Source organism: Bradyrhizobium sp. UFLA06-24 (genome assembly GCF_054967145.1).
Window position 1 is genome coordinate 1 of sequence record NZ_JADFUE010000023.1, and the last position, 55,164, is coordinate 55,164.

The following is a 55,164-nucleotide window of genomic DNA, read 5'->3' on the forward strand; positions in this document are numbered from 1 at the left end:
TGTGTATAAGAGACAGGTTGCCTCCGCGGTGATGCGCGCGATGTTTCCGCAGGACGCCGCGCGGCGCGCGTTTCTGAAATCGGTGGGCGCGTCGACCGCGCTTGCGGCGCTCTCGCAATTCTTCCCGCTCAAGACGGCGACCGACCTGTTCGCCGATACCGGTGCGCCGGAAAAGAAGGATCTCAAGGTCGGCTTCATCCCGATCACCTGCGCGACGCCGATCATCATGGCGGCGCCGCTGGGCTTCTATGCCAAGCACGGCCTCAATGTCGACGTGGTCAAGACCGCCGGTTGGGCCGTGATCCGCGACAAGACCATCAACAAGGAATACGACGCCGCGCACATGCTGGCGCCGATGCCGATCGCGATCTCGCTTGGCCTCGGGGCCAACGCCATTCCGTTCGCAGTGCCCGCGATCGAGAACATCAACGGACAGGGCATCGTGCTGGCGACCAAGCACAAGGATAAGCGCGATCCCAAGGACTGGAAGGGGTTGAAGTTCGCGATCCCCTTCGACTATTCCATGCACAATTACCTCTTACGCTATTATCTCGCGGAAGCCGGTCTCGATCCTGACACCGACGTGCAGCTGCGATCTGTGCCGCCGCCGGAAATGGTGGCGAACCTCCGCGCCGACAACATCGACGGCTTCCTCGCCCCCGACAACATCTGCCAGCGTGCGATCTATGACGGCGCCGGCTTCATGCATCTGCTTTCGAAGGAGATCTGGGACGGTCATCCCTGCTGCAGCTTTGCCGCGAGCCGCGAGTTCATCACCACGGCGCCGAACAGCTTTGCCGCGCTGACTCGCTCCATCGTCGATGCCACCGCCTATGCCTCGAAGGCGGAGAACCGCAAGCAGATCGCGGAAGCGATCGCGCCCGCCAATTACATCAACGCGCCGGTGACGGTGCTCGAGCAGGTACTGACCGGCACCTATGCCGATGGTCTCGGCGGCGTGAAGACCGACGCCAAGCGCGTCGATTTCGATCCGTTCCCCTGGCAGTCTTTTGCGGTCTGGATGCTGACGCAGATGAAGCGCTGGGGCCAGATCAAGGGCGATGTCGATTACAAGGCGGTCGCCGAGCAAGTCTATTTGGCGACCGACACCAAGAAGCTGATGACCGAGATGGGCCTGTCGCCGCCTGCGAGCGCCTACAAATCGTTCGCGGTGATGGGTAAGACCTTCGATCCGGCCAAGCCGGAGGATTACGTCGCGAGCTTCAAGATCAGGAAGGCGTCCTGAGGCAATGAACTCCTCCTTTCGCCTCCGGGCCGGCCTCGTCTCGATCGCGCTGCTCGCTGCCTTTCTCGGCATCTGGCATCTTGCGACGCGCTCGGCAGGGCCCGTGGCCACGATGAGCCCGGAATATGCCAAGCTGATGGGCCTGACCGCGACGCAGGGCAAATCCGCCATGCCCGGCCCGCTCGATGTCGGTGCCAAGCTGTGGGAGCATTTGAGGAAGCCGTTCTACGACAACGGGCCGAACGACAAGGGGCTCGGCATCCAGCTTGCCTATTCGATCGCCCGAGTCGGCACCGGCTATCTGCTGGCGGTGCTGGTCGCGATCCCGCTCGGTTTTCTGATCGGCATGTCGCCGCTGCTCAGCAAAGCGCTCGATCCCTTCATCCAGGTGCTCAAGCCGATCTCGCCGCTGGCCTGGATGCCGCTCGCGCTCTACACCATCAAGGATTCCTCGATCTCCGCGATCTTCGTCATCTTCATCTGCTCGATCTGGCCGATGCTGCTCAACACCGTCTTTGGTGTCGCCAGCGTTCGCAAGGAATGGATCAACGTGGCGCGGACGCTGGAGGTCGGCACCTTCAGGCGCGCCTTCACCGTGATCCTGCCAGCGGCGGCGCCGACGATCTTGACCGGCATGCGGATCTCGATCGGCATCGCCTGGCTCGTGATCGTCGCCGCCGAGATGCTCGTCGGCGGCACCGGTATCGGCTACTTCGTCTGGAACGAGTGGAACAACCTTTCGATCACCAACGTGATCATCGCGATCCTGCTGATCGGCATCGTCGGCATGCTGCTCGACCAGATCCTCGCGCGCTTCACGCGCATGGTCACGTTTCCGGAGTAGGGCGCGATGACCGGCAAGTTCGTGTCGATCGAAGGTATCGCAAAGCGCTATTCCGGCGCGGGCGGTACGACGACAATCTTCGAGAATCTCTGGCTGTCGATGGCGCGCGGCGAGTTCGCCTGTGTGATCGGCCATTCCGGCTGCGGCAAGACCACGGTGCTCAACATCCTCGCCGGCCTCGATGAGCCGAGCGAAGGCGCCGTCATCGTCGATGGCCGGGCGATTTCGGGTACCAGCCTCGACCGTGCCGTGATCTTCCAGAGCCATGCGCTGCTGCCCTGGCGCACCGTGCTCGGCAATGTGAGCTATGCGGTCAGCTCGAAATGGCGGAGCTGGGATCGTGCCAAGGTGAGGGCGCATGCGCAAAGCTTCATCGATCTCGTTGGCCTCACCGGCTCCGAACACAAGCGGCCGTCGGAGCTGTCCGGCGGCATGAAACAACGGGTCGGCATTGCGCGGGCGCTGTCGATCGCGCCGAAGATGATGCTGATGGACGAGCCGTTCTCGGCGCTGGATGCGCTGACGCGCGGCACGCTCCAGGACGAGGTGCGGCGGATCTGTCTCGAGACCGGGCAGACCGCGTTCATGATCACCCACGACGTGGACGAGGCGATTTACCTCGCGGACAAGATTTTCCTGATGACCAACGGCCCCGGCGCCGTGCTAGCCGAGATCGTCGAAAATCCCCTGCCGAGGGATCGCGGCCGCACCGATCTGCACCGCCATCCGCTGTACTATGCGCTGCGCAACCACATCGTCGATTTCCTGGTGACTCGCAGCAAGACCTTTGCCGCCGAGACGCCGCATCACGATCCCCGCAACGTGCCGATCGTTCACATCGGCAAGCCCGGCCTTGCGATCGCATCGAGCGGCGAAGAGCCGCGACCGACCTGGATATCCGGGACCAATCCCGGATTGAGTGCCTGACAAGGAGACGCCAACATGAAACGCGAAGACCTCACCGAGAAGCTGCTCGATATCAAGCGCGAGAAGGGCTGGAGCTGGAAATACATCTGCGAAAAGATCGGCGGTTATTCCGAGGTGCTGATCACAGGCGCGATCCTCGGCCAGATGAAGTTGACCAAGCCGCAGGCGGCGAATGCCGGCGAATTGTTCGGCCTGTCGAAGGCCGAAGTTGCGATGCTGAACGAGACCCCGATGCGCGGCATGCCGATGCCGCCGACCGATCCCCTGATCTATCGCTTCTACGAACTGGTCATGGTCAACGGCCCGGCGTGGAAGGCGTTGATCGAGGAGGAATATGGCGACGGCATCATGTCGGCGATCGACTTCGACATGGTGATGGAACGTCTGCCGAACCCGAAGGGCGATCGCGTCAAGATCACCATGTCGGGCAAATTCCTGCCGTACAAATATTACGGCGCCAGCGGCAATGTGCCGGAGTATGGATTTAAGGAAGGCTGAGACCTTCCGTCATTGCGAGCGAAGCGAAGCAATCCAGAATATTTCCACGGCGGCAGTCTGGATTGCTTTGTCGCCAGCGCAAAAATTGCTTCGCAATCTTGTCGCGGGCTCCTCGCAATGACGGTGAAACCTGTCAGAGGATCGCGCCGGGCGTGTACTTGGCCGCCTCGGGCTTCGCCTTCGCCAGTGCGTCCACCTGCTCGGCAAAGTAGTCGACCTGGGCGCCGGCGTCGCCGGAATTGGCGCGGCCGTGCTCGAGCACTTGGGCGAGCTCGGCTTCGCTGAGGCCGAGACGCTGATCGGCGGCGAGACGCTTCAAGAGATCGTTCTGCACGATCTTGCCGGTGCGCAGATCGCGGATGGCCGCGACCGCGTGCTCCTTGATCGCCTCGTGCGCGCCTTCACGGCCTGCGCCTTTCTTCACGGCTTCCATCATCACCGTGGTGGTCAGCAGGAAGGGCAGATAGCGGTTGAGCTCGGTTGCGACGACGGCGTCGAATATTTCCATCTGGTCGAGCACGGAGAGCAGGGTCTCGAGCAGGCCGTCCATGGCGAGGAAGGCGTCGGGCAGCATGACCCGGCGGACGACCGAGCAGGAGACGTCGCCCTCGTTCCACTGATCGCCGGCAAGGCCCGCCGCCATGGCGAGATAGCCCTTCAGCACGACATGCAGGCCGTTGATGCGCTCGCAGGAGCGGCTGTTCATCTTGTGCGGCATCGCGGACGAGCCGACCTGGCCCTTGGCAAAGCCTTCGCTGGCGAGCTCATGGCCCGCCATGAGGCGCAGCGTCTTGGCGAAATTGCCGGGACCGCTGGCGAGCTCGGTGAGCACGCTGACGGCGCGGAAGTCGAGGCTGCGCGGATAGACCTGGCCGACCGAATCGAAGCTCCTGGGCAGGCCGAGGTGCTTGAGAATCTGCTTTTCGAGCGCGCGCGCCTTGCCGGCATCGCCGTTGAACAGCGTGATCTGGTCGAGCCTGGTGCCGACCGCGCCCTTCAAGCCGCGCGCGGGATAGGTTTCGAGCACATTGACCAAGCTCTGATGCGACACCAGCATCTCCTCGCCGAACATGGCGATGCGCTTGCCGAGCGTCGTTACCTGCGCGGCGACGTTGTGCGTGCGCGCGGTGAACGGCATGTCGCGAAACTGCTTGGCGTGCCTGGCAAAGCGAATCAGGGCGGCGATGCTCTTGGTCTCGATCAGCTGCAGCCCGCGATAGACCTGGAGCTGCTCCACGTTCTCGGTGAGGTCGCGGCTGGTCATGCCCTTGTGCAGGTGCTCATGACCGGCCAAGTCGCAGAACTCCTCGATCCTGGCTTTGACGTCGTGGCGCGTGATGCGCTCGCGCCGCATGATGGAGTCGAGATCGACCTGGTCCTTCACGCGCTCGTAAGCTTCGATTACGCCATCGGGCACCGGGATGCCGAGGTCGCGCTGGCCTTTCAGCACGGCGATCCAGTAGTCGCGTTCGAGGCGAACCTTGCCCTCGCCGCTCCAGATGGCGCGCATGGCAGGCGAGGCATAGCGTTGGGCGAGGACGTTGGAAATGTGATCCTGTGACATGCCGCCCATTTGGCACCGCTGGGGGCCGGCTGCAAGTCCGGGAGGAGGAGCGGCGGCCGGGCTTCCATCGCCGTCCGCCGCCGCTGTTAAGCTTACTTTCCGGTCTTCACCTCGGCGGCTGCGACCGCGATCAACTCGCTCATCTTGGCGCGAATCGCCTGCTCGGTGAGGGTGATATTTTTGGCGGCGAAATCGGCCATGATTTTGCGCAGGACGTCGCCGTCGCCGGCTTCCTCGAAATCGGCCGCGATCACCTCCTTGGCATAGGCCGAGGCGGCTTCGCCCGAGATTCCGAGCTTTTCGGCCGCCCATAGCCCCAGCAGCCGGTTGCGGCGGGCTTCTGCCCTGAATTTCTGCTCCTCGTCGAGGGCGAACTTCTTCTCAAAGCCTTCTTCGCGCTTGTCGAATTCGCTCATGCGTCTTCCAATTCCTTCGGCTGAACGGACCCGGCGGCCCTCGTTGCGAGGGCTCCCGCCCATGCCTACATAGAGGGCACTATCGGCGAAACAACGAGCCGAAAAGCCGCAGGCAAGGCGGTATAAGTCAGCGTCGGATGGGCCGGATCGATTGTGCTGGGACAGCCAATCGGATAGGTTGCCTAAAGGCTTGGTTCCCGTTCTGTTTCCTCAGGTTTTCCGTCAGGTTTTCCTTGGGTTCGGATCGGTTCCAAACCGTTCACGGCAGCTCCGCTGTGGGTCGTAACCTGGTAACCGGAGCACACCAAATACATGGATTTCAACAAAACACGGTACATCCCAATGAGCCGTCGGCGTCGCATTTACGAAGGCAAGGCAAAGGTTCTGTATGAAGGTCCCGAGCCCGGTACCCTGATCCAGCACTTCAAGGACGACGCCACCGCATTCAATGCGAAAAAGCATCAGGTGATCGAGGGCAAGGGTGTCCTCAACAACCGGATCTCGGAGTACCTGTTTCAGCACCTCAACGATATCGGGGTGCCGACCCATTTCATCCGCCGCCTGAACATGCGCGAGCAGTTGATTCGCGAGGTCGAGATCGTGCCGCTCGAGGTGGTGGTGCGGAACGTTGCCGCCGGCTCGCTGTCGCAGCGCCTCGGCATCGAGGAGGGCACCCAGCTGCCCCGTTCGATCATCGAATTCTATTACAAGAACGACCAGCTCAACGACCCCATGGTGTCGGAAGAGCACATCACCGCGTTCGGCTGGGCCACGCCCCAGGAGATCGACGACATCATGGCGCTCGCCATCCGCGTCAACGATTTCCTCACCGGCCTCTTCCTCGGCATCGGCATCCGCCTTGTCGACTTCAAGATGGAGTGCGGCCGGCTGTTCGAGAACGAGATGATGCGTATCATCGTCGCCGACGAGATCTCGCCGGACAGCTGCCGTCTGTGGGACATCAAATCGAACGAGAAGCTCGACAAGGACCGTTTCCGTCGTGACCTCGGCGGCCTGCTTGAGGCTTATACGGAAGTTGCAAAGCGCCTCGGCATCCTCATGGAGAACGAGCGTCCGCAGGGCACGGGTCCCGTGCTGGTGAAGAGCTGAAGAGGAAAATGACGTGAAGGCACGTGTCACCGTTACCTTGAAGACCGGCATCCTCGATCCGCAGGGCAAGGCCATCGAAGGCGCGCTGAAGTCGCTCGGCGTCGACGGCGTCGCCAGCGTGCGCCAGGGCAAGGTGTTCGACATCGAGCTCGCAGGCTCCGACAGGGCCAAGGCCGAAGCCGCGCTGAAGGACGCAGCGGACAGGCTGCTGGCGAATACCGTGATCGAGAATTATGCAATCGAGATGAAAGCATAAAGGCGGGCGGAATGTCCGAAGTGACGCCAGAGCTGACGTTCGAGGTTTTGAAATCGGTCCAGGCGCGGCTCGCGCAGGTCGATGGTAAAATCGATGAAATGAAGCAGGAAATTCTGGCGTTGCGGACGTCCCCGAATGCTGCTCGCCAAGACGTCTCGAGTGTCTTTCAGGAGATCGCAGCAGTTCATGCCACCTTGGTGAGGCATGAAGGCCGGCTCGAGCGCATCGAGCGCAGGCTCGAGCTCAACGAGGCGCCTGTCCGATAAAACCGGACGGGCGCTCACAACCAGCCGGCGCGGCGGAAGCGCCAATAGAGCGCGGCGCACGAGATCGCCATCACGCCGAGCAGGGTGTAGTAGCCGTACTCCCATTGCAGCTCCGGCATGTTCTTGAAGTTCATGCCGTAGATGCCGGCAAAGGCGGTTGGCACGGCCAGGATCGCAAGCCACGAGGCGAGCTTCTTCGACACCGCCGTCTCCTGCGCCTGGCCCACCAAGAGGCTCGCCTCGAAGGCGAAGGCCAACACCTCGCGCATGGAATCGATCCGCTCCTGGACGTTGCGGACGTGATCGGTGACGTCGCGGAACAGCGGCTGCATGGACTTCCGCACCATCGACAGCTCGTCGTGCTCCAACCGGCGGCAGACCTCAACCAGCGGTCCGATCGCGTTGCGCAGCCGCAGGAGGTCGCGGCGCAGCATGTACAATCGCTCGATCTGCGCCTTGCTGATCGGCTTCGAGAGCACGTCGTCCTCGATGCCTTCCACTTCGTCGTGAATGCTCTCGAGCACGGGAGAGTAGTTGTCGACAATGAAGTCGAGGATCGCATAGAGGATGTAGTCCTCGCCGCGGGCGAGCGCCCGCGGGCAACTTTCGCAGCGCTCGCGGACCGCGGTGTAGGAGGTCGAGGCGCCGTGGCGGACGGTGACGAGATAGCCTTCGCCGACGAAGATGTGCGTCTCGCCGAAGGTAATCCGGCCCTCGATCAGCTGCGCCGTGCGCGCCACGATGAACAGGGCCTCGCCGTATTGCTCGATCTTCGGCCGCTGATGGGCGTGGTCGGCGTCCTCGATGGCGAGGTCGTGGAGGTCGAACTGCTTCTGCACTGCGCCGAGCAGCGCGGTATCCGGCTCGTGCAGGCCGATCCACACCACATGGCCGGGCTTGGCCCGCCAGCTCGAGGCTTCGCTGATGGCGATGTTCGCGACGCGCCGGCCGTCGACATAGGCGCCTGCAGCGACGACGCCCTCGGTGGACACCGGTTCGGCAGGAGATATGGGCCGCGACGGGACATTCATGGCTTCCATCCCCGAGCAAGATCGTTGGGCACAGGCCTTGGCTATGGCCTGTGTACAAGGCCATCGGGCAAGGCTAGCACTGGTAAAATCCCCGTCAAATGGCTATGTCTCCTGATGAATTGGCCCGCGGGCCAGCCCGATTCCAGCCATTGTCGGAACCCGAATCATGAAAGCCGCCGTCCTCGTCTTTCCCGGAATCAACCGCGAGCGCGACATGGCGCGGGCGCTGAAGCTGATCTCGGGCCACGAGCCGGCGATGGTCTGGCATGCCGAACCGACGCTGCCCGTCGGCACCGACCTCGTGGTCGTGCCCGGCGGCTTCTCCTACGGCGATTATTTGCGCTGTGGTGCGATTGCGGCGCGGGCGCCCGTGATGGATGCGGTGCGCGACTATGCGGCCAAGGGCGGCCTCGTGCTCGGCGTCTGCAACGGTTTCCAGATCCTCTGCGAGTCCGGCCTCTTGCCGGGCGTCCTGATGCGCAATGCGCGGCTGAAATTCATCTGCAAGGATGTGCATCTGCGCGTCGAGCGCTCCGACTCGCCGTTCACGCGCGGCTACAATGCCGGCCAGGTGATCCGCGTGCCTGTCGCGCATGGCGAAGGCAATTACGAAGCGGATGAAGAGACCATCAAGCGGCTCGAAGGCGAGGGGCGGGTGCTCTATCGCTACTGCTCGGCCGATGGCGTCGTCGACGATGCCAGCAACATCAACGGCGCGGCGCATTCCATCGCCGGCATCGTCAACGACAGGGGCAACGTGCTCGGCATGATGCCGCACCCGGAAAACCACGTCGAAGACATCATGGGTTGCACCGACGGCCGCGGCCTGTTCGCGGGCCTTACCGCACATCTGGAAAAGGCCGCGTAAGCTTCATTGAGCCTTGGCGCGGGTGGTCACTCGTGCCGGGCCGCCGAATTATGCGTTCGGCGGCGGGAGCGACTTCCGCTTCATCCGCTTGATCGTGCCGGAAAACGTCAGCAACAGCCGCTCTCCGGTCATCATCTCCCCGCGCAGGAAGATCAGCGAACCGCCGGCGCGGCTCACTTTGCCGGTGCATTCGATCAGCTCGCCCTCGCGGGCCGCATCGAGGAATTCGCAGGCAAAATTGGTCGTCACCGCCCGGCTGTCCAGGACATGGGTGGCGATCGCAAACAGCGAATAGTCGGCGAACGCCATGTAGCAGCCGCCGTGGACGTTGCCGGAGCCGTTGAGGTGCTTCTTCTCGACCCGGAAGGCGCAGCGGACGTTGCCGTCCGCCTCGATCCGGTGCCAGAAGGGGCCGACATGGGCTTCAAAGCTGTCGCGGATCCAGGTCCGCCAGCCCAGGAATTCACCCTCGGTGGCGATGTGGAGATCGGGACGGCGGGGCGGGGGCGTTTTGGTCAATTCGTGCAAGGAAATAGGCCTTCAATTGCGGGTCTTGAGCCCTTAAATCCGATCTGTGCACGCCATGCAATTGCTGTTCCCTCGGGCCGCACGCCCGCAAAACGTGGGACAGCGGGAAAATGCGCCATAAAGGGCTTTCCGGAAGCCCTCGTTGTTCCTAAGAACGGCCAAACCGCCGCCGAAAGCCCCTGAAGCCATGAAGAACGAACCCAAGATCACCCCCGAGTTGGTTGCCGCCCACGGGCTCAAGCCCGACGAATATGAGCGCATCCTGAAGCTGATCGGGCGGGAGCCGACCTTCACCGAGCTCGGCATCTTCTCGGCGATGTGGAACGAGCACTGCTCGTACAAGTCCTCGCGCATCCATCTGCGCGGCCTGCCGACCAAGGCGCCCTGGGTGATCCAGGGCCCGGGCGAGAACGCCGGCGTGATCGACATCGGCGACGGCCAGGCGGTGGTCTTCAAGATGGAGAGCCATAACCATCCGAGTTACATCGAGCCGTATCAGGGCGCGACCACCGGCGTCGGCGGTATCTTGCGCGACGTCTTCACCATGGGCGCACGCCCGATCGCCTGCCTCAACGCGCTGAGCTTCGGCGCCCCCGAGCATGCCAGGACCCGGCATCTCGTCTCCGGCGTCGTCGCCGGTGTCGGCGGCTACGGCAATTCCTTCGGCGTGCCGACGGTCGGCGGCCAGGTGCGCTTCCACACCCGCTACGACGGCAACATCCTCGTCAACGCGATGGCGGTGGGCCTCGCCGACGCCGACAAGATCTTCTATGCGGCCGCTTCCGGCGTGAACATGCCGATCGTCTATCTCGGCTCCAAGACGGGTCGCGACGGCATCCACGGCGCCTCGATGGCCTCGGCCGAGTTCGACGACAAGTCCGAGGAGAAGCGTCCGACCGTGCAGGTCGGCGATCCCTTCGCCGAGAAGCTGCTGCTGGAAGCCTGCCTCGAGATCATGGAGAAGGGCTGCGTCATCGCGATCCAGGACATGGGCGCGGCTGGCCTGACCTGCTCGGCGGTCGAGATGGGCGCCAAGGGCGACCTCGGCGTCGATCTCGATCTCGATGCGGTGCCGACCCGCGAGATCGGCATGAGCGCCTACGAGATGATGCTCTCGGAAAGCCAGGAGCGCATGCTCATGGTGCTCAAGCCCGAGAAGGAAAAGGAAGCCGAGGCGATCTTCAAGAAGTGGGGCCTCGACTTCGCGGTGGTCGGCTACACCACGCCGAGCAAGCGCTTCGTGGTCAAGCACGGCGGCGACATCATGGCCGACCTGCCGATCAAGGAGCTCGGCGACGAGGCGCCGGTGTACGACCGTCCGCACGTCCCGTCCGTCGCACTGCCGATCGTGCATGCGCGCGAGGTACCGGCGCCGATGGCGCTCGGCGCCGCGCTCGAGAAGCTGATAGGCACGCCCGACATGTGCAGCAAGCGCTGGGTCTGGGAGCAGTACGACCACGTCATTCTCGGCAATACCATGCAGCGCCCCGGTGGCGATGCCGCCGTCGTGCGCGTGCAGGACGGACCGAAGGGCCTGGCGCTGACCGTCGACGTTACGCCGCGCTATTGCGAGGCCGATCCTTATCAAGGTGGTATGCAGGCCGTGGCGGAAGCCTGGCGCAACATCACCGCGGTCGGCGGCAAGCCGCTCGCGATCACTGACAATCTCAATTTCGGCAACCCTGAAAGGCCCGAGATCATGGGCCAGTTCGTCGGCTGCCTGAAGGGCATCTCGGAAGCCTGCCGAACGCTCGACTTCCCGGTCGTGTCGGGCAACGTCTCGCTCTACAACGAGACCAACGGCCGCGCGATCCTGCCGACGCCCTCGATCGGCGGCGTCGGCCTGCTGGACGATTTCACCAAATCGGCGTCGCTAGCGTTCAAGGCCGAAGGCGAGGCGATCCTGCTGGTCGGCGAGACCCATGGCTGGCTCGGCCAGTCGGTTTACCTGCGCGACATCTGCGGTCGCGAGGAGGGCGCGCCGCCGCCGGTCGATCTCGCCGCCGAGAAGCGCAACGGCGATTGCGTGCGCGGCATGATCCATGCGGGCACCGCGACCGCGGTGCATGATCTCTCCGACGGCGGCCTTTTGATCGCGCTCGCCGAGATGGCGATGGCGAGCGGCATCGGCGCCAAGCTGCTGGCGGCGCCGACGGCGCTGGTGTCACAGGCCTATTGGTTCGGCGAGGATCAGGCGCGCTACCTCGTCACTGTGCCGGAAACCGAAGCCGGCCGCGTGCTCGCCAAGATGCGCGGCTGCGAGGTGCCCTGCGTGCGGATCGGCACCACGGGCGGCGATGCGATTGCGATCGCGGGCGAAGCGCCGGTGACGATCGACAACTTGCGGACCTCGCACGAGCGCTGGCTGCCGGATTACATGGGCGGGAAGGCAGCGTAAGCTGCGGCTACAAATTCCGTCATTGCGAGCGCAGCGAAGCAATCCAGACTGGTCCCGCCGAGGGAGTCCGGATTGCTTCGCTGCGCTTGCAATGACGATTGGAGAGATCTTGGCCTCACAACACGTGCGAGGCGCCCGGAATTTTCCGTAGGCCCGCCGTCACGCCCCAGCTCAACATCACGGTCAGCACGAAGCCGATTGCGGCCTTCACGATCGCCGGCAGTTCATAGTCGAACAGCGCATGCTGGATCCACAGCGCGATCGGGTAGTGCACCAGAAACATGCCATAGGCATCGGCCTGCATGCGGTCGAGCAGGGTCGGTCCCGGCGTCTTCGAATGCAGGAAGAAGGCGAGGATCGCCAGCAGGATCGAAGCCGAGAACAGCGCGAAGAACGTGCCGTAGAAGACATGGTACCAGTGCGGCAGCACGTCCGGATTATCGAGGATTTCGCGCTTGATGTAGATCATGCACCACATCAGGCAGTACGGGATCAGCGTCACGATTACCCAGAGCCAGCGGCTGTTCGGCAGCTGCCCATCGGCACTGAGGATGCCGCGATCGAAATTCGCAGCCCCCACGCTGACGCCAATGAAGAAATAGGCGAAGTAGAGTAGGATGCGGCTCGCCTGCACCGAGAACGGACCGAACTCGAACCACCTGTTGGCGCCGAAATAGACCAGTGCGGGCACATAGGCGATGATGGTGACGACCGCGAGCATCAGCCAGAAGGCGGCCGGCTGCTTGAATCCCCGGATCGAGATGCGGTTGCCTGGATCGACCAGATGCGTCGAGACCCGGTAGAGCAGGCTCGCGGTGAGGTCGAACGCCAATAGAACCCAGACGAACCAGATCGGGCCGCTCGGCCACGGTCCTGATGTGACGGTCTTCCACCAGAACGCCGCGAAGGTCAGCTCGGGATCTTCGCGCAACGCGATCGCGTAATAGGCGAGCGGAATCACGGTGAACGCCGCCACCGCGAACGGCAGGCCGAGCCGCAGCAGGCGGTCGCGTAGGAAGACCTGCGGCGCCTTGCGCGCGATGCCGGGCCAGGTGAACAGGCCCGACAGGAAGAAGAACATCGCCATGAAGAAGCTGTCGGTGGCGAGCACGATGATGTCGAAGCCGATCCAGGACGCCGGATCGGTGTGACCGAAATGGGTGTAGGGAATGACGGCGTGATGCAGCAGCACCACCAGCGTCAGGAAGGTGCGGGCGCGGTCGAGCGACAGATTGCGTACCTTGGCCTTCGGTTCGGCATGCGTCTCTGCGGCGATCGTCGCAGAGTGTGACATCGTAATCATGGTCGCCCCGGTCGCGTGTCTATCCGGCCGGACTGTGCCGCCGGGAACCCGATTCAGCAAGGGCAGTTTGCGTTGCGAAAACTATCCGTCAGCCTGAAGGAACCAGTTCCCCATAACGCCGTTAGCGTCCCCGAAAAGGTGAGGGGCCGCCGGTTGCGGCCGCCGATATGCGGAGCTGGCGATGACGATCTTGAAATGGGCGCTGATCTTCCTGCTGATCTCGATCGTGGCCGGCGTGCTCGGCTTCACCGGCATCTCGGCCGCCTCCGCCGATGTCGCCCGGTTCCTGTTCTATGTGTTCGTCGTGATCTTCCTGGTGCTGCTGATCCTGGGGCTCACGATCTTCAGGGCGTAGCGAGGCCGTCACGTCGGCCCTCGATCGCGCGCGAACGGCATGACGTGGGCCATCAGCTCCGCCAGGAATTCATCGGGACGATCGAACGGAATGAAGTGTCCCCCGCCGTGCACCCGGACGAATTCCTTGTGGGGCGCCGTGATCTGGTTGAAGAGCTGTTCGGCTGGCTCGCTCGGCGTGTTGTAGTCCGCATCGCCCTCGATGAAGATCATCGGAATCGGAAACGAGAGTCCGAGCGAGGCGACGTCGCGCTTGAACATGGGGCCCTCGCGTCCGCGCAGATATCGTGCGGAGAAGGCCATGCCTTTGCGCCAGTTATACCAGTCCCGCAGCGAGAAATCCGGCATGAATAGGGGTGGGACGGGGCCCGCCAGCCGGAAGCTCTCGATGGATGGCAGGGCCAGCGCTTTGCTCCATTTGTCCGCAACCAGACGATTTTGCGGATTCATCAGAGGCCGTGCGGCAATCGGCGCCAATTCTGCCAGAGCCTCGCTGTTGCCGGCGGACTGCGCCAAGTCTTGCAGATGCGTGATCGCGAGCTCGAACGACTTCTCGAATGTCGCCCTGCCGACCACCTGTCCCGTGCCGACATAGGCATAAAACAGATCCGGCCGTTGCTTGGCGATGTGAATGCCCAGGAACGAGCCCCAGGAATGCCCGACCAGGACGATCTTGTCCTTGTGTAGATGCGCTCGCAAATATTCGGCCAGCTCGACGCCATCCTGCGTCATTCGCTCCAGCGTCATTGATGGCGCGAGTGCCTCACCAGCGGCGCCATAGGTGCGGCCGGCGCCGCGCTGGTCCCATTGCACGACGGTGAAATGCTTTTCCCAGGGCAGCCAGCCTGATGAGATCGGCCAGCTCAAGCCTCCGGGGCCGCCGTGGACGAACAGGAGAACCGGGTTATCCCGATCCTCGCCGCGGATTTGAATCCATTGCTTGACGCCGCCGATGTCGACATATGCGCCCTCCTGCACGCCGTTGGGAGAGCGGATCGCGAGGGTTTCGGCGGCAAGAATTTGGCGGTAGGCGCGAAAACCAAATCCGGCAGCGGCGATCATAACGACCACGCCGGCCAGCCCGAGCAACGAGACCCCGATCAGTCTTGCGGCCTTGCGCGGCATCTTGTGCCTTGTATCGACTGGGAAGGCAGCCCGATGGCCGCCCTGGCCTTGCGGCGCCGTCAGTCTATCCCACTTCCTCGATCTTCACCTTGTCCGGATAGAAGGCGAGGTGGCCTGCTATTTCCGTCATCGCGGGGAACGGCGTCTCATAGGTCCAGATCGCGTTGTCGAGCGTCTTGCCGTCTGCCTTGATGCTGTAATAGCTGGCGTCCCCCTTGTAGGGACAGTGGGTGGTGCGCTCGGTGCGCTCCAGCAGCGCCATGTTGGCATCCTCCCGCGGCAGATATTGCACCGCCGGATATTTGGCCTCTTTCAGCGTCAGCGCCCTGCTGCTCTCGGCAACGACGATATCGCCCGCCATGATGCGGACGCGGCGGGGGTTCGGGGTGATGGTGATGGGGTGGTCCGGCCCTGGAAGCTTCATGATTTCACGCCTTTTCGATCGATCTGCCGCGCGCGGCACTTTGTCGTGCCTTTATCCCGATGGGATCAGGGATATAGTGCCTGGAGGCGTGACGTAGAAGGCCGTTCACGCTAAGTTTGGCCCCGCCGGAGAGGGGACCCCGGCAGCGATTCGATGCCTAAGCCGTAAGCCGACAGAAGGAGCAAGACCCGAATGCCCATGGACGCCCACGATATCGAGGCGATGATCAAGGCAGCGATCCCCGATGCCGAGGTGACCATCCGTGACCTCGCCGGCGACGGCGACCACTATGCCGCGACCGTGATCTCGGAATCCTTCCGCGGCAAATCCCGCGTCCAGCAGCACCAGATCGTCTACCGGTCCCTGCAAGGCCAGATGGGTGGCGTGCTGCATGCGCTGGCGCTGCAAACCGGAGTACCGGGCAGCTGACCTGATCGGCGCCTGATCTGATCGTGCGACGGGGACGATGATGGCTGCGGAGAATAAGCGCGGCGCGATGTTTCGCGTGATCGTGCCCAACCAGCCAAGCCGCGTCACCAATGCCGAGCTGTTCTTCGACCTCGTCTTCGTCTTCGCCGTCACCCAGATCTCGCATACGCTGCTGCACCATTTCACGCCGCTCGGAGCGGTGCATGTCACCGTGCTGTTTCTCGCGGTGTGGTGGGTGTGGGTCTACACCGCCTGGGTCACCAATTGGCTGAATCCCGATCTGACGCCGGTCCGCCTCCTGCTGTTTTCGATGATGCTGGGCGGCCTCGTGCTGTCGACGACGATCCCGACCGCCTTCGAAGGGCGGGGCCTGTGGTTCGCGGTCGCCTATGCGGCCATGCAGGTCGGCCGGACCGCGTTCTGGATGTTCGCGACGCCGCGCCATCGCATCGCCGTCCGGCATAACGCAATCCGCATCCTCGTCTGGCTCTCGATCTCGGCGGTGTTGTGGATCGCTGGCGGCTTTTCGGACGGCGAGACGCGGTTATGGCTGTGGATCGCCGCTGTCACCTGGGAATACATCTCGCCCGCGGTGCGCTTCTGGGTACCGAGGCTGGGCTTCTCGTCGGTGGAGGCCTGGGCCGTCGAGGGCAGCCACATGGCCGAGCGCTGCTCACTCTTCGTGATCATCGCGCTCGGCGAAGCCGTGGTCGTCAACGGCGCGACCTTTGCCGAGCTGGACTGGACCGCAGACAACATGCTCGCCTTCGTCGCAGCATTGGTCGGCAGCATTGCGATGTGGTGGGTCTATTTCCACAAGGGCGCGGAGGCCGGCTCCGAACGGATCTCGAAATCAGCCGAATCCGGCCGGTTGGCGCGGCTCGCCTACACCTATCTGCACATGCCGATCGTCGCCGGCATCATTCTGACCGCCGTCTCCGACGAATTGGTGCTCAAGCACCCCTCAGGACACTCGGACGTCCGCACCATCGTGAGCACGATCGGCGGTCCGCTGGTGTTCCTGGTCGGCACCATCCTGTTCAAGCACGCGATCCGCGGCTTCCTCCAGCTCTCCCACGGCATCGGCATCATCCTGCTGCTCGCGCTGTGGTGGTTCGCCGCTGATCTGTCGCCGCTCTGGCTGACGGTCGCGACGAGCGTGATCATGATTGTCGTCGCGGTGTGGGAGTCGCTGTCACTGGGAGCGAAGCCGGAAGAGGGCGGGGCGCGTTGATGCGCCGATAGCCTTACTCCGCCGCCTCCAGCGCGTGCACCGAGAACATCTTCGCCGCGTCCGTCCAGCTCTCGCGCACGCGCCAGCCGGCGCCTTGCGCCAGCGCCGCGAACCGCTCGATGCTGTACTTGTAGCTGTTCTCGGTGTGGATGCTCTCGCCCGGCTTGAACGAGAAGCTGGTGCCGAGCAGGCGTACGGTCTGGCTCTTGCGGCTGATCAGGTGCATCTCGATGCGGTGCCGCGCGTGATTGTAGATCGCGCGGTGGGTGAAGGCGGAGAGGTCGAAATTGCCGCCGAGCTCACGGTTGATCCGCACCAGGACATTGAGGTTGAAGCGCGCGGTGACGCCGGCCGCGTCATTATAGGCGGCGTGAAGCAGGCGCTCTTCCTTCTCGAGGTCGGCGCCGACGATCATCTGCGCGGCCCGGCCGAGGATCTGGCGGGCGCTCTTGAGGAACGCCTGCGCTTCATGGGGCTCGAAATTGCCGATGGTCGAGCCGGGGAAGAAGCCGACCTTGGGCATTGATGCGACCGCCTTCGGCAGCTCGAACGCAGTGGTGAAGTCCGCGGCGACCGGGTAGATGCCGAGAGCAGGGAAGTCGTGCTTCAGGCCATTCGCCTGCGCCTGAAGGAAGTCGCCGGAGATATCGACGGGGACATAGGCCGCGAACTTCGACTGGTTCAGCAGTAGACGGACCTTCGTGGTCGCGCCGGCGCCGAACTCCACCAGCGCGGCATTTTCCGGAATGATCTTCGCGATCTCGCGGCCGCGCTCCTTCAGGATCGATAGCTCCGTGCGCGTCGGATAATATTCGGGCAGGCGCGTGATCGCCTCGAACAGCTCCGACCCTGTCGCGTCGTAGAAATATTTCGGCGACAGTTTCTTCGGCTGCTGCGAGAGGTCCTCGATGGCCTCGCGGGCGAAGGCAGTGGTCTGCTCGTCGGGAAGATGGGCTTCGGCCAAAGCGCTGGCGTGCACATTCATGATACTCTCCTGAACGCGCTGTCCGGCGCGCATTGATCGTCGGATGAGAACTAGAAATAGTCAGCGAGCCGCAACCCCGTGAATTGCCAACGGTGATGCGGATAGAAGAAGTTGCGGTACGTGACGCGGCTGTGACCTTCGGGCGTCGCCAGCGAAGAGCCGCGCAGCACCAGCTGGTTGACCATGAACTTGCCGTTGTATTCGCCGAGCGCGCCTTCAATGGCGCGATAGCCGGGGTAGGGAGAATACGAAGATCGGGTCCACTGCCAGACGATGCCGAAGGCATCGTTGAGCTGCCCCGCCCGGGCTGCGACCTCCCATTCCGTCTCGGTCGGCAGGTGCTTTCCGGCCCAGCGCGCGAACGCATCGGCCTCGTAATAACTGATGTGGCAGACGGGCGCGTCCGGATCGACCGGCTTCAGGCCGGCGAGGGTCATCACCTGCCATCCGCCATCGACCTCGCGCCAATGGCCCGGGGCCTGCCAGTCTTCCTTGCTGGCCGTGGCAAAGCCGTCCATCAGCCACAGCGTTGCCTTCGCGTAACCGCCATCGCGCATGAAGGCGAGCCATTCGCCGTTCGTGACGAGATTGCGGGCGACCTTCACCGGGCCGACGAGAGCGCGATGCGCGGGCTTCTCGTTGTCGAAATGGAAGCTGTCGTCGACATGGCCGACGGTGTGGATGCCTTCGTTGAGCGTCAGCCAGTCCTCGCCGCCGCGCGTCGCGGCCGGAAAGCGCCAGTCGTTGTCGTAAGCCGGATAGACCGGGTTCTGTGCGAAGGCGTGCAGGATGTCGGTGAACATCAATTCCTGATGCTGCTGCTCGTGATTCAGCCCGACCTCGACCAGAGGCGAGACCGCACGAAGCTTGTCCTCGCCGGCCTCGCGGAAGAACCCGACGACGGCCGCATCGACATGCCTGCGATAGGCGCCGACCTCGCTCGCGCTGGGTCGGGTGATGTCGCCGCGATGATTGCGGGCATGGCGCGGGCCGGCACTGACGTAATAGGAATTGAACAGGAAGGCGAAGTCGGGATGGAACGGCCGATAGCCAGGCGCGTGCTCGCCGAGCAGAAACTGCTCCCAGAACCACGTGGTATGCGCCCGGTGCCATTTGATCGGGCTGGCATCCGGCATGGACTGGATCTGCTGATCTTCCGGTGAAAGCGTTGCAGCCCGGCGCTCGGTCTCGTTGCGCACGGCGAGAAAGGCGGTTTCGAGCCCCTGAGCGAGGCTGCCTGGGACGGCCGATGGTGACGAAAGCGGCGGGGTGGCCGTAGCGGAGGCTTGTTTCGTCACGTTTTTCTCCAGACAGGACAAGAGAACGTTGTTGGCGAGACCCGGTTCCAAAACCAGGGTTCGTCCTAGATAGGGGCTCCGTTACGGTATGAAAGTCCTCTCCAGCGATGATATTGATGTCATCAGCCTATGCACCCGGGTGGGGGCAAACCGTCCGCCGCGGGCCTCTCGCCGCCATTTTACTTTGGATGCACAACGGTTTGGGCTACATATATAGGCAGGCATCGGGTTAGATCGGCTGAGCCGGCCCGAGGATTTGGTTGAGGGCTCTGCCCCAGAAGGACACGGATATGAGCATTGCGGAATTCATCGACAACGAAGTGAAGGCGAACGACGTGGTTCTGTTCATGAAGGGGACGCCGCAATTTCCGCAGTGCGGTTTCTCCGGCCAGGTCGTCCAGATCCTCGACCATATCGGCGTCGGCTATAAGGGCCTCAACGTCCTTGAATCCGCCGAGCTCCGCAACGGCATCAAGGAATACTCGAACTGGCCGACGATTCCGCAGCTCTACGTGAAGGGCGAGTTCGTCGGCGGTTGCGACATCGTCCGCGAGATGTTCCAGGCCGGCGAATTGCAGCAGCTCTTCTCCGAGAAGGGCGTCGTCGTCGCGGCCTGATCCGTGACGGTGCTGACGCGCCGGATCGGCGGCGTCCAGCTCGAGATCATCGTTGCCGACATCACCACGCTGAGCGTTGACGCCATCGTCAACGCCGCCAATACGTCGCTCCTTGGCGGGGGCGGCGTCGATGGCGCGATCCATCGGGCGGCCGCGCCCGAGCTGGTCGCCGAGTGCCGCATGCTGCACGGCTGCAAGACCGGCGACGCAAAGATCACCAGGGGATATCGGCTCAAGGCCGCACATGTGATCCACACCGTCGGGCCGGTCTGGAATGGCGGCACGCTCGGCGAGGACGATCTGCTCGCCTCCTGCTATCGCCGCGCGATGGAGCTGTGCGGCAAGCACAACCTGAGCTCGGTGTGGCGCCGATCAAAGTAGGTCCCCTATACCCCTTGCAAGCTGTTGAAAACCTGATCTCGACGTCGGCGACGGGCCGCGAAAAAGTGCCGACTTCCGATCAAAGTACGTCTCCCGGCCACTTCTTTAGAAAGGGATCGCGGGCGGCGCCGGCCTCGTGCGCCGTTAGAGATATTGCTTAAGCAAGAGCCCCGCCAGCCCCGCGTCCTTCCCTTGAAAATGAAAGGAAATTCCTTACAGTAAGGAAAGTCCTTGACTAGAGGTGCGCATGATTACGAGTAAACTGACTACCAAAGCTCAAACCACGATCCCCCAGGCAGTCCGAACCGCTTTGCATCTGAAGGAAGGTGATGAGATCGCTTATACGATCACTGGTGATAAGGTCGTGCTGACAAAGGCTGAACCTGCTCTGGTCGATGATCCCTTCCTCACCTTCAGCGAATGGGATAGCGAGGCAGATCGGAAAGCCTATGGCAGTCTTTAAGCAGGGTGACGTCGTTAGGGTTCCTTTCCCGTACACTGATCGATCAACTCGTCAGCATCGCCCGGCACTCGTTGTATCCGCAGGAGGCATCGGGGAAAATGGAAACCTGCTTTGGGTGGTGATGATCACGAGTGCTGAAAACAGAACATGGCCCGGGGATCTTGCAATCAGCCGCTACGAAGAGGCCGGTCTGCCTGCTCCCTCCATCATTCGACCTTGTAAGATCGCGACGATAGAGGCGCGCCACGCGGAGCGGCTCGGTCGCATCAAGCCTCGTTTGATGATCGAAGTTTTATCAGAGATGCGCAGCATTCTGGGTAGCTGATCAGAAGATGCCTGTGATATCGATACTTTTGGTCGTGATGGTCGCGTTCGCGTTGGCCGGATTTAAGTTGTTCAACAGCCTCCGAACGATGCAGATACCATTGGGCTTCGGGGGTGTACTGCTGAGAGATGAGAGCCCGTTGCTTTTCTGGCTTGCGATCGCCTTGCAGTGTTTAGGGTTAGGCACGCTGTTCTCGATCATATACGTGGTGTGTTTTGTCGCTCCTAACCAGCCCATGATGTGAACGCAGTTCTGCTGACCCCCTAGCAGAAGATCCTATCGCCACATCCAGGACGACGGCTCACTGAGGTAATACGGACAAAGCTCCGGAGAAATGAAAACCCCGCCGTCGCCGGCGGGGTTTTGTTTGTCTCTGGAACATGGGACCTACTTTGCCCGGATTAGGGACCAACTTATAGGGGATCAACTATGCCAGTCGCTGCACTCGGTGGCATTTCCGGCGATTTCGACCGGTATCTATCGTTTCCCGGCCGACCGGGCAGCCGAGATTGCGGTGCGCACGACGATCGAAGGGCTCAGCGCCGCGCCATCCGTGGGTCGGGTCATTTTCTGCTGTTTCTCCGAGCCAAGCGCCCAACTCCATGCCGAGGCGCTCGGACGGCACGGCAGCCCTTGTGCCTGACAACCCCTTCAGTACACTCCGCCGGCCATGTTCCGGGGAGGGGATATGATTTTACATTTTCGACGATTTGCCTTGCTCTGCGGTGCGCTTCTATCGCTCGGCACGATGTCGCTCGCGCGCGCGGAAGGCACTTACGAAATTCCCGCCGGCGCCCATTTCAATCAGGACAAGCTCGCCAAGGTCAGCGAGTTCTTCAAGAACGAGGTCGCGACCGGCAAGATCGCGGGGGCAACCGTGCTGATCGAGCAGCACGGCAAGCCGGTCTATCACGAAGCCTTCGGCGTGCAGGACGTGGTCAGCAAGGCGCCGATCACGGACAAGACCATCTTCCGCCTGTTCTCGATGAGCAAGGCGATCACCTCCGTCGTCGCGATGCAATTGATCGAGGACGGCAAGATCAAGCTCGACGATCCCTTGTCGAAATACATCCCGTCCTTCGCCAACGTGAAGGTCGGCGTCGAGAAGAAAGCCGAGGACGGCACCAAGTCGCTCGAGCTGGTGCCGCCGAACCGGCCGATCACGATCCACGATCTGATGACGCACACGTCGGGCATCACCTATGGCTTCTATGGTGACAGCCTGGTCCGCAAAGCCTATCGCGACGCCAACATCTACGCCGGCGATTTCGACCTCGCCGAGTTCGCCGAACGCATCGCCAGGCTGCCGCTGCACAACCAGCCGGGCGCGCTCTGGCAATACGGTCATTCCACCGACGTGCTGGCGCGCGTGATGGAGATCGCGGCGGGCAAGCCGCTGATCGACATCATGCGGGAGAAGCTGCTCGACCCGCTCGGGATGGTCGACACCGGCTTCTTCGTCACCGACCCCGCCAAGCAGAAGCTTCTGGCGCAACCGGTGCCGAACGATTCCGACTTCCGGGTCGGCCGCATCAACGATCCGACCGTCGTCAAGAAGATCCAGTTCGCCAGCGGCGGCATGGTCACGACCATGGCCGACTATCAACGCTTCGCCCAGATGCTGCTCAACGGCGGCACGCTCGACGGCAAGACCATTCTCAAGCCCGCGACGTTCAAGCTGATGACGACCGACCAGATCGGCCCGGCTTCCGGCGTCGACCGCGATTATTTCTATTTCCCCGGCGACGGCTTCGGCTTCGGCCTCGGGCTTGCGGTCCGCACCGATCCCGGCAACGCCAAGCCGCCGCCGCCCGGCGATCTCGGCGAGCTGAAATGGGACGGCGCCTCCGGCTGCTATTTCGTGATCGATCCCAAGCAGGACATGTTCTTCGTCCTGCTGGAGCAGACCCCGAGCGAGCGCCAGCGCGTACAGCGGACGCTGAAGCAGTTGATCTATGAGGCCATGGAGAACTGAGGCTCTCGTCCTCGTTGCCGCGCTTGCCCTGCTGGTCGGTGCGGCGCGGCCGGTCCGCGCCGAAATGCCGCTCGCCCGCAGCTTCACGGCCGCAGGCCTTGCGCGCGTCAGCGCGCTTCTCAGTCACGAGGTCACCGCCGGCAGGATTCCCGGCGCGGTCCTGCTGATCCAGCAGCACGGCAAACCCGTGCTCTTCGAAACGTTTGGCCTGCGCAACGTGAAGACAGCGCAGCCGATGACGGATGACACCATCTTCCGCCTCTACTCGATGTCGAAGCCGATCACCTCCGTGGCGGCGATGATGCTGGTGGAGGACGGCAAGCTCGCGCTCGACGATGCCGTCGCCAAATACATTCCGGCCTTTGCCGATGTGCAGGTTGGCGTCCCCGCGGCCGACGGCGGGCTGGCGCTGCAGCTGCTGGCGCGACCGATCACGGTACGCGACCTGCTCCGACATACCTCCGGCATCACCTATGGCTTCTACGGCGACAGTCCTGTGCGCAGGCTCTATGCCCAGGCCGGTCTGTTCGACGGCGATCCTGACAACGCAGAATTCGTCGCGCGGCTCGCGCGCCTGCCGCTCGCCGAGCAGCCGGGAACGCTGTGGGACTACGGCCATTCTACCGATGTGCTCGGGCGGGTGATCGAGGTCGTCTCGGGCCTGTCGCTCTATCAATTCGAGAAGCAGCGGCTGCTCGATCCCTTGGCGATGGGCGACACGGCGTTCTTCGTCGCCGACGAGGCCAGGCGGCCGCTGATCGCCGAGCCCCTGCCCGGTGACTGGTTCGATCATCCCGTTGCCGGCATCACGGAGGCGACCGCGCCGCGTCGCTGGGAGTCCGGCGGGGCCGGCATGGTCGGCACGATTCGAGACTATGCGCGCTTTACGCAGATGCTGCTCAATGGCGGCGAGCTCGACGGTCGCCGCTATCTCAGGCGCGAGACGGTGGCGCTGATGACATCGGACCAGATCGGTAAGGGAAGCGGTGGGACGAAAGATCCCGGGTTCTACTTTCCCGGGCGTGACAGCGGCTTTGGTCTCGGCTTTGCCGTGCGCATCGTGGCGGACGGTCGGGTGCGGGCGGGCGAGTACCGCTGGGACGGTGTCGGCGGCACCTTCTTCTTCATCGATCCCGCAGACGACATGTTCGTGATCTGCATGATGCAGTCGCCCGCGCAGCGCGGCCCGATCCAGGACGAGCTGAAGCGGCTGGTCTACGGAGCGCTTATGCGCTGATTACGCCGCGCGCACGATCTCGCGGACGTATCCGATCGTCTCCTCGATCTGGCTCGCGTTGACGTCGAGATGGGTGCAGGCGCGGATGCGGCCGTCCATCATCGCGAGCGTGACGCCGCGCTGGCGGAGTAGCGCGACCATCTTGTCGCCGGGAACGCCGGCACCGTCGGGCTTGAAGAACACGAGATTGGTCTCGGGCTCCTGCACCTCGATGCCTGCGATCTGCGACAGCCCGCGCGCGAGCGCGCGCGCATTGGCGTGATCGTCGGCAAGCCGCTCGACGTGATGGTCGAGAGCGTAGATGCAGGCGGCCGCGCAGATGCCGGCCTGGCGCATCGAGCCGCCGAGGCGCTGCTTCCACTGCCAGACCGCATCGATGAAGGCGCGAGAGCCTGCGAGCACGCCGCCGATCGGCGCTCCCAGGCCCTTGGAGAAGTCGATCCAGGCCGAATCCCAACCCGCCGTCATGTCGCGCGGGGAGATGCCGCTTGCCACGGTGGCGTTGAGGAGGCGCGCGCCATCCATGTGGGTGACGAGGCCGTGTTGCCTGGCGATTGCGACGATCTCGTCGAGCGCGGCCTTCTTCCAGATCGTGCCGCCGCCGATATTGGCGGTCTGCTCGACGCTGACGACGGTCTGCGGCGGCTGGTAGCGCGTGCGCGGATGCAGTGCTTTCCGGAGCGTCTCCGGCGTGAACTGGCCGTCGGCGCCCTTCAACTGTGTCACCTGGAAGCCTCCGATGGCGGCATGCGCGCCGCCCTCGCGGGCGATGATGTGCGCGGTCTCGTGCGCCAGGATCTCGTCCCCGGGACGGCAATGCACCAGCGTCGCGGTGACGTTGCACATCGTGCCCGAGGGCATGTAGACGGCCGCCTCCTTGCCGAGCAGCCCGGCGACGCGCTCGCACAGCGCATTCACGGTCGGATCGTCGCCGACCTGCTCGTCCCCGACTTCCGCCCTCGCCATCGCCTCGCGCATCGCAGGTGTCGGCCTGGTCTGCGTGTCCGAGAGCAGATTGATGCGCACCGGCGGTGCCTTGGGATCAACAGGGGGAGGGGTGTAGAGCATGCGACGGCTCCTCAAAGCATTGCGGCCACTGAAATGTGGCTCTTAAGCAAAAAGGCCCCGGCGAACCGGGGCCTTTCGATATTCAGATCTTAGCGCGAATAGAATTCGACGACCAGATGGGGCTCCATCTGCACCGGGAAGGGCACGTCGGAGAGGCCGGGGACGCGCACGTACTTGGCGGTCATCTTGCCGTGATCGACTTCGAGATAGTCGGGGGTGTCGCGCTCGGGGAGCTGGCTGGCTTCGAGAACGTGGGCGAGCTGCTTGGAGGCTTCCTTGACCTCGATCACGTCGCCGATCTTGACCTGATAGCTCGAGATGTTGACCTTGCGGCCGTTCACCTTGATGTGGCCGTGGTTGATGAACTGACGGGCGGCGAAGATCGTCGAGACGAACTTGGCGCGATACACGACCGCGTCGAGACGACGCTCCAGGAGGCCGATCAGGTTCTCGCCGGTGTCACCCTTGAGGCGGCTCGCCTCGACATAGATGCCGTGGAACTGACGCTCGCTGATGTTGGCGTAGTAGCCCTTCAGCTTCTGCTTGGCGCGCAGCTGCACGCCGAAGTCGGAGAGCTTGCCCTTGCGGCGCTGGCCATGCTGGCCGGGGCCGTACTCGCGGCGGTTCACGGGGCTCTTCGGGCGGCCCCAGATGTTCTGGCCCATACGGCGATCGATCTTGTACTTCGCCTCACTGCGCTTAGTCATCGCGTCCTCTTCGGTTGCATTGATATGAGGAAACGCGCCCTCCTGTGTGACGGGGAAATCCCGGCACCGACAGGTCCAATTCCCAAGCATAAGGAAACGGACCACGGGTCGCGAAACGCTTCGCGGGCCGAAACCGGCCCGCGAGCAGGCGGCTTTTAGGGGAGTTTGGGGTTCGCTGTCAATGCGAACGGCCCCGGAATCACGTCCTGACGGCCCGGATCGGCTTCGCGCCTGCCGCGCTCAATTCGGCAGCGATTTCAGTGTTCAGGACCTGTTCCAGCCGGGTCAGGACCCGGGCAATGAGGGCGGCATCGGTGACCCGATGATCCCAGCGGATCACGACATGGATGGTCTGGTCGGGCTCAACCACCCCATAGCTCACGATGAAGGGGCCGGGGGTGACGGGATGAAGCTCGCCGCCGCCGTAGGCCGCCACCGAGCTCACCGCGAAACTCCCGAACCAATTGCCCCGCTGCCGGCCGAAATTGAGCCCCACGGCCCAGGACAGGCGCCGCAGCGGCAGCGGCAGACGGGTGGCGCGCATGATCTTGCGGAACATCGGGACATCGTCGATCGGAGCCGTCTTGGCGCGCCGGATCTCGGCATCAACCGCGGACAGCGTCATGGCCTCGGGAGCTGCGATTCGCTGCGGCATCACGCATTCCTCGCCCTTCTCGACCCGGGCGATGGCGATTAGCGCCACGCTTTTCGGGAGCTCGTAGAGCGACGGCCACGGCCATTTGGCATAGACGGTGCGCAGGACCGGCTCGTCCCTTGCGACCAGGGCGAAAGCCTTGACGAATATCGCCGCCCAGCCGGCCGGCGCCAACACGCCTGCACGGGCCTCCAGCAGGGAACGAATATTGAGCGAGCGGGACAGTGAAACGAACGGCACGTCCATCGACGCCCGCATGAGGTCGCAGATCAGGCGGCGCGGCAGCGAAATGGTTTTGGGCGTCCCGCGCATCTCTCTTTCGGTTCCCGCGGATCAAAATATAGGCAACGAGCGGGTCGCCCGCTGCCCCGTTTAGCACAATCAACCCGCTTTGGGGCGGCTGGTTCGCCTTTCACGGCACTGGCAAGGGCAGCGGCCTGTTCTTATGGAAAATAAAAATCATTATTGATTTCAATATCTTGAAGCGGCGTCGGGCATCGTGCACTAGGCCTGCCGCGATCTGGTCAGCGCCTGATCCCATCGAACGCGGCCATGATGCCGCGCTGGAATAGCGACCAGTCGAAGCCGAGCGCGATCGCGCGGTAGCCACGGTCGATCAGTTGGTTGGCCTGGTCGGCGGTCCGCGCAACGCCGCCGATCGGCACGCCGCTTCTGAGGATGCCGGCTTCGGCGCGGGCGACCAGTTCGAGCAGCTCGGGGTCATCCATTCGGCCGCGCTTGTTGATGGACGTCGCAAGATCGCCGGGACCGATAACCGCGACGTCGATGCCTGGTGTTGCCATGATCTCGTCGATGCGGTTGACGGCATCGACATGCTCGATGGTAACCATGCAGATCATCTCGTCGTCGGCTGACGCCATGTAGTCGGGCATCGATTGGCCCCAGCGAAACGGAGCGTGGAACGGTCCCCAGAGCCGGTCCCCGCGCGGCGGGTAGCGCACGCTCCGCACCGCCTTCTCGGCCTCGGCGCGATTGGTGATCATCGGGAAGTTGATGCCGAAGGCGCCGATATCCATCGGCGCTTTCGCAAGCCACGGCTCGTTCGCGGCGATCCGCACCAGGGGCGTGCAGGGCGTACCGGTCGTCGCCGCGATCATCGCATGCGCTTCGGTGAGCCCGATCGGCCCATGCTCGAGATCGACGATGATCCAGTCGAGCGAGCGCGCCATAATCTGCACCATCTGCACGCTCGGGATCGTCGCGATCGCGCCGAAGGCGGGGCGCCCCTCGCTCCACATCTGGCGGAGGCGATTGAGCGGCGTGGTTGGGATCGACATGGAAAGACCTTGCGCGGGATGGCGAGGCGCGAAGCCTAGCAGCGCGCCGCCTGGGCGCAAGGTCAGGCGACTGCGCGCCCGCCGAAGAACGGCGTCAGGGCCGGTCCGAGCCCATGCACGCGGTTCGACGTGAAAATCATCTCGGCGCCGGATTGCACGTTGTCGCCGCTGCGCGGGGCGAGCAGATCCGAAACGCGGCGGGCGATCGCGGGCGCCGGATCGATCCAGTCGACGGGCCAGGGTGCCAGCCGCTCCAGCCGATCGAGCAGCAGCGGGTAATGCGTGCAGGCGAGCACGATCGTGTCGGTGCGTGCGCTCGCATCGGACTCATCTCCGACGAAGCAGGGGGCGAGCTCGGCAAGGATATCGGCGTCACTGATCGCCTGGCCGCTGAGCTCGCGTTCGGCGAGCGAAGCAAGCTCGGGCGAACCGACCAGCGTCACCTCGCATCCTTGCGCGAAGTCGCGGATCAGCGCCTTGGTGTATTCGCGCTTGACCGTGCCCTTGGTGCCGAGCACCGAGACGCGGCGAGTCTTGGACCGGGCGCAGGCCGGCTTGATCGCCGGCACCGTGCCGACAAAGGGTACGGAATAAGCGGCACGCAGATGCGATAGAACCAGGGTGGACGCGGTGTTGCAGGCGATGACGACGAGGTCAGGGTCATGGGTGCCGATCAGCTCCCCCATCAGCGGCACCACGCGGGCGATGATCTCGTCCTCGCTGTGATGGCCATAGGGGAAGAAGGCGTCGTCAGCGACGTAGGTATAATGCGCATCCGGGTGCGCGGCCACGACCTCACGCAGGACAGTGAGGCCGCCAAGGCCGGAATCAAATACCAGGATCGTCGAGGAATTGCTCACATCAGCACCATAGCCCGTCATGGTTACCATTCGGTTTTTAGGGCGGTTTTGCGGCGAGGACGGCCTGCGCGGACTTTTTCGGCCTGTTCAACACGCCACAATCAGCTCTCCGGACAAAGCAGCGGCGGCCAGGACCGTTACATCTTCTTGGCTTATGTGCTGCTGGCCCTGATCGCAGTCCATGTGATTACAGCCGGGCCGTCGCCCTTCGAGGGCCGCTGAAGAAGCGGCCGCCTCAGGGTGACCGGGATGGTATGATGCGTCGTTACGACTGATCGAGGAGACTCCCATGCTCACCGTCCATCACCTCGGCAAATCGCAATCCGAACGCATCGTCTGGCTCTGCGAGGAGCTCGGGATCCCCTACGAACTGAAGCGCTATGCGCGCGATCCCGTCACCATGCTGGCGCCGCCTGAGTACAAGGCGCTGCATTCGATCGGAGCGGCGCCCGTCATCACCGATGGCGATCTCGTGCTCGCCGAATCCGGCGCCATCGTCGATTACATCATCGCCAAATATGGCAAAGGCCGTCTCGTGCTCGGTCCGGAGGCCCCCGAATTCGCGCAATTCCTGTACTGGTTTCACTTTGCCAATGGCACGCTACAAGCCGGCATGGGGCGGCTGATGCTGCTGAACCGACTCAAGCTCGCTGACGACAATCCGATGCTGGTCGCGATCAGAGCGCGCCTCGATCGTGCCTTCGACCTCGTCGACGCCCGCGTGCGCGATGCCGAATATCTCGCCGGCGGCACCTTTACTGCGGCCGACATCATGATCGGCTTCTCGCTCACCACGATGCGCTACTTCCAGCCGTATGATCTCCAGCGCTGCCCGAACGTGGTCGGATATCTCGGTCGCATCGGCGCACGTCCGGCTTACCGGCGCGCGATGGAGAAGGGCGATCCCGGCATGGCGCTCTTGCTGAGCTGAGCGGCGGTCAGGCGATCTTGTTCGTGGTCGCCGCCTGGGCTGCGGCCAGCTGCTTCTGCAGGCGATCGATGTTCTGCAGGAGGCGCTGGCTGGTCAGCACCAGGAAGTAATAGCCGAACTGCGGATCCTGGAAGTAGATCTCCAGCAACCGGTCATAGGTGATGGTCAGCACCTGGCCGTCTTCGATGCATTCGATCGTTGCGGTGCGCCGGTTGTCCGGCGTGAGGAAGCCGAACTCTCCCATGAGGGCTCCGGGCCCGATTTCGACGCCGATCTCCTTCACGAGGAATTTGCCGGTGACAGTGAGGAGCATCTCCTTGGCCGGATCGCCCAATCTGAACAGCGTGTCACCGCGGCGGTATTTGCGCTCGGCCATGAACGGCTTGAGCCATTCGATCGACATGTCGCCTTCGGCGGCGTGGCGCGCCTTCTTGACCAGCTTGAGCATCTGCCGCAGGCGAAAAGCGTTGATCGGAAGCAAAAGCAGATACAGCAGGAACGTCGAGACATTGGCCGAGAGCGCACCGAAAAGAGCGAAGAAGGCGCAACCGACCATGTTGGCGACGCGCAAGGGCACCATCGTCCGCATCAGCAGGGTGGCAACGAAGAAGATGGCGCCGACCGCGGCGAACATGTTCGCCAGCGTGATGTTGTGAACGAAGATCTCGAGCAGGCGATTGAAGATCGCGTCCCAAGTGACGTCGTTGGGGTCGAGGCCCATCTGGACCAGGATCTTCGCGATCCTGAGATTGTCCGTTGCCGCATCCAGAATGCGGTCGAGGATCGACGAAATGTCTACGCTGCCGGACGGCATGGTACTAACCCCGCATAAGGCCTTCAGTCCCGGTATCCGCGGCAGGTATAGCCGAAATCGAATGACGACCGCTTGAAATGAAACCTTCGGCCGTCCTGCCGCAAGGGGCAAATTTTAGCCTGCTTGGGCGTTTCGGCAATTGCCCGTTGGTTGCGTGCATGACGGGGCCCCCGTGATTCGGGCGGGCGCCGCAGAGTGACTTTGCTGCTCCGGACAGGCCGGCGCGCTCACGACGGCCCGTGGGCTCGGATGCGTTGTTCCGCTAGTGCTTGGCGCCGGGTTGGAGGACCTGCTGCTCGACGAGCGTAAGGTGACCCGGCAGGGCGCCGGCGCGCAGCAGCATGGCGATGCTGTTGGCCTCCTCGAGCGTGAAATTGCCGGAGATCTGGACCGAGCCGCCGGTGATAGGCTCGCGGATCACGGGAGCGGAGATCACCCTGCCGTCGAGCACGATGGCGAAGGCTTTGCCGACGTTCTCTTCGGTGACGTGCGCAAAGCGCCGCGTGCCGCGTCCGTTGAAGCGGAACTGGGCGATCGGCTCCTTGGTGCCGGTCGCAAAGCCAGGCGCTGCATAGTTGATGTCCTCACCGTCGAGCGCACTGGCTTTGGTGACCAGATAAGGCTTCTTGTCCTTGAAGCCGAGCAGGACTTCGGAGCCGTCAGGTGGGGTGCCGGATTGCGCCTGCTCCGCCAGCATCGAAACATCAACCGGATGGAAGCTGACCGTAACCTTGTGGGCAAAGATCGCTGTGATGCGCTCGGGATCGCTGACGCCCGGCAGAAAGATCCGGATGCGGTCGGTCCCGTCAGGGGCCACGCTGGCGAGCTTGACGCCGGCGTCCTTGAGACGCTGTTCGACCATGGCGATGGCGTCTTCGACGAGATCGCGCAGCCGCGCCGCCGAGGCCGCGTCGGTCGGCGCCAGCCTGACCGCTCCGTCACTGCCGTTGGTCACGGCGATCGCATGCGAGGGCAATCCTTCCGCGTCCGAGGCGAGCTTGCGCGCGAGCTGTTCGCGGGCTTTGGCGTCGGCGATCTTCAATTCGACGCCACCGTCGCGGATCGCAAGGCCTGAGAAGGCGATCTGGCCGTCGTGCAAGATCTTGTAGACGTCGTCGCGCAAATCCGTGACGACGCTCTCGCGCAAGCCTTCGCTGTCCACCTTGTAGATGATGCGTGACCCGCCCAGCTTTTCCATCTTGTCGCCGATGAAAGCAGCGATCTTGCCGCGCATCTTGTCGAATTGACTGTCCTCGGCGAGCGTGGCGCGCGGCATGGCGATCGCCGACGCAAAGATTACCGATCCCAGTGCAAGCGCGGCGATCAGCGATCTGATGCGGTGTTGCAGGGGCCTCGTCATGATGTCCTCGCGTCTCGCGGCATTGCGTCCGGCGAAGCCGCTCCCAGTTTGGTCCGCGAATCGCGCTAAGAGGTTCATTGCTAACGGCATCTTTGCGATGAAATACAGTAATTTCAGTTGCTTAATAGCGTAACCGGGATACGCATTTGCGTAACCGGGATACGCGTGCTATGCTCTCTTATCGGGAGCAAAGGCCTGTGATCCCAGCGAAGAAGAGAATTCGAAAATACAGAAAAGAGGGCGGCGCCGCGGATTTAGTGCGCGTCGAGGTCCTCATTCCGCCGAGCGGCCGAAACGAAGTGCTGGCGATGGCTTCTCGCATGCGGGCCGAGCATCGCCAGACCAGGGACCTCCAGTTGCTGCTCGACAATGCGCTCCGTCTGTACGGATCGCGAATACTCGACAACGTCGATCTCGGCCGCCTTCCCGATATCCGGTCCCGTGCTGCCGTCGCTGCGCGCGCAATGATCGATCGCGGCGACGCAAGGGCGTTTGCAATGGGCAGGAAGATTCTGGACCGCGTCAGCGAGCGCGAGCATTGAGATGGCCCTCAGCAAACTGCAGAGCGACATCCTTCGTCTCCTGGCCAAGAACCGGTCCGAGAGCAGCTATTTCGCCGGTGGCTTGATGTTGAACAAGGACTGGCAGAGACGATCCGACGACATCGATATATTCCACGACACCGACGAAGAAGTAACCGAAAGTGCAAAGGCCGACCTGGCGCTTCTCGAGGCTGCCAGCTTCAAGACGCATCGCGATTTTATTATCTATGGCTGCGTCGATGCGACTGTTTCGCGCGAGGGCGAATCCACGATCATCCAGTGGTTCGCGGAGACGAAACTTCGCTTTTTTCCGCTTGTTAGGGATCAGGAATGGGGAGCTCGCCTTCATCAGGCGGATCTCGCCATCAACAAGGTTCTCGCCGCGGCAGGTCGTTCAAAGGCGCGCGATATCGCTGATCTTGTCGCAATCGGCCGCGACTATTGCCCGCTTGGACCACTTGTGTTCGCCGCCGCCGGCAAGCCGCCCAATTTCTCGCCGCGTCGAACCATCGATGAGATCCGCCGGCATGCATTGTCGATTCCGGCGGAGGAGTTTGCAGCCGTGAGGGGTTTGCCGGGCGAATGGTCAGCCGCCTTCATTCGGGACGAATTGCTCCGGCTGATCGAGTCGGCAGACCGGTACGTGATGTCGGCGCCGCCGGAGCTGACCGGAATACTTGCCGTCGACGCAGCGGGGGTCCCGGTTGAAATTTCTGATTCGAACCGTGCGGATGCAATCCTGCGAAAACCAACTGCTGAGCCGGAAGTGATGCCCGCGCCGGCCGATTTCAACGCGGTGGGCTGGACGCCGGATCGCCCGTAACGTCTCACAGGCCGACGGCGAGCTCCAACGTGCGGCCAATTGCATCGGGCAATGGACGAACGCCCGATCATCCATCATTGTGGTCCCGCTCGACCGGTCACCGGTCGGGGCCCCGCCGACCCAAATGTCAAAAGACAGGCGGCGAGGGCCGACATCTGAGGGAGGACGATATTCCATGGCGGGCATCCACGCGCTCGATCGGCTCATCGGCAATGACTATCCGGAGCTTTTGACGGACGAGGAGGTCCGGGCCTTCGAGCAGGTCCCTTATGCCGATCGGGTCGCGGCCGAGAGCACCTACGATGCCATCCGGCTTGGTGCCGCGCGCAACCCGGACGGGGCGGCACTCCAGTTTCTCCAAAATGCCGATCCGGCCGATACGCCTGTTGTGGTCACCTACCGCGATTTCATCGCGCGCGTCACGCAGGCCGCCAACATGTTTCATGCGCTCGGCGCGGAGAAGGGCGATGTCATCTCCTTCATGCTGCCGCTGCTGCCCGATGCCTTCGTGACGCTGTTCGGCGCCGAGGCCGCCGGCATCGCCAATCCCGTCAACCCGCTGCTCGAGCCGCACCAGATTGCGGAAATTCTGGAAGCGGCGAACACCAAGATCCTGGTCGCGCTCGGGCCGGTGCCGGGCACCGACATCTGGCAGAAGGTCGAGCAGATCCGCCCGCAACTCAAGCATCTCAAGGCGATCGTGCAGGTGGCGGGCGGCGGTGATCCTGCCAACGGAATTTACGCGTTCAACGACCTGATCAAGAAGCAGCCGGCTGACCGGCTTGTCAGCGGGCGCAAGATCGCGAGCCACGATATCGCGGTCTATTTCCATACCGGCGGCACCACCGGCACGCCGAAGCTCGTGCGACACACCCACGGCAATCAGGTCTATCAGGCCTGGGCGCTGAATCTGATGCTGAAATCGAAGCCCGGCGCCAACCTGCTGTTCGGCATGCCGCTGTTTCACGTCGGCGGATCGCTGACGCAGGTGCTCCTGACGCTGTCGAGCGGTGGTTCGCTGGTGGTGTTGTCGCCGAGCGGCTGGCGCAATCCGAACGCGGTGAAGAACATCTGGGGGCTGGTCGAGCGCTTCAAGCCGGAAGCGCTCTCGAGCGTGCCGACGGTGCTGGCCGCAGCCCTCGCGGTGCCGCCTGGCAATGCCGACATTTCCAGCCTGAAATACGCAGCCGGCGGTGGCTCGGCGATTCCCGTTGCGGTCGGCTCGGCGATCCAGGAGAAGCTCAAGCTGCCGGTGGTCGAGGTCTACGGCATGACGGAGACATCGAGCGTGCACACGCTCGCTTTCCCGTCGCGGCCGATCCGGCTCGGTTCGGTCGGCCTGCCCATGCCTTACTCGCGCGTGCGCATCGTGCAGCTCGATGCCGACGGCAATTTGATCCGCGACTGCAAGCCGGACGAGATCGGCGTCGTCATCATGGCCGGCCCCGGCGTGTTCGGCGGCTATCTCAACGACGCCCACAACAAGGGCGCCTTCGTCGACAAAGTCTGGGTCAATTCCGGCGATCTCGGCCGGTTAGACGCCGACGGCTATCTCTGGATCACCGGCCGTGCCAAGGACCTCGTCATTCGCGGCGGCCATAACATCGATCCAGCGCCGATCGAGGAGATCATGTTCCGCCATCCCGCCGTCGGCTTCGCCGCGGTGGTCGGCCAGCCCGACGCCTATGCCGGCGAGCTGCCGGTCGGTTACGTGCAGTTGAAGCCGGGCGCAAAGGTCGAGCCCGGCGAGCTCGAAGCATGGGTGCGCGAGCGCACGCCGGAGCGTGCCGCTGTCCCCGTGCAGGTCATTCCGATCGATCCGATGCCGGTGACCGGCGTCGGCAAGGTGTTCAAGCCGCAACTGCGCTGGGACGCTGCGCAGCGCGTGTTCACCAAGGTGCTGGCGCCCCTCACGGAGCGTGGCATCGATTGCAAGGTGAAGGTCGGCGCCCACGGCAGTCACGGCTCGATCGCCACGGTGACGCTTACAGGCTTGCCTGCAGACCAGCGCGAGGCCGTCGCCGGCGAGGTGCACACGCTGCTCGCGCCGTTCGTGATGCGGCACGAGGTGGTGCAGGCGTAACGGAGAGGCCAGAGAAGGTCGCGCTTGCGACGTCCACGGGCTGCTGCTGTAGGGCGGGCAAAGGCGTAAAGCGCCGTGCCCACCTACTCCCTTTGAGACAGTTGTGGTGGGCACGCTTCGCTTTGCCCACCCTGCGAGATCGACGTTCGTTACGCCGGCATCCGCGTCTCGATCAAGCGCACCCAGAATGATGCGCCGTGGCCCAAAATATTGTCGTTGAAGATGTAGCCGGGATGGTGGCATTCGTTGCCGTCGCCCATGCCGACCAGCACCATCGCGCCTGGGCGCGCTTCCAGCATGAAGGAGAAATCCTCGGCGCCCATCATGGGGACGAACTTGTCGTTGACGCGCTCGGCACCGACGATGTCGCGGGCGACGTCGGCGGCAAGCCCGGCCTCGCGCGCATGGTTCATCGTCACCGGATACATCCGAGAGTATTTCGTCTCGGCCGAGCCGCCATAGGCGCGCGCGACGCTGTCGGCGACTTCGCCGATGCGGCGCTCGACGAGATCGCGCACCTCGGGGTCGAGCGTGCGCACGGTGCCGCCGAGCTCGGCGACCTCAGGAATGATGTTGAAGGCCGTGCCGGAGTGGAACTGGGTGATCGAAATCACCGCGGACTTCAGCGGATCGACGTTGCGCGCCACGATAGATTGCAGCGCATTGACGATCTGCGAGCCGATCAGCACGCTGTCGACGGATTTGTGCGGGCCGGCGCCGGCGTGGCCGCCCTTGCCGCGAACGGTGATCTGGATGTTGTCGGAAGACGCGAGCATCGGGCCGGGCGTCGTGGCGAAATGGCCTTCGGGCAGGCCGGGCATGTTGTGCATGCCGTAGACCTCCTGGATGTTCCAGCGTGTCATCAACCCGTCTTCGACCATGGCCTTGCCGCCGCCGCCACCTTCCTCGGCGGGTTGGAAGATCAGAACCGCGGTGCCGTCGAAATTGCGCGTCTCGGCGAGATATTTGGCGGCCCCCAGCAGCATCGCGGTATGGCCGTCATGGCCGCAGGCGTGCATCTTGCCGGGAACTTTCGAGGCGTAAGGCACGCCCGAGGTTTCCATGATCGGCAGCGCGTCCATGTCGGCGCGCAGGCCGATGGTCTTGCCGGAGGCCGACTTGCGGCCGCGGATCACGCCGACGACCCCCGTGCGCCCGATGCCGGTCACCACCTCGTCGCAGCCGAACTCGCGCAAGCGATCGGCAACGATGCCGGCGGTGCGATGGACTTCGTAGAGCAGCTCGGGATTCTCGTGGAAGTCATGGCGCCAGGCGGCCATTTCGTCGGAAAGGGCGGCGATGCGGTTGACGATGGGCATGGGATCGGTCCGTTTCTTGTTCGTAAGTCGGGCAGATAGCGTAACCCGGCGCGATGCCGGGGTGAAAGGCGGATTGCGCGCCAATTCGCCGCTCAGGGACGTTTCGACTCGCCTTGAAAATCGGGGCGCCAGAAGGCGGTCGGTCTAACAAAATTTATTCGTATCAATGGCTTGCCGGCGAGAACGATTAGTCGACGGCGGGGGCGACGGGCAGGGTTCGGTCGACTGGATGACCAAGGCTCAAGTATTGACTGTCAATCACGGATCATTGAATGACAGATATTGAAATCTGTCAGCGAGACGTGTATATGCGTCTCCGGACGCCCCGATTGGGCGTCCCGCGGTTACCTCCAGGGGGAGCCCGACATCCGAAATACTGCTCGGATCGAGGGTCGTCATCGAAGGGCGAGGGCCGCGGACGAATGGAGACTTGAGACAATGACGACCGAAATCATCAACTTCACCGGGACGATTGGGCATTGGCTCAATTTACTGGTCGCGCGCCAGATCGCTGCGCAGGCTGCAAAACTGCCTCATTGAGGCGAGAGCTTTCCGAGACGACCGGTGAGGGGCGCTTCGGAAGCTGTCCCATCGCCGGATAACTGGACCCTTGATGGGAACATGGTGCTGGCATGAACGAAGCCGTTGTCTTGACGCCGGAGCGGATCCTCGAAGTCACCGAGGACGTCTTGCGGCGCTACGGACTTGCCAAGGCCACAGTGGTCGACGTTGCCCGTGCGCTCGATGTGAGCCACGGCAGCGTCTATCGCCATTTTCCGAGCAAGGCTTCGCTGCGCGAGGCCGTTGCCAAGCGCTGGCTGGACCGCATCGACGCGCCGCTGCTGGCGATTGCCGAGGAAAAGGGCCCTGCGCCCGACAGGCTCGACCGCTGGCTGCGCACGCTGTTCGCTGCCAAGCGTTCGCGCGTGCTTGACGACCCCGAGATGTTCGAGACCTATCTGACGCTGGCGCGTGAGGCGTGCGCGGCGGTCAAGTGTCACAAGGATACCATGATCGACCAGATCGCGGCGATCCTGGCCGACGGCGTCAAGCAGGGCGTGTTCGCCGTCGACAACGTGAAGGTCACCGCGCGGGCGATCTTCGACGGTACCTGCCGCTTTCACCACCCGGCCCATGCCGACGAGTGGAAGGACGCGGAGTTGCCGACGCGGGTCGATGCGACGCTCGCGCTGCTGCTGCGCGGGTTGAAGGCCTGTTAAAGGCGCGGCGCTGTTCGATCCAGGCTGCGCAATCAACCTCTCGCCTTGTGAAGAACAGCGCCATCGTGAGCCGATGGCGAAGACGTACGTGTACGAAAAGCGCCGTCTGACGATGGCACCACCGGCGGACTCTCCGGATACACATTTATCGCGATTTCGACGTCGTCCTTTGACCGCTTTCGAAGCCGCTCGAACGCCAGCTCCTGATCGAGCATGGGGCAACGGAAGTGGACGACCGCGGTATCGGGCAGGCGACAGAGCTCGTCGATGAGTTCTCCTACCGTGATGATCTGCGGATGGGCGACTGTCTTGTGGTGACCCTTGCTCATGACCTTCTACTCCTCACTCTGTCGTCAACCGGAATGGAATAGGCTCCGTTCCAATCACCTCGGCAGATTGAAGAATTTCATCTCATTCCAGGCCATGCGGCAGTTTTGCTGCTAGATCCTGGTCAGCCCGCAAGCTGCCGCGAGCCGCACCAGCTGCGCATCCGTGCGCGCGCCGGTCTTGGTCTTGATCAGATAATGGTAGTTCTGGACCGTCTTGACGCTGAGATTGAGATGCGTCGCGATCTGCTCGCTGGTGGCCCCGCCGGCGAACTGCCGCAAGATCTCGATTTCGCGCTCGCCCAGATGATCCAGCGCTGATCCCGCCGACAGGCTATCCTCGGCCAGCACGTGCGCGATGTCGTCGCTCATGGCGCGTTCGCCGCGCGCGACGCTGCGGATGGCATTGACGACTGCGGAGGGCGCGCTGCTCTTGGTGACGAAGCCGGAGGCGCCCGCATTGAAGGCGGCTTTCACCAGCACGGCCTCATTGTGCATGGTGAAGACGAGAACGCGCGCCCGTGGATTGCGTGCACGGATGTTGCGGATCGCCTCCAGCCCGCTGGCGCCCGGCATCGAGATGTCCATCACGACCACGTCGGGATCATGCAACTTGAAGGCGGAGTAGGCGTCCGCGGCGTTGTCGGCTTCCGCGACGACGTGGAGATCGCCCTGGCTTTCCAGCACGCGCCGGTAACCCTGGCGGACGATCGGATGATCGTCGACCAGCAGCACCGCGATGCCTGTTGCTGCGACCTCGCTCATGACGGCCTCACGCAGCGAGCGGGATGGTCGCGGCAACGCTGAGGCCGCCCCGTGCGGGCAGGATCGAGAGCGAGCCGCCGGCAGCCGTCACCCGCTCGCGGATTCCGGTGAGGCCGAAACCGGCCGACCGTTCCACGCGCGCCGCATCGCCGCCGCCGTCGTCCTCGACGCGGATCAGGAGCGCATCGTCTTCGCCGGCGCGTCGCTCGACACGCAACGAGATTTCGCGCGCTGCCCCATGGCGGACCGCGTTGGTCAGGCATTCCTGGGCGACCCGATAGGCAGTCGTCGCGGCCGGGCCGCTGATATCGGCGAGGTCGCCCTTGAGGTCGAGCTGGATCGTCGGCTGCGTCGCGCTCTGCGAGCGCCAGCTGTCGACGAGATTGACGAGGCTTGCTTCCAGCCCGAGCTCCTCGGGCAGGGGATTGCGCAGGCGCTTCAGCGCATCGCGCAGCGAGGCCATCAGATGGTGCGTGGCCTGCGAGATCATGTGCGCGTCCTGCGCGATGCCGTTATCTTTGGCCTGCTGCGCGCTCGCGGTCTCGATCGTGTTGGCGAAGGCCAGGATGGCGGAAAGATTTTGCCCGAACTCGTCATGCAGCTCGCGGGCGAGCGCGCGCCGCTCGTCGTCGCGGATCTCGATCAGGCGCCGCGTCAACGCCGCGCGCTGTTCGGTCGCTTCTTCGAGCCGGCTGCCGAGCGCATCGACCGCGCCGCCGATCATCGAAAGCTCCATGGAGCGGAAGCGCGGCAGCCTGGTGCGATATTGGCCGCGCGCCATGCGCTGCAGAGCCAGCACGATGGCGCGCGCCGGCGCCAGCGTATGCGCGATCGCGAGCGAAGCCAGCAGCGCGATCGCCGCCGCCATCAGCAGCGCGACGTCGATCACGTTGAGAATGTACTCCCAGGCCAGCGAGATCGAGGCTGCTTGATCCGGTGTCGCCACCACCGTTCCGGCGGCTGCGGCGCGGGGGCTGACGGGCCGCACCACCTCGGCGTGACTGCCGAGGAAGGTCGGCACGACGGACGCGAACCAGCGCGGCGGCGTCCGGCCGATGCCCTGGCTCTGGCCGCACAGCGGCTTTTCAAAAGCTGTTGCCGGTTGGAACTCAACGCAGACGCCGGGCGAAATCAGCTTCATCGTCTCCAGCGTCCGCCATTCCGGAACTGGCACGAGGTGCTCGCGCATTCTGCTGCTGCGCAGCAAGAGTTCGTGCCAGTACAGGCCCTGAAGCGCCTGCGCAACGCGTTGCGCGGATGCCGCCGTCGCCCGGTCGACGCTGCGATAGGCATCGAAGGTGGCCCACATGGTCGCGGCGGCCAGGCAAAGCGCCACGATGAGAAGCAGGCGGCCGACAAGTTGAAGCACGAGGCGCATGCGATCACCCCAAAGTTTGGTAAGCTCAGCCTAACAACGCCGCCGCGTCTTGCCAATTGCGGGAGCGGGCCGGATCGCAGCTCGGGCAATTTTCCCAAGCCGGATTGGGCATGGGTCTTTGGACCCCGGACGGCGGCTTTGATCTAATCGGGATGGAATTGTTCGAGGTCAGGAGCGGGGCAGCATGAGTTCGATGACGATTGGACCGATTGCGAACGGCGCGACCGACCCATCCGAGCGCAGTGCGCTCTTGTTCTGGATGATCTTCACCGGGCTCTCGATCTTTGCCGTCGTGCTGCTGTGGCGGTTCGGCCTGATCCATCTGATGCTGACCTCGGACCGGACCTACATCTCGAGCGTGATCGCGGTGCTCTATCTCGCCACCTGCGGCCATTGCTTCCTGCGGACGCGGGCGATCGCGCGGGAGGGGGCGGCGGCGCGGCGCTGTCGCGCGGTGCTGGGGGCGCCTGACGGCGGCAAGGCGCTCGAGGCGCGCGCGTCCGCCTTGCCGCGCGGATTGGTGCGGGATCATATCGAGAGCCTCGTGACCAAGGCCGCCGCGCAGGATTATCGCCCGGTCGATCAGACACTGTTGCTGCGGACGCTGGCCGATCGCCTGCGCGGCTCCAACGGTTTTGGTGCCTTCGTCTCGGACACGCTGATGAAGCTCGGTCTGCTCGGCACCATCATCGGATTCATCATCATGCTGGCGCCGATCGCCGGGCTGGATGCCGCCGACAAGGTCGCGATGCGCTCTTCGATGGGGCTGATGAGTGACGGCATGGCGGTCGCGATGTACACGACACTGGCGGGCCTCGTCGGGTCCATCCTGGTCCGCATCCAGTATTACATGCTCGATGCCGCGACCCAGCGGGTGTTCTCCGATGCCGTGGTCCTGACCGAGACTTATGTGACGCCGGTTCTTGAGCGCCAAGGCGCTGGTATCAAAGGCGCCGGAATGCCGTCATGATGGATGATTTCGGTCTCTATCCGCGCGAGGAGCCGTTCGATCCGCTCGGCGTGATGCTGTTCAAGGCGCTCCAGGTGGTCGCCTTCCTGTTCTTTCTTGCGCTGCTCGCGGTTTCGCCCGACGCCAAGGACGGCAAGATCGACTCCAAGGCCGAGTTCATGATCACGCTGGACTGGCCGGACAATCACCCTGACGATCTCGACCTCTTCGTGCAGGATCCCGCCGGCAACATCGCCTGGTACCGCCACCGCGAGGCCGGCTTTCTTACGCTCGACCGCGACGATCGCGGCGGGGCCAACGACTTCATCATGGTTGCCGGCAAGAAGATCGCTTCGCCGATCCGCGAGGAGATCGTGACACTGCGCGGCATCGTCCCCGGCGAATACACCGTCAACGTCTCGCATTTCGTGGCGACGACCGGCGAGCCCGTGACCGCCAATGTGAAGGTGCAGAAGCTCAACCCGACCGCGCAGGTGGTTTTCGACAACAAAATCACGCTCGATCATACCGGCGACGAGAAGACTGCGGTGCGGTTCCGGCTCGATGCCGAGGGCAAGGTCATCGACGTCAACCAAAGGCCGAAATCGCTGATGGAGACTTTTCGCAGCACCTGGCGGAATGGGGCTGATCTCGACCCCAGCACCGGCGTGAGCAAGAACGCTACGAGGATCCGCCGTGATTGATTTGCAGACGGTCATCCTCACGCTGTCGGTCGCCTATGCCGTGATCGGCGCGCTGCTGCTGGTCGTGCTGGTCTATGCACGGCTGCACTGGTCGCTGAAGGCGGTCGCGGTGGTGGTCACCAGCGCTTTCTACATCGTCAGCTTCACGGAAATGCGCGGGTTGCTCGGCTGGGCCAGCACCGACCGGCTGCCTACCGCCTTCAAGCTGCTCAAGGCACGGATCGTCGAGCCGCATTCGCTGGAGGGCGATCCCGGCTCGATCTATCTCTGGGTCGAGGAACTCGACGAGGACCACCGTCCGAGCGGCATCCCGCGCGCCTTCCGCGTCCCCTACAACGACACACTTGCCGAAAAAACCCATGCCGCAGAGAACGAGATCGCGGCCGGCCATCCCCAGGGCGGGCGCGCCGCCGACTTTGGCGGTGGCGAGGGCAGCCTGATCGACATGGTCCGGGAATATGTGACACCCAAGGCGATCCTCGAGACCAGCGGCGGCGATTCCTCGACCGGGGAGTTCAATGCCCCGCCTGCCGGCGCGCAAGGTGCCGTCTTCACGCCGCTGCCCCCACCCCGGATGCCGCCAAAAGACGAGCAATAGGCTCCATCGCCGTCAGACCGGCGCTGGTCAACTGCCCCGCGCTGGCGCATCTTGTTGACCTCCCTCAAATTGGCTTTATCGGCTTCCAATAAGAATTTGAGGGTGGAGGGTGCGTGCTACTCGCTGTCTTCTCGGATATTCACGGCAACCGGCAGGCGTTCGAGGCGTGCCTGAAAGTGGCCCGCGCCAGCGCCGCGGAGCGCTTCATTCTGCTCGGTGATTTCGTCGGATACGGCGCCGACCCGGAATGGGTCGTGGACACCGCCATGGATCTGGTCGCCCGTGGTGCCGTCGCCGTGCGCGGCAACCATGACGAAGCGGTCAATACGACCTCCGAGAACATGAATCACGATGCGCAGATCGCGATCGAGTGGACGCGTGGGCGGCTCGATGCGGCGCAGCGGCGGTTCCTGGCCGAGCTGCCGATGCTGGTGCAGGACGGCGATCGTCTGTTCGTGCATGCGGAGGCCTCGAGCCCCAAGCGTTGGAACTACGTTCGTTCGACCACGGATGCCGCCAAGAGCCTGATCGCGACGCCGTCCCATGTCACCTTCTGCGGCCATATCCACCGACCCGCGCTCTATTCGATGTCGGTGACGGCGAAGATGACGAGCTTCGTGCCCAAGACCGACGTGCCGGTGCAGCTCCTGCGTGGGCGGCAATGGCTCGCCGTGCTCGGCTCGGTCGGCCAGCCGCGCGACGGCGATCCCTCCGCATCCTTCGTGCTGTTCGACACGGTCTCGTGCCAGATCACCTATTGCCGCGTGCCCTATGACATCGCAAGCGCTGCGAACAAGATCCGCGAGAACGGCCTGCCGCCCTGGCTCGCCGACCGACTGTCGCAGGGACGCTAGATGCCCAAATCCCTGATCAAATCGGGCGCTGTCATCGACGGCTACACGATCGGCGAATGCGTCCATGCCGGCGGCATGGCGACGCTGTGGACCGTCACCCATCCCGGCATCGACGTGCCGCTGCTGATGAAGGTCCCGCGTGCCTCGGAAGGCGAGGACCCCGCCGCGATCGTCTCGTTCGAGATGGAGATGATGATCCTGCCAAGGCTCGCGGGTCCCCATGTGCCGCGCTGCTACGGCACGGGCGATTTCGCGCGCCAGGCCTATGCCGTGATCGAACGCATTCCCGGCACCACGCTCTACAAGCGGCTGCCCGATCTGCCGCTGCCCTACGAGGAGGCGCGGCTGCTGGTTGCGAAGATCGCGGCTGCGCTCGCCGATCTGCACCGGCAGAACGTGATCCATCACGACATCAAGCCGAGCAGCGTCATGTTCCGTGAGAGCGGGGATGCCGTGCTGATCGACTACGGCCTGTCGCATCACGACCATCTGCCCGATCTGTTGCAGGAGGAGTTCCGTCTGCCTTACGGCACCGCGCCTTACATGGCGCCGGAGCGGCTGCTCGGCGTTCGCGACGATCCGCGCAGCGATCTGTTTTCGCTCGGCGTGCTGCTCTATTTCTTCACGACCGGCGAACGTCCCTTCGGCGAGGGCGAGACGCTGCGCGCGATGCGGCGGAGGCTGTGGCGGGATCCGCATCCGCCGCGAAGCTTACGCGCCGACTATCCGCCCTGGCTCCAGGAAGTGGTGCTGCGCTGCCTGGAGATCGAGCCGGTCTGGCGCTATCCGACCGCGGCCCAGCTCGCCTTCGATCTTGCCCACCCGAACCAGGTCAAGCTGACCGCGCGTTCGGAGCGGCTGAAGCGCGATCCCCTCTCCGTCGCGTGGCGCCGCCGTTTCAATCCGGATGTCAAGCAGCCGCGGACCAAGCCCGACGTGGCGGAGCAGATCGCTTCGAGCCCGATCCTTGCGGTCGCGCTCGACACGGTGGAGGGTACGCCGGAGCTGAACGAGGCGCTACGCGTCACGACCGAGCGCATCCTGGCGACGCTGCCGTCGGCGCGGCTCGCCTGCGTCAATGTGCTCAAGCTCAACCGCATTGCCATCGACAAGACGTTGGACGAGCAGGGCTCCAACAAGCATATCGACCGGCTGGTCGCGCTTCGGCACTGGGCGACGCCCCTGAAGCTGGACGAGAGCCGGCTGTCGGTTCATGTGCTGGAGGCGGTCGATCCTGCCGCGGCGCTGCTGGAATTCGCCGAGGTCAACCAGGTCGACCATCTCATCGTCGGCGCGCGGCAGAGTTCGTTCAGGCGCACGCTGCTCGGCAGCGTCTCGGCCAAGGTCGCGGCGGAGGCGACCTCCACCGTCACCGTGGTGCGACCGCCGCGAATGGCTGCGGCGAAACCGGGCGCCGGCGTGGTCTGGGGCTAGGTCTGGGGCTAGGAAAGATCAGGCCGCGTGAGCGGTGTGGATCGCGCGCTTGCGGCGGATCGGCCAGGCGAACTGCGGGCCGGTCTCGCTGTGGTCGGCATGACCGCCGAAATACTGGATGATCTCGCGGCAGGGTTCGCAGGCAAAGAGATTACGCGACGCGGCTGCCTTGGCCATTTCCTTGAGACAGTTGGGGCAGTGCGGTTTCATGGTTCAATCCGGAAAAGAGAGTCTCAATGACCGCGCTGCGAGGCGAACGAGTGATCGAGGTTTGAATTGTCGGAGCCGGCATCCTTGTCGAATGCACGATCGGTGCGCTCGAGGCGACCGAAGAAATAATCGAGGTTCGGATGCGGGCGACGCGGGATGCGGCAGCGGCGCTTCGGCAGGCGCTTGACCAGAGCGATTTGCATGGCGTCAGCCCCGGTCGCGGCGGATGAGACGGGCGGAGCGCGCCGGGAATCTTTCCGGTCCGGCCGATGGGCCAAACACGACAAACGCACTGAAACCGATCCACAACGCTACGCCAGTCCAAACCAGGGTCGTCGTCATGATGTGCTCCCGTCAAAAGCAGGCAGGAGCTAGTAGCGGTGATTTGCGCGAATCAGTGAAGTCCGGATGAGTACGGATCGTGAGTGCAATTTTAAGTAATGCGTGCTGCGGCTTCCGTAAAAGTAGCAGGTTTTTCGGGCTCGCGCAGCCCGAAGCAGTTCAAATCGCTTCGCCGCGTGCGCCGAGGGCCGCGTTGCGTATCGCTGCAATATTGTTCTTGTAGGCTTCGAGCGTACCGCCCTTGAAAACGGAGGTGCCGGCCACGAAGGCGTTGGCGCCGGCAGCTGCGAGCGCGCCCGCGACGTCGGGGCCGACGCCGCCGTCAACCTCGATATCGATGGGACGGCCAGCGGTCATCGCGCGGATGTCGCGGATCTTGCCGATCGCGGAGGGAATGAAGGCCTGGCCGCCGAAGCCCGGATTGACCGACATCACCAGCACGAGGTCGACCAGATCCAGCACGTATTCGAGCGCAGTGATCGGCGTGCCTGGATTGAGCGAGACGCCGGCCTTCTTGCCGAGCGCGCGGATCGCCTGCAACGAGCGATGCAGATGAGGACCTGCCTCGGCATGCACGGTGATGTGGTCGCACCCGGCTTTGGCGAAGGCTTCGAGATAGGGATCGCAGGGTGAGATCATCAGATGCGCGTCGAACACCTTCTTGGTGTGCGGGCGCATCGCCTTGATGACGTCGGGGCCGTAGGAGATGTTGGGGACGAAGTGCCCGTCCATCACGTCGAGATGGATCCAGTCGGCACCGGCCGCATCCACCGCACGAACCTCCTCGCCGAGCTTAGAGAAGTCCGATGCCAGGATCGAGGGCGCGATGGCCAGGGGGCGAGGGGTGAAGGCTTGGGTCATGGCGCTGTTTCCGGGGCGGCCGAGGGACTGATGGCTTCGCCTAACATGGGCCTCCCAGCCGGGCAATGCAGGGAGGGCGAGCTTCCTGTGGGCGGAAAATTCTGCCGTCGGCGGCATGAATTGCCGATGTTCCCGCAGGCCGCAAAGAATGGCGGATACGGATTTCATTGAGCTTTTCGCGCTGGCACGACGCTTGCTGATCTTGTCCTTGGAACATTGGCCGCGGCATGCCGCAAGGGTTGGAGTTGTGCAATGTTGTTTGCGCTTGGTGCCGTCTCGACTGCGCTTGATGCCATTCAGTCGCTGACGAGCTCGAAATCATCCTCGACCCAACAAACCGGTTCGTCGCAGCGGGCAACGACCAATCCCTTCGCGATCGACAGCGACGACGGCACCACAAGCAATGCGACCTCGTCGGTCAATGCGGGAAAATATCCGCAGATCTCGCCGGAGACGATGAACGCGTTGTTCGCGGCGCAGGGCCAGTCGACGGGTTCGACCAGCGCCACCTCGTCGAGCGCGACGACATCGACGCCGACCGGCCGCGACGCTGCTTTGAAGGACCTGTTCTCGCAGATCGATGCGGACGGCGACGGCAAGATCACCAAATCAGAGTTCGAGAAGGCGCTGGGCGCCGGCGGCACCAACCTCACGCAGGCCGATGACGTGTTCTCCAAGCTCGATAGCAATTCCGACGGCAGCGTCAGCCTGGACGAGATGTCGAAGGCGCTGAAGTCCGGTCATCACGGCCACCATCACGCGCAAGGGACGAGCGGTTCGGGCGACGTCACCGGCGGCTCGGATTCTTCCACGTCGCAGTCCAGCGGCGGGTCGACCTCGACCACGACGACCGGCGCCGACGGCTCGACCACCACCACCGTCACCTATCCCGACGGCTTCAAGATGTCGACGACCGTGCCCGGCGCCTCCAGCTCGTTCAATGCGAACGGTGGCGGCAATTCCCCCTATGACTGGTTCGGCCAGATGATGCAGCGCCAGGCTCAGACCGCGGGCTCGGCTGCTTCGTCGATGTCGATGAGCGTGTAAGCTGCGGTCGAAGCTAACCGGCAAGCTCGTGCGTGATGTCACGATAGGCATACCGGTCGCGGATTTTGTGGTTGAAGAATGTGCCTTTTGAGCGGGCATCCCTGAACGCGGCAGCGACCTCGGGCGGAACGTTCTCGTAAACATACAGGCGGCCGCTGACGAAAGTCACCTTCAACTCGCGGGTGTCGGGGGCATAACGAAAGAAGCGGATCACGGAAGACGGCATGACGGTGCACCTGGCCTCGTCGGCTAACGCTGTGTCCGCCGTTTCGTTGCTAGCCGAACCGGTCCTTCCACGCCGGCTGGGCGCCGGGGAACGGCAGCGCGGTCGCGCTGTAGACGCCGCGCGCGATGGCGCGGGCGACCACATTCGCGGCGACCATGCCGAGCTCGGTCATGCCGACAATCGGATCGATCGGCTTTGCACCCGTCGCGGCGGCGAACAGCACGTCACCGTCGGTCGGAGCATGGACGGGGTAGATCGCGCGGGCGAAGCCGGTGTGCGCGATCATCGCCAGCCGCTTGGCCTGAGGCTTGGTCAGCACCGCATCGGTGACGAGGACGCCGATCGTGGTGTTCTCGCGCTCGCTTGCGGCTGGGCCGCCCTTGATGCGCATCCTGAGCATGTCGTCGGTGAATTTGTCGGGCAGTCCGCGGCCGCCGAACTCGCCGCCCACCTCGAACGGCGCCGCCCAGAACCACGGTCCGTCGCCGACGTTGGCGCTTCCGACCGCATTGACCGCGATGATCGCCGCCACCTTGACGCCGTTGGCCGCGACAGCGGATGCCGAGCCAAGTCCGCCCTTGAATGTCGCGGTGGTGGCGCCAAAGCCCGCACCCACGCTGCCAAGCGCAAATTCCGTCCCGGCGGCGACCGCCGCGGCGTAGCCGAGATCGCGATAGGGCGCGAAGCGGCCCCAGGCCTTGTCGCCGCCATTGAGCAGATCGAACAGGATCGCGCCGGGGACGATGGGGATCAGCGCCTCGCGGACGCGGAAGCCGCGCCCCTGTTCGGCGAGCCAGGCCTGGATGCCGCCGCCCACCTCGATTCCGAAGGCTGAGCCGCCGGACAGCGCGATTGCGTCGACGCGTTCGACCGTGCTTGCGGGATCGAGCAAGGCGTCCTCACGCGTTCCGGGGCCGCCGCCGCGGACGTCGATCGCCGCCACCGCCGGCTGGTCGAACACGATCGCCGTCGCGCCCGAGGCGAGCTTCGCGTCATGGGCATGGCCGACGCGGACGCCGGCGATATCGGTGAGGAGGTTTTTCAAGGGCGACACTCCATGCGCTTCGGGCCTCAGCGATAGCGCACGCCAACGTCCCGCTCAACTCGCCAGCGCCGTCCTGAGCATCTTGGCGAGCTCCGACTTGCGGTAGGGCTTGGCCAGCAGCAGCACGCCGGAATCGAGCCGGCCGTGATGGACGATGGCGTTCTCGGTGTAGCCCGAGGTGAACAGCGTCTTCAGATCCGGGCGCCGCCGCGCCGCCTCGTCGGCGAGCTGGCGGCCGTTCATGCTGCCGGGCATGATGACATCGGTGAAGAGCAGGTCGATGTTCCTGTCGGCATCGATGATATCGAGGGCTTCGGCGGCGTTGGCCGCCTCGAGCGCGGTGTAGCCGAGGCTCCTGACCTGGGTCACGACATATTGCCGCACCAGGGCGTCATCCTCGACGATCAGGATCTTCTCGTCGCCGCCGGTGATGGGCACGTTCTGCAGCGCCTCGTACTCGGTCTCCTGCACGCCGGTGGACCGCGGCAGGTAGATCTTCACGCTCGTGCCGTGGCCTTCCTCGCTGTAGATCTTGATATGGCCGCCGGACTGCTTGACGAAGCCGAACACCATGCTGAGGCCGAGGCCCGTGCCCTTGCCGACCTCCTTGGTGGTGAAGAAGGGATCGAACACCCGCTCGAGCAGCTCGGCCGGAATCCCCGAGCCGGTGTCGCTGACCGCAATCATCACGTAATTGCCGGCCACGACGTCGGGATTCATGCTGGCATAGCCGTCGTCGAGAAAGATGTTGCGGGTCTCCAGCACCAGCGTGCCGCCATCGGGCATGGCATCGCGCGCGTTCAATGCGAGATTGAGGATCGCGGTCGAGAGCTGGCCCGGATCGATCAGTGCGGGCCAGGCATCCTCGGTGAGCTGCGGCATGATGGTGATCTGCTCGCCGAGCGTCGGGTGCAGCAGCTTGGCGGCTTCGAGCACCAGCGCATTGACGTCGATCTCGCGCGGCTGGAGCGGCTGCTTGCGGGCGAAGGCAAGCAGGTGCTTGGTCAGCTGTGCGCCGCGTTCGGCGGCATCGTCGATCAGCTTGGTGATGGCGGCAAGCTGGGGCCGGTCGGCGACCGCGTCCGATAGGATCCCGATCGTGCCGGTGATGACGGTGAGCACGTTGTTGAAATCGTGGGCGACGCCACCAGTCAATTGTCCGATCGAATCCATCTTCTGGACCTGCCGGAGCTGGGCCTCTGCGGCCTGCTTGTCGGTGAGGTCGCGGCCGATGAAATAATGGCGCTTGACGGGCTCCGACCATGTGCCCATCCAGTTCAGCGTCACCTCGTGGCCGTCATAGTGATAATAACGCGCCTCGAAGCTGCGCTTGACCGCGCCACGTCGCGCTGCGCGCATTTCGCCCCGCGTCTTCTCGAGGTCATCAGGATGGATGAACTCGGTCGCGCTATGGCCGATCATGTCCTCCGGGTCGTAGCCGAGGATATCCTTCACGCTCGGGCTGACCTGGATGAACTTGCCGTAACCGTCGGTCACCAGGATCAGGTCCTGCGAGGTCTCGAAGATGCGCTGGCGCTCCTCGATCTCGCGGCGCAGCTTTTCCCGCGACTGCTTCTCCTCGGTGATGTCGTGGGCGATCTTGGAGACGCCGATGATTTCGCCGGTGGCTGATTTCAGCGGAGATATGTTGAGCACGAGATCGATCGGACGGCCGTCCTTCCGCACACGGACGGTCTCGTGCTGGGCGATCGATTCGTTGGTGGTGACGCGGTTGAGGATACTTCTGACTTCGGCCCTGCGATCCTCCGGCACGATCATCTCGATCGATTTGCCGATGGCCTCCGCGGCCGAATAGCCGAACAGGCGCTCGGCGGCCCTGTTCCAGCCCGTGATGATGCCATCGAGGGATTTCGTGATGATGGCATCGTTGGATGACTCGACGACGGCGCCGTAGAGCGCCAGGCGTTTGCTGTAGTAGTCGCGTTCCGATGCCGATTGCTCGCGCAGCCGGCCAACGAGTCCCATCGTGCTCGCTTGGAGGCGAACGTTTTCGATCAAGAGCACGGCGAGCACGAAGCTCGCGGCGCAAAGCCCGTAGAGACGGCCCGCGTAGAAGCCGAGATCGTACCGGGCGACATTAACGATCGCCGACAGCGCGATATCGAACAGCCAGGCGCAGATCGTGACCATGAGCCAGATGTCGATCACCGTGTGCGGCTTGCGGAGCCACAGCGTGACCAGTGCCGCGAAACTCAACGACCAGACGAACGACACGACGCCGATCATCACGGTGGTGTAGCGACCGTCCCTGAGCAGCAACGGCAGTAGATCGTGTTGCGCGGTGACGATCCAGGCGATGACGGCCATCGCCGCCACCACGCTGACGATGGTCAGGACGATCGCGCGTCCAGTCGGTCCTTCGATCTTGCCGCCGCCGTTGTCATCCTTGAGCCATCCATAGGCCAGCACGAACAGGGGGAACCCGCCATGCCAGATCATGTAAAGCCAGACTGTGGTCTGTGAGCCGGCGCCCAGCAGCCCGGCCGGTGCGAACAGGCCGGGGAAGGTGAGGCAGTGGGTCACCGCCGCCGCTGCGGTGAACAGATAGCCGGTCGACAGCAGCAGCAGCGCGCGGCTACGCAGGACGGAGAACTGCGACAGCAGCAGAACTGCGGTGATGATGTCGCTGACGGCGAGCGCGGATTGGTAGCTGGCGACGAAGGCTGGCACCGGGGTTAGCGGGGTCCCTGCGAACGGGACTGCCAGCGCGAACAGGATCGCGGAGATCGCGACGATCGCCAATGCTGCGGTGCGATCACTCTGCGCGGCAGGTAATGTCGAAAGGAATGTGCTTCGGTCGTTCTTTGCGTGCACGTTGACCTCGCGCTGGGTCGTCATGAGTAGTCCGCGTGACTTCTTATGGCCGGCTGCCTTGGTCTCCATGGTAGCCGGCTCCGGGCGCGTGTCCCGAGGAGATCCGCCGACGACTCAACCGAGGGTTACAGCTTACTTAACCTGGACAGAGAATCGGAATAGGGAATCGGTAAGATTGGCTTTACTGGAGGTGCCCCATACTGCTGCGGCGCATATGGCCGCCGAATTGAACCAATTAATGATGTAAATCCGGGAGTTGTTCCCATGCCGCGTGTCCTTGTTGTCGATGACCAGAAGGACGTGCGCGCGATGGTTTCGATCGTTCTTCGGATCAACCGTTATGACGTGGTCGAAGCGGAGAGCGGCGCGACCGGCCTGAAGGCCTTCGGCGAAGATCTATTCGACGCGGCGATTGTCGACATTTTCCTGGCCGATACTAGCGGTATCGACGTCATTACCGCGATCCGCGAGCGGGCTCCCGGATTTCCGATCGTGGCCGTATCAGGCATGACGGCGCTGGATTTCATCGGCGAAGCGCCCGGTCTTGACGGCGTGATTTGCCTGCAGAAGCCGTTTCGGCCGAACGATTTGCTGCAAGCGCTCCGAAAGGCGCAGGAAGCAGGCGGCAAACTGTCGGCCGCCGTCTGAGAGGCCCGAAACGAAAACGCCCCGGCGGACCGGGGCGTTGACGACGATTTGACGAAAAGGTCAGGAAACCTGTCTCAGGTCCCGTTGCCGCTGACCTCGGCGTAGCCGCCCTTGGCATCCCATTTGTAAACGACGTAGTCGATCTGCTTGATGTCGCCCTTGGCGTCATATTCGATCGGGCCGATCACGGTGTCCCACTTGCCGGCCTTCATCGCCGCCATGACCTTCTTGGCGTCGGTGGTGCCGGCCTTCTTGGCGGCCTGCGACCAGACCTGCATCGCGGCATAGGTGTAGAGCGTATAGCCCTCGGGATCGATGTTCTTGGCCTTGAAGGCCTCGACGATCTTCTTGGCGGTGGGCTTGTTGCGCGGATCGGGGCCGAAGGTGAACAGCGTGCCTTCGCCGGCGGGGCCGGTGATGGAGGCGTATTCCTTGTCGGCGAGCGCGTCGCCGGCCATCAGGATCGTCTTGAGGCCCTGGTCCCGCATCTGGCGCAGGATCAGGCCGCTCTCCTGATGGTAGCCGCCGACATAGACGAGATCGATGTTGTCGCGCTTCAGGCGCGAGACGATCGCGTTGAAGTCCTTGTCGCCCTTGTTATAGGACTCGTACATCTTCTCGGTGATGCCGGCCTTGTTGAGCGCTTTCTTGGTCTCGTCGGCAAGACCCTTGCCGTAGGTGGTCTTGTCGTTGAGGATCGCGATGTTCTTGCCTTTGAAGTTCTTGGCGATGTACTGCGCCGCGATCAGGCCCTGCTGATCGTCACGGCCGCAGACGCGCGCCACGTTCCAGAGCTTGCGCTCGGTGAAGAGCGGGTTGGTCGAAGCCGGCGTGATCTGGAGCACGTTGCCGTCGGCATAGGCCTCCGACGCCGGGATCGATGATGACGAACAATAGTGCCCCGCCACGAACGGGATCTTCGAACTCGCGATCTTCTCGGCGACCGAGCGCGCCTGCTTCGGATCGCAGGCATCGTCCTCAACGTCGAGGGCGAGCTTCTTGCCGTTGACACCGCCGGCGGCGTTGATGTCAGCGACCGCCATCTCGGCGCCGTTCTTCATCTGGCGGCCGAAGGCGGATTCGCCGCCGGTCATCGGGCCTGCGACTGCGATGGTGACATCCTGCGCGAATGCCGCGCTCGACAACGCGATCGACGCGCCGAATGCCAGACCGATGAGCTTCAGTGATTTCATGAGATACCTCGCGGGTGATCGCCTGTGGAAGTTGCCGGGCTCGCCCGGTTCAAACCGGCGCCATTCTTGAATGAATCTGGCGAGAAGTCACCGGCAAAATACGGGCATTCGCCTAGATATCTCGCCGCATTCCACCGCACCGAACCCGGATCCGGGGCGCCTCAGCCGTGTCGGCCGCCTTCCAGATAGGCGGCACGAATCTCGGGGCGCTGCAGCAACTCCGCACCTGTTCCAGCCAGCGTGATCAGGCCATTGACCATGACGTAACCGCGATGGGCGAGCTTGAGCGCGTGGTTGGCGTTCTGCTCGACGATCAGGACGGTCAGGCCGTCCTGCCGGTTCAACGTGCGAATCGCATCGAAGATCTGGCGGGCGATCAGCGGCGCGAGCCCGAGCGAGGGTTCGTCGAGCAGGAGCAGGCGCGGGCGGCTCATCAGGGCGCGGCCGATCGCCAGCATCTGCTGCTCGCCGCCGGACAACGTGCCGCCGCGCTGGACATAGCGCTCCTTCAGGCGCGGAAACAGCGTGAAGACGCGCTCCAGCGTTGCCTCGCGCTCCGCATCGGTGCATTCGGTGGCGTCCGCACCCATCTGGAGGTTTTCCGCCACGCTCATGCGGGGGAAGATGCGGCGTCCCTCAGGCGATTGCGCGATGCGCAAATGCGCGATCTCGTGGGTCGGCACGTCGGTGATGTCGTGGCCTTCATACAGGATCTGGCCGGCCCGGGCGCGCGGCTTGCCGAAGATCGTCATCATCAGCGTCGATTTGCCGGCGCCGTTGGCGCCGATCAGGGCGACGATCTCGCCGGCATTGATCTCGATATCGACGCCCTTCAGCGCCTCGATCTTGCCGTAGGCGGCGCGCAGGGACCTAATCGCGAGCAGCGGATTGATAGACGTCACGATCCGCTCTCCATCACGGCCGCGGCCTCTTCCTCGTCGGTGCCGAGATAGGCGGCGATCACTTTCGGATCGTCGCGCACCTCCCGCGGCGTGCCTTGCGCGATCTTCACGCCATGATCCATGACCACGATGTGGTCCGAGATCTCCATCACCACCGACATGTCGTGCTCGATCAGCAGGATCGAGGTGCCGAGCTCGTCGCGGATCGACAGCAACAGCTCGCTGAGCGCAGCGCTTTCCCGCGCATTGAGGCCGGCGGCGGGCTCGTCCAGACACAGAAGCGCGGGCCCGGTGCACATCGCGCGCGCGATCTCGAGCCGGCGCTGATCGCCATAGGCGAGATTGCCGGCGGCGTCGTCGGCGCGGTCGAGCAGGTTGATCCGCTTGAGCCAGTCGGTGGCGAGCGCAATCGCCTGCTTTTCGGCGTCGCGATAGGTGGGGACGCCGATCAGGCCGAGAAACGTGAAGCCCGAAGCGCGCATCAGCGCGTTGTGCTGCGCCACCATCAGGTTCTCGAGCGCGGTCATGCCGGGAAACAGCCGGATGTTCTGGAACGTGCGCGCGACCTTGGCCTGTTTGGCGATGCGGAAATCGTTGAGCCGCTCCAGAGCGATCTGCCGGCCATCGTCATGGGCGAGGCGGATGGCGCCGCCGCTCGGCTTGTAGAAGCCGGTGATGCAGTTGAAGACGGTGGTCTTGCCGGCGCCGTTCGGGCCGATCAGCGCGGTGATCTTCTTCCGTTCGGCCGCAAACGACAGGTCCTGAACGGCGACGATGCCGCCGAAACGCATGGTGAGCCGGTCGACGCTGAGAATTGTCTCGCCGCTCATCCGTGCCCCTCCTTGACGAGGTCGGAGGAGATGGCCTGCGCCTTGGTCAGATACACGGTCGGCGCGCGATGGCCGATCAGGCCGCGCGGCCGCCAGATCATGATCAGCACCATGGCGATGCCGAACACCAGCATGCGATAGGTCTCCAGGCTGCGGAACAGCTCGAAGCCGCCGATCATGGCCAGCGCCGCCAGCGCGACGCCGAGTTGCGAGCCCATGCCGCCGAGCACGACGA

The 55,164-nt window shown here is 63.7% G+C and carries 59 protein-coding genes and 2 pseudogenes (1 of these 61 only partly in view); 31 read left to right on the forward strand and 30 right to left on the reverse strand.

Annotated elements, in window-relative coordinates; translation table 11 throughout:
• From IF809_RS19560 to cynS, 4 genes are all read left to right on the forward strand, one after another.
• Positions 1-1,246, forward strand: a 1,246-nt coding sequence (locus tag IF809_RS19560; protein WP_462838233.1) for a CmpA/NrtA family ABC transporter substrate-binding protein, incomplete at its 5' end; no start/stop codon positions are given.
• A 4-nt stretch (positions 1,247-1,250) separates the two neighbouring features.
• On the forward strand, positions 1,251-2,090 hold the full coding sequence (ntrB, locus tag IF809_RS19565) for a nitrate ABC transporter permease (protein ID WP_462838234.1): 840 nt from the start codon (positions 1,251-1,253) through the stop codon (positions 2,088-2,090).
• A 6-nt stretch (positions 2,091-2,096) separates the two neighbouring features.
• Positions 2,097-3,017 (forward strand): ABC transporter ATP-binding protein, encoded by a 921-nt coding sequence (locus IF809_RS19570; RefSeq protein ID WP_462838235.1) that lies wholly within the window; start codon positions 2,097-2,099, stop codon positions 3,015-3,017.
• A 15-nt stretch (positions 3,018-3,032) separates the two neighbouring features.
• The gene (cynS, locus tag IF809_RS19575; protein ID WP_128965502.1) at positions 3,033-3,515 is read left to right on the forward strand and encodes a cyanase; all 483 of its coding nucleotides are present in this window, start codon (positions 3,033-3,035) and stop codon (positions 3,513-3,515) included.
• A gap of 133 nt (positions 3,516-3,648) precedes the next feature.
• Here the strand turns inward: cynS and purB are convergent, their stop codons facing one another.
• Both purB and IF809_RS19585 read right to left on the reverse strand, forming a co-directional pair.
• Positions 3,649-5,079 (reverse strand): adenylosuccinate lyase, encoded by a 1,431-nt coding sequence (gene purB, locus IF809_RS19580; RefSeq protein WP_462838236.1) that lies wholly within the window; start codon positions 5,077-5,079, stop codon positions 3,649-3,651.
• A 92-nt stretch (positions 5,080-5,171) separates the two neighbouring features.
• A complete protein-coding gene (locus IF809_RS19585; protein WP_453983121.1) occupies positions 5,172-5,495 on the reverse strand; it encodes a DUF1476 domain-containing protein in 324 nt (107 codons plus the stop codon).
• Positions 5,496-5,837: 342 nt separating this feature from the next.
• Between IF809_RS19585 and purC the strand changes: the two genes are divergently transcribed.
• Genes purC through IF809_RS19600 form a run of 3 tightly spaced genes read left to right on the forward strand, consistent with a single transcriptional unit; the run spans position 5,838 to position 7,127 of the window.
• Positions 5,838-6,605 (forward strand): phosphoribosylaminoimidazolesuccinocarboxamide synthase, encoded by a 768-nt coding sequence (gene purC / locus IF809_RS19590; RefSeq protein WP_172782948.1) that lies wholly within the window; start codon positions 5,838-5,840, stop codon positions 6,603-6,605.
• A 13-nt stretch (positions 6,606-6,618) separates the two neighbouring features.
• Positions 6,619-6,861: a phosphoribosylformylglycinamidine synthase subunit PurS gene (gene purS, locus IF809_RS19595; protein WP_453983122.1), complete on the forward strand. Its 243-nt coding sequence runs from the start codon at positions 6,619-6,621 to the stop codon at positions 6,859-6,861.
• An 11-nt stretch (positions 6,862-6,872) separates the two neighbouring features.
• Positions 6,873-7,127: a hypothetical protein gene (locus tag IF809_RS19600; protein WP_462838237.1), complete on the forward strand. Its 255-nt coding sequence runs from the start codon at positions 6,873-6,875 to the stop codon at positions 7,125-7,127.
• A gap of 14 nt (positions 7,128-7,141) precedes the next feature.
• Here IF809_RS19600 and corA read toward each other — a convergent pair whose 3' ends face one another.
• The gene (gene corA / locus IF809_RS19605; RefSeq protein ID WP_453983124.1) at positions 7,142-8,158 is read right to left on the reverse strand and encodes a magnesium/cobalt transporter CorA; all 1,017 of its coding nucleotides are present in this window, start codon (positions 8,156-8,158) and stop codon (positions 7,142-7,144) included.
• A gap of 166 nt (positions 8,159-8,324) precedes the next feature.
• Between corA and purQ the strand changes: the two genes are divergently transcribed.
• Positions 8,325-9,026: a phosphoribosylformylglycinamidine synthase subunit PurQ gene (gene purQ, locus IF809_RS19610; protein ID WP_453983125.1), complete on the forward strand. Its 702-nt coding sequence runs from the start codon at positions 8,325-8,327 to the stop codon at positions 9,024-9,026.
• 48 nt (positions 9,027-9,074) lie between these two features.
• Here the strand turns inward: purQ and IF809_RS19615 are convergent, their stop codons facing one another.
• On the reverse strand, positions 9,075-9,554 hold the full coding sequence (locus IF809_RS19615) for a PaaI family thioesterase (protein WP_462838238.1): 480 nt from the start codon (positions 9,552-9,554) through the stop codon (positions 9,075-9,077).
• A 187-nt stretch (positions 9,555-9,741) separates the two neighbouring features.
• Between IF809_RS19615 and purL the strand changes: the two genes are divergently transcribed.
• Positions 9,742-11,952: a phosphoribosylformylglycinamidine synthase subunit PurL gene (gene purL, locus IF809_RS19620; RefSeq protein ID WP_462838239.1), complete on the forward strand. Its 2,211-nt coding sequence runs from the start codon at positions 9,742-9,744 to the stop codon at positions 11,950-11,952.
• Between the two features lie 115 nt (positions 11,953-12,067).
• On the opposite strand, the gene IF809_RS19625 is transcribed toward purL, so the two are convergent.
• Positions 12,068-13,255 (reverse strand): acyltransferase family protein, encoded by a 1,188-nt coding sequence (locus IF809_RS19625; RefSeq protein WP_462838240.1) that lies wholly within the window; start codon positions 13,253-13,255, stop codon positions 12,068-12,070.
• Positions 13,256-13,436: 181 nt separating this feature from the next.
• Here IF809_RS19625 and IF809_RS19630 point away from each other — a divergent pair, with 181 nt between their 5' ends.
• The gene (locus tag IF809_RS19630; RefSeq protein ID WP_092228199.1) at positions 13,437-13,610 is read left to right on the forward strand and encodes a DUF1328 domain-containing protein; all 174 of its coding nucleotides are present in this window, start codon (positions 13,437-13,439) and stop codon (positions 13,608-13,610) included.
• 8 nt (positions 13,611-13,618) lie between these two features.
• Here the strand turns inward: IF809_RS19630 and IF809_RS19635 are convergent, their stop codons facing one another.
• Positions 13,619-14,734, reverse strand: coding sequence for an alpha/beta fold hydrolase (locus IF809_RS19635; protein WP_462838241.1), 1,116 nt, complete (start codon positions 14,732-14,734; stop codon positions 13,619-13,621).
• Positions 14,735-14,798: 64 nt separating this feature from the next.
• On the reverse strand, positions 14,799-15,158 hold the full coding sequence (locus IF809_RS19640; RefSeq protein ID WP_462838242.1) for a DUF427 domain-containing protein: 360 nt from the start codon (positions 15,156-15,158) through the stop codon (positions 14,799-14,801).
• 192 nt (positions 15,159-15,350) lie between these two features.
• On the opposite strand from IF809_RS19640, the gene IF809_RS19645 reads away from it, so the two are divergent.
• Entirely contained in the window at positions 15,351-15,587 is a 237-nt protein-coding gene (locus tag IF809_RS19645; protein WP_092293730.1) for a BolA family protein, read from the forward strand.
• Between the two features lie 40 nt (positions 15,588-15,627).
• On the forward strand, positions 15,628-16,821 hold the full coding sequence (locus IF809_RS19650; protein WP_462838243.1) for a low temperature requirement protein A: 1,194 nt from the start codon (positions 15,628-15,630) through the stop codon (positions 16,819-16,821).
• Positions 16,822-16,834: 13 nt separating this feature from the next.
• On the opposite strand, the gene egtD is transcribed toward IF809_RS19650, so the two are convergent.
• Positions 16,835-17,806: an L-histidine N(alpha)-methyltransferase gene (gene egtD / locus IF809_RS19655; protein ID WP_462838244.1), complete on the reverse strand. Its 972-nt coding sequence runs from the start codon at positions 17,804-17,806 to the stop codon at positions 16,835-16,837.
• 50 nt (positions 17,807-17,856) lie between these two features.
• A complete protein-coding gene (egtB, locus tag IF809_RS19660) occupies positions 17,857-19,155 on the reverse strand; it encodes an ergothioneine biosynthesis protein EgtB (protein ID WP_462838245.1) in 1,299 nt (432 codons plus the stop codon).
• A gap of 239 nt (positions 19,156-19,394) precedes the next feature.
• On the opposite strand from egtB, the gene grxD reads away from it, so the two are divergent.
• The 7 genes and pseudogenes from grxD (at position 19,395) to IF809_RS19695 (ending at position 24,102) form a co-directional block, all read left to right on the forward strand.
• Positions 19,395-19,721, forward strand: coding sequence for a Grx4 family monothiol glutaredoxin (gene grxD, locus IF809_RS19665; RefSeq protein WP_128965515.1), 327 nt, complete (start codon positions 19,395-19,397; stop codon positions 19,719-19,721).
• A 3-nt stretch (positions 19,722-19,724) separates the two neighbouring features.
• Positions 19,725-20,084, forward strand: a pseudogene (locus IF809_RS19670) (macro domain-containing protein); the annotation flags it as partial.
• 265 nt (positions 20,085-20,349) lie between these two features.
• Entirely contained in the window at positions 20,350-20,565 is a 216-nt protein-coding gene (locus tag IF809_RS19675; RefSeq protein ID WP_462838246.1) for an AbrB/MazE/SpoVT family DNA-binding domain-containing protein, read from the forward strand.
• Positions 20,552-20,890 carry a type II toxin-antitoxin system PemK/MazF family toxin gene (locus IF809_RS19680; protein ID WP_456738866.1) on the forward strand — a complete coding sequence of 113 codons (339 nt, stop codon included), beginning with the start codon at positions 20,552-20,554 and terminating at the stop codon, positions 20,888-20,890. The genes IF809_RS19675 and IF809_RS19680 overlap by 14 nt, the downstream gene beginning before the upstream one ends.
• 439 nt (positions 20,891-21,329) lie before the next feature.
• Positions 21,330-21,533: pseudogene (locus IF809_RS19685) on the forward strand (macro domain-containing protein); the annotation flags it as partial.
• Positions 21,534-21,578: 45 nt separating this feature from the next.
• Positions 21,579-22,865 (forward strand): serine hydrolase domain-containing protein, encoded by a 1,287-nt coding sequence (locus IF809_RS19690; protein WP_462838247.1) that lies wholly within the window; start codon positions 21,579-21,581, stop codon positions 22,863-22,865.
• Positions 22,846-24,102, forward strand: a complete 1,257-nt coding sequence (locus tag IF809_RS19695; protein WP_462838248.1) for a serine hydrolase domain-containing protein — start codon at positions 22,846-22,848, stop codon at positions 24,100-24,102. Before IF809_RS19690 ends, IF809_RS19695 begins: the two co-directional genes overlap by 20 nt.
• Here IF809_RS19695 and IF809_RS19700 read toward each other — a convergent pair whose 3' ends face one another.
• The 5 genes from IF809_RS19700 to murI form a co-directional block, all read right to left on the reverse strand.
• Positions 24,103-25,170, reverse strand: coding sequence for a threonine aldolase family protein (locus tag IF809_RS19700; RefSeq protein ID WP_462838249.1), 1,068 nt, complete (start codon positions 25,168-25,170; stop codon positions 24,103-24,105).
• A gap of 89 nt (positions 25,171-25,259) precedes the next feature.
• The gene (rpsD, locus tag IF809_RS19705) at positions 25,260-25,877 is read right to left on the reverse strand and encodes a 30S ribosomal protein S4 (RefSeq protein ID WP_128965520.1); all 618 of its coding nucleotides are present in this window, start codon (positions 25,875-25,877) and stop codon (positions 25,260-25,262) included.
• 199 nt (positions 25,878-26,076) lie between these two features.
• The gene (locus tag IF809_RS19710) at positions 26,077-26,844 is read right to left on the reverse strand and encodes an acyltransferase (RefSeq protein ID WP_462838250.1); all 768 of its coding nucleotides are present in this window, start codon (positions 26,842-26,844) and stop codon (positions 26,077-26,079) included.
• A gap of 212 nt (positions 26,845-27,056) precedes the next feature.
• The gene (locus tag IF809_RS19715) at positions 27,057-27,830 is read right to left on the reverse strand and encodes an HpcH/HpaI aldolase family protein (protein ID WP_453983137.1); all 774 of its coding nucleotides are present in this window, start codon (positions 27,828-27,830) and stop codon (positions 27,057-27,059) included.
• Positions 27,831-27,892: 62 nt separating this feature from the next.
• A complete protein-coding gene (gene murI, locus IF809_RS19720) occupies positions 27,893-28,690 on the reverse strand; it encodes a glutamate racemase (RefSeq protein ID WP_462838300.1) in 798 nt (265 codons plus the stop codon).
• 289 nt (positions 28,691-28,979) lie between these two features.
• Here murI and IF809_RS19725 point away from each other — a divergent pair, with 289 nt between their 5' ends.
• Positions 28,980-29,621, forward strand: a complete 642-nt coding sequence (locus IF809_RS19725) for a glutathione S-transferase family protein (protein WP_453983138.1) — start codon at positions 28,980-28,982, stop codon at positions 29,619-29,621.
• A 7-nt stretch (positions 29,622-29,628) separates the two neighbouring features.
• Here the strand turns inward: IF809_RS19725 and IF809_RS19730 are convergent, their stop codons facing one another.
• Complete coding sequence (locus IF809_RS19730; protein ID WP_164938598.1) at positions 29,629-30,435, reverse strand: Crp/Fnr family transcriptional regulator; 807 nt, start codon at positions 30,433-30,435, stop codon at positions 29,629-29,631.
• A gap of 262 nt (positions 30,436-30,697) precedes the next feature.
• Positions 30,698-31,795, reverse strand: a complete 1,098-nt coding sequence (locus tag IF809_RS19735) for a SecDF P1 head subdomain-containing protein (protein ID WP_462838251.1) — start codon at positions 31,793-31,795, stop codon at positions 30,698-30,700.
• Between the two features lie 146 nt (positions 31,796-31,941).
• On the opposite strand from IF809_RS19735, the gene IF809_RS19740 reads away from it, so the two are divergent.
• The 3 genes from IF809_RS19740 (at position 31,942) to IF809_RS19750 (ending at position 35,243) form a co-directional block, all read left to right on the forward strand.
• Entirely contained in the window at positions 31,942-32,337 is a 396-nt protein-coding gene (locus IF809_RS19740; protein ID WP_462838252.1) for a hypothetical protein, read from the forward strand.
• 1 nt (position 32,338) lies between these two features.
• Positions 32,339-33,160: a hypothetical protein gene (locus tag IF809_RS19745; protein ID WP_453983141.1), complete on the forward strand. Its 822-nt coding sequence runs from the start codon at positions 32,339-32,341 to the stop codon at positions 33,158-33,160.
• A gap of 175 nt (positions 33,161-33,335) precedes the next feature.
• The gene (locus tag IF809_RS19750; RefSeq protein WP_462838253.1) at positions 33,336-35,243 is read left to right on the forward strand and encodes an acyl-CoA synthetase; all 1,908 of its coding nucleotides are present in this window, start codon (positions 33,336-33,338) and stop codon (positions 35,241-35,243) included.
• Between the two features lie 149 nt (positions 35,244-35,392).
• Here IF809_RS19750 and IF809_RS19755 read toward each other — a convergent pair whose 3' ends face one another.
• Positions 35,393-36,562 carry a M20 aminoacylase family protein gene (locus tag IF809_RS19755; protein ID WP_462838254.1) on the reverse strand — a complete coding sequence of 390 codons (1,170 nt, stop codon included), beginning with the start codon at positions 36,560-36,562 and terminating at the stop codon, positions 35,393-35,395.
• Positions 36,563-37,194: 632 nt separating this feature from the next.
• Here IF809_RS19755 and IF809_RS19760 point away from each other — a divergent pair.
• The gene (locus IF809_RS19760; RefSeq protein WP_128965530.1) at positions 37,195-37,782 is read left to right on the forward strand and encodes a TetR family transcriptional regulator; all 588 of its coding nucleotides are present in this window, start codon (positions 37,195-37,197) and stop codon (positions 37,780-37,782) included.
• 32 nt (positions 37,783-37,814) lie between these two features.
• On the opposite strand, the gene IF809_RS19765 is transcribed toward IF809_RS19760, so the two are convergent.
• From IF809_RS19765 to IF809_RS19775, 3 genes are all read right to left on the reverse strand, one after another.
• Positions 37,815-38,111, reverse strand: coding sequence for a hypothetical protein (locus IF809_RS19765; RefSeq protein WP_128965531.1), 297 nt, complete (start codon positions 38,109-38,111; stop codon positions 37,815-37,817).
• Positions 38,112-38,222: 111 nt separating this feature from the next.
• Entirely contained in the window at positions 38,223-38,873 is a 651-nt protein-coding gene (locus tag IF809_RS19770) for a response regulator (protein ID WP_462838255.1), read from the reverse strand.
• 7 nt (positions 38,874-38,880) lie between these two features.
• Positions 38,881-40,251: a sensor histidine kinase gene (locus IF809_RS19775; RefSeq protein WP_453996992.1), complete on the reverse strand. Its 1,371-nt coding sequence runs from the start codon at positions 40,249-40,251 to the stop codon at positions 38,881-38,883.
• A gap of 184 nt (positions 40,252-40,435) precedes the next feature.
• On the opposite strand from IF809_RS19775, the gene IF809_RS19780 reads away from it, so the two are divergent.
• The 5 genes from IF809_RS19780 (at position 40,436) to IF809_RS19800 (ending at position 44,790) form a co-directional block, all read left to right on the forward strand.
• Positions 40,436-41,221 carry a MotA/TolQ/ExbB proton channel family protein gene (locus tag IF809_RS19780; protein ID WP_462838256.1) on the forward strand — a complete coding sequence of 262 codons (786 nt, stop codon included), beginning with the start codon at positions 40,436-40,438 and terminating at the stop codon, positions 41,219-41,221.
• On the forward strand, positions 41,218-41,904 hold the full coding sequence (locus tag IF809_RS19785) for a hypothetical protein (protein WP_462838257.1): 687 nt from the start codon (positions 41,218-41,220) through the stop codon (positions 41,902-41,904). Before IF809_RS19780 ends, IF809_RS19785 begins: the two co-directional genes overlap by 4 nt.
• Positions 41,897-42,502: a hypothetical protein gene (locus IF809_RS19790; protein ID WP_453996998.1), complete on the forward strand. Its 606-nt coding sequence runs from the start codon at positions 41,897-41,899 to the stop codon at positions 42,500-42,502. Before IF809_RS19785 ends, IF809_RS19790 begins: the two co-directional genes overlap by 8 nt.
• A gap of 113 nt (positions 42,503-42,615) precedes the next feature.
• Entirely contained in the window at positions 42,616-43,356 is a 741-nt protein-coding gene (locus IF809_RS19795) for a metallophosphoesterase family protein (protein ID WP_453983150.1), read from the forward strand.
• Positions 43,357-44,790, forward strand: a complete 1,434-nt coding sequence (locus IF809_RS19800; protein ID WP_128965538.1) for a serine/threonine protein kinase — start codon at positions 43,357-43,359, stop codon at positions 44,788-44,790. It begins immediately after the preceding gene.
• Positions 44,791-44,808: 18 nt separating this feature from the next.
• On the opposite strand, the gene IF809_RS19805 is transcribed toward IF809_RS19800, so the two are convergent.
• The 3 genes from IF809_RS19805 to rpe form a co-directional block, all read right to left on the reverse strand.
• Complete coding sequence (locus IF809_RS19805; protein ID WP_453983151.1) at positions 44,809-45,000, reverse strand: hypothetical protein; 192 nt, start codon at positions 44,998-45,000, stop codon at positions 44,809-44,811.
• Between the two features lie 23 nt (positions 45,001-45,023).
• Positions 45,024-45,203, reverse strand: coding sequence for a hypothetical protein (locus IF809_RS19810; protein WP_128965539.1), 180 nt, complete (start codon positions 45,201-45,203; stop codon positions 45,024-45,026).
• A gap of 298 nt (positions 45,204-45,501) precedes the next feature.
• Positions 45,502-46,203, reverse strand: coding sequence for a ribulose-phosphate 3-epimerase (rpe, locus tag IF809_RS19815; RefSeq protein WP_462838258.1), 702 nt, complete (start codon positions 46,201-46,203; stop codon positions 45,502-45,504).
• A gap of 252 nt (positions 46,204-46,455) precedes the next feature.
• Here rpe and IF809_RS19820 point away from each other — a divergent pair, with 252 nt between their 5' ends.
• Positions 46,456-47,250: an EF-hand domain-containing protein gene (locus IF809_RS19820; RefSeq protein WP_462838259.1), complete on the forward strand. Its 795-nt coding sequence runs from the start codon at positions 46,456-46,458 to the stop codon at positions 47,248-47,250.
• Between the two features lie 13 nt (positions 47,251-47,263).
• On the opposite strand, the gene IF809_RS19825 is transcribed toward IF809_RS19820, so the two are convergent.
• Genes IF809_RS19825 through IF809_RS19835 form a run of 3 tightly spaced genes read right to left on the reverse strand, consistent with a single transcriptional unit; the run spans position 47,264 to position 51,380 of the window.
• A complete protein-coding gene (locus tag IF809_RS19825; RefSeq protein ID WP_453983154.1) occupies positions 47,264-47,476 on the reverse strand; it encodes a KTSC domain-containing protein in 213 nt (70 codons plus the stop codon).
• Positions 47,477-47,525: 49 nt separating this feature from the next.
• Positions 47,526-48,521, reverse strand: a complete 996-nt coding sequence (locus IF809_RS19830) for a P1 family peptidase (RefSeq protein ID WP_462838260.1) — start codon at positions 48,519-48,521, stop codon at positions 47,526-47,528.
• Between the two features lie 54 nt (positions 48,522-48,575).
• A complete protein-coding gene (locus IF809_RS19835; protein ID WP_462838301.1) occupies positions 48,576-51,380 on the reverse strand; it encodes a PAS domain S-box protein in 2,805 nt (934 codons plus the stop codon).
• Between the two features lie 240 nt (positions 51,381-51,620).
• On the opposite strand from IF809_RS19835, the gene IF809_RS19840 reads away from it, so the two are divergent.
• On the forward strand, positions 51,621-52,004 hold the full coding sequence (locus IF809_RS19840; RefSeq protein ID WP_462838261.1) for a response regulator: 384 nt from the start codon (positions 51,621-51,623) through the stop codon (positions 52,002-52,004).
• A gap of 74 nt (positions 52,005-52,078) precedes the next feature.
• On the opposite strand, the gene IF809_RS19845 is transcribed toward IF809_RS19840, so the two are convergent.
• From IF809_RS19845 to livM, 4 genes are all read right to left on the reverse strand, one after another.
• Entirely contained in the window at positions 52,079-53,197 is a 1,119-nt protein-coding gene (locus IF809_RS19845; RefSeq protein ID WP_128965545.1) for a branched-chain amino acid ABC transporter substrate-binding protein, read from the reverse strand.
• 161 nt (positions 53,198-53,358) lie between these two features.
• The gene (locus tag IF809_RS19850; protein WP_462838262.1) at positions 53,359-54,099 is read right to left on the reverse strand and encodes an ABC transporter ATP-binding protein; all 741 of its coding nucleotides are present in this window, start codon (positions 54,097-54,099) and stop codon (positions 53,359-53,361) included.
• Positions 54,096-54,929, reverse strand: coding sequence for an ABC transporter ATP-binding protein (locus IF809_RS19855; RefSeq protein WP_462838263.1), 834 nt, complete (start codon positions 54,927-54,929; stop codon positions 54,096-54,098). The genes IF809_RS19850 and IF809_RS19855 overlap by 4 nt, the downstream gene beginning before the upstream one ends.
• Positions 54,926-55,164, reverse strand: the 3' end of a protein-coding gene (livM, locus tag IF809_RS19860; RefSeq protein WP_462838264.1) for a high-affinity branched-chain amino acid ABC transporter permease LivM. The gene runs 1,063 nt beyond the window's last position; 239 of the gene's 1,302 nt are visible here — the last part of the coding sequence; its start codon lies beyond the right edge, outside the window; the stop codon is at positions 54,926-54,928. Before livM ends, IF809_RS19855 begins: the two co-directional genes overlap by 4 nt.

Excerpts from the sequence above, each read along its gene's own strand:
- IF809_RS19690 (WP_462838247.1), top strand. The coding sequence starts at position 21,579 with ATGATTTTACATTTTCGACGATTTGCCTTGCTCTGCGGTGCGCTTCTA.
- IF809_RS19755 (WP_462838254.1), bottom strand. The coding sequence starts at position 36,562 with ATGCCCATCGTCAACCGCATCGCCGCCCTTTCCGACGAAATGGCCGCC.
- purB (WP_462838236.1), bottom strand. The coding sequence starts at position 5,079 with ATGTCACAGGATCACATTTCCAACGTCCTCGCCCAACGCTATGCCTCG.
- IF809_RS19820 (WP_462838259.1), top strand. The coding sequence starts at position 46,456 with ATGTTGTTTGCGCTTGGTGCCGTCTCGACTGCGCTTGATGCCATTCAG.
- rpsD (WP_128965520.1), bottom strand. The coding sequence starts at position 25,877 with ATGACTAAGCGCAGTGAGGCGAAGTACAAGATCGATCGCCGTATGGGC.
- IF809_RS19765 (WP_128965531.1), bottom strand. The coding sequence starts at position 38,111 with ATGAGCAAGGGTCACCACAAGACAGTCGCCCATCCGCAGATCATCACG.
- IF809_RS19695 (WP_462838248.1), top strand. The coding sequence starts at position 22,846 with ATGAGGCCATGGAGAACTGAGGCTCTCGTCCTCGTTGCCGCGCTTGCC.
- purC (WP_172782948.1), top strand. The coding sequence starts at position 5,838 with ATGAGCCGTCGGCGTCGCATTTACGAAGGCAAGGCAAAGGTTCTGTAT.
- IF809_RS19635 (WP_462838241.1), bottom strand. The coding sequence starts at position 14,734 with ATGCCGCGCAAGGCCGCAAGACTGATCGGGGTCTCGTTGCTCGGGCTG.
- IF809_RS19805 (WP_453983151.1), bottom strand. The coding sequence starts at position 45,000 with ATGAAACCGCACTGCCCCAACTGTCTCAAGGAAATGGCCAAGGCAGCC.
- IF809_RS19650 (WP_462838243.1), top strand. The coding sequence starts at position 15,628 with ATGGCTGCGGAGAATAAGCGCGGCGCGATGTTTCGCGTGATCGTGCCC.
- ntrB (WP_462838234.1), top strand. The coding sequence starts at position 1,251 with ATGAACTCCTCCTTTCGCCTCCGGGCCGGCCTCGTCTCGATCGCGCTG.
- IF809_RS19735 (WP_462838251.1), bottom strand. The coding sequence starts at position 31,795 with ATGACGAGGCCCCTGCAACACCGCATCAGATCGCTGATCGCCGCGCTT.
- IF809_RS19645 (WP_092293730.1), top strand. The coding sequence starts at position 15,351 with ATGCCCATGGACGCCCACGATATCGAGGCGATGATCAAGGCAGCGATC.
- IF809_RS19630 (WP_092228199.1), top strand. The coding sequence starts at position 13,437 with ATGACGATCTTGAAATGGGCGCTGATCTTCCTGCTGATCTCGATCGTG.
- IF809_RS19770 (WP_462838255.1), bottom strand. The coding sequence starts at position 38,873 with ATGAGCGAGGTCGCAGCAACAGGCATCGCGGTGCTGCTGGTCGACGAT.
- IF809_RS19700 (WP_462838249.1), bottom strand. The coding sequence starts at position 25,170 with ATGCTCTACACCCCTCCCCCTGTTGATCCCAAGGCACCGCCGGTGCGC.
- IF809_RS19750 (WP_462838253.1), top strand. The coding sequence starts at position 33,336 with ATGGCGGGCATCCACGCGCTCGATCGGCTCATCGGCAATGACTATCCG.
- IF809_RS19730 (WP_164938598.1), bottom strand. The coding sequence starts at position 30,435 with ATGCCGTCCGGCAGCGTAGACATTTCGTCGATCCTCGACCGCATTCTG.
- IF809_RS19675 (WP_462838246.1), top strand. The coding sequence starts at position 20,350 with ATGATTACGAGTAAACTGACTACCAAAGCTCAAACCACGATCCCCCAG.
- IF809_RS19785 (WP_462838257.1), top strand. The coding sequence starts at position 41,218 with ATGATGGATGATTTCGGTCTCTATCCGCGCGAGGAGCCGTTCGATCCG.
- IF809_RS19585 (WP_453983121.1), bottom strand. The coding sequence starts at position 5,495 with ATGAGCGAATTCGACAAGCGCGAAGAAGGCTTTGAGAAGAAGTTCGCC.
- purQ (WP_453983125.1), top strand. The coding sequence starts at position 8,325 with ATGAAAGCCGCCGTCCTCGTCTTTCCCGGAATCAACCGCGAGCGCGAC.
- IF809_RS19680 (WP_456738866.1), top strand. The coding sequence starts at position 20,552 with ATGGCAGTCTTTAAGCAGGGTGACGTCGTTAGGGTTCCTTTCCCGTAC.
- IF809_RS19825 (WP_453983154.1), bottom strand. The coding sequence starts at position 47,476 with ATGCCGTCTTCCGTGATCCGCTTCTTTCGTTATGCCCCCGACACCCGC.
- IF809_RS19845 (WP_128965545.1), bottom strand. The coding sequence starts at position 53,197 with ATGAAATCACTGAAGCTCATCGGTCTGGCATTCGGCGCGTCGATCGCG.
- IF809_RS19810 (WP_128965539.1), bottom strand. The coding sequence starts at position 45,203 with ATGCAAATCGCTCTGGTCAAGCGCCTGCCGAAGCGCCGCTGCCGCATC.
- cynS (WP_128965502.1), top strand. The coding sequence starts at position 3,033 with ATGAAACGCGAAGACCTCACCGAGAAGCTGCTCGATATCAAGCGCGAG.
- IF809_RS19760 (WP_128965530.1), top strand. The coding sequence starts at position 37,195 with ATGAACGAAGCCGTTGTCTTGACGCCGGAGCGGATCCTCGAAGTCACC.
- IF809_RS19775 (WP_453996992.1), bottom strand. The coding sequence starts at position 40,251 with ATGCGCCTCGTGCTTCAACTTGTCGGCCGCCTGCTTCTCATCGTGGCG.
- rpe (WP_462838258.1), bottom strand. The coding sequence starts at position 46,203 with ATGACCCAAGCCTTCACCCCTCGCCCCCTGGCCATCGCGCCCTCGATC.
- IF809_RS19745 (WP_453983141.1), top strand. The coding sequence starts at position 32,339 with ATGGCCCTCAGCAAACTGCAGAGCGACATCCTTCGTCTCCTGGCCAAG.
- IF809_RS19600 (WP_462838237.1), top strand. The coding sequence starts at position 6,873 with ATGTCCGAAGTGACGCCAGAGCTGACGTTCGAGGTTTTGAAATCGGTC.
- IF809_RS19715 (WP_453983137.1), bottom strand. The coding sequence starts at position 27,830 with ATGTCGATCCCAACCACGCCGCTCAATCGCCTCCGCCAGATGTGGAGC.
- IF809_RS19800 (WP_128965538.1), top strand. The coding sequence starts at position 43,357 with ATGCCCAAATCCCTGATCAAATCGGGCGCTGTCATCGACGGCTACACG.
- egtD (WP_462838244.1), bottom strand. The coding sequence starts at position 17,806 with ATGAATGTGCACGCCAGCGCTTTGGCCGAAGCCCATCTTCCCGACGAG.
- IF809_RS19710 (WP_462838250.1), bottom strand. The coding sequence starts at position 26,844 with ATGCGCGGGACGCCCAAAACCATTTCGCTGCCGCGCCGCCTGATCTGC.
- IF809_RS19640 (WP_462838242.1), bottom strand. The coding sequence starts at position 15,158 with ATGAAGCTTCCAGGGCCGGACCACCCCATCACCATCACCCCGAACCCC.
- IF809_RS19570 (WP_462838235.1), top strand. The coding sequence starts at position 2,097 with ATGACCGGCAAGTTCGTGTCGATCGAAGGTATCGCAAAGCGCTATTCC.
- corA (WP_453983124.1), bottom strand. The coding sequence starts at position 8,158 with ATGAATGTCCCGTCGCGGCCCATATCTCCTGCCGAACCGGTGTCCACC.
- IF809_RS19855 (WP_462838263.1), bottom strand. The coding sequence starts at position 54,929 with ATGAGCGGCGAGACAATTCTCAGCGTCGACCGGCTCACCATGCGTTTC.
- IF809_RS19625 (WP_462838240.1), bottom strand. The coding sequence starts at position 13,255 with ATGATTACGATGTCACACTCTGCGACGATCGCCGCAGAGACGCATGCC.
- grxD (WP_128965515.1), top strand. The coding sequence starts at position 19,395 with ATGAGCATTGCGGAATTCATCGACAACGAAGTGAAGGCGAACGACGTG.
- IF809_RS19725 (WP_453983138.1), top strand. The coding sequence starts at position 28,980 with ATGCTCACCGTCCATCACCTCGGCAAATCGCAATCCGAACGCATCGTC.
- purL (WP_462838239.1), top strand. The coding sequence starts at position 9,742 with ATGAAGAACGAACCCAAGATCACCCCCGAGTTGGTTGCCGCCCACGGG.
- IF809_RS19780 (WP_462838256.1), top strand. The coding sequence starts at position 40,436 with ATGAGTTCGATGACGATTGGACCGATTGCGAACGGCGCGACCGACCCA.
- IF809_RS19840 (WP_462838261.1), top strand. The coding sequence starts at position 51,621 with ATGCCGCGTGTCCTTGTTGTCGATGACCAGAAGGACGTGCGCGCGATG.
- IF809_RS19835 (WP_462838301.1), bottom strand. The coding sequence starts at position 51,380 with ATGACGACCCAGCGCGAGGTCAACGTGCACGCAAAGAACGACCGAAGC.